The 48,795-nt window shown below is 72.2% G+C and carries 45 protein-coding genes; 29 read left to right on the top strand and 16 right to left on the bottom strand.

What is annotated here, in order from left to right; all coding sequences use genetic code 11:
- The first annotated feature begins 27 nt into the window (after nt 1-27).
- From NYZ98_RS35365 to NYZ98_RS35390, 6 genes are all read left to right on the top strand, one after another.
- A complete protein-coding gene (locus tag NYZ98_RS35365; RefSeq protein ID WP_262848634.1) occupies nt 28-1,608 on the top strand; it encodes a cobyric acid synthase in 1,581 nt (526 codons plus the stop codon).
- 88 nt (nt 1,609-1,696) lie between these two features.
- Nucleotides 1,697-2,056, top strand: coding sequence for a thiol-disulfide oxidoreductase DCC family protein (locus NYZ98_RS35370; protein WP_262848539.1), 360 nt, complete (start codon nt 1,697-1,699; stop codon nt 2,054-2,056).
- A gap of 223 nt (nt 2,057-2,279) precedes the next feature.
- On the top strand, nt 2,280-3,185 hold the full coding sequence (locus tag NYZ98_RS35375) for an ABC transporter ATP-binding protein (RefSeq protein WP_262848544.1): 906 nt from the start codon (nt 2,280-2,282) through the stop codon (nt 3,183-3,185).
- A complete protein-coding gene (locus tag NYZ98_RS35380) occupies nt 3,166-3,966 on the top strand; it encodes an ABC transporter permease (protein ID WP_262848546.1) in 801 nt (266 codons plus the stop codon). Before NYZ98_RS35375 ends, NYZ98_RS35380 begins: the two co-directional genes overlap by 20 nt.
- Complete coding sequence (locus NYZ98_RS35385; protein ID WP_262848548.1) at nt 3,966-5,054, top strand: PucR family transcriptional regulator; 1,089 nt, start codon at nt 3,966-3,968, stop codon at nt 5,052-5,054. The genes NYZ98_RS35380 and NYZ98_RS35385 overlap by 1 nt, the downstream gene beginning before the upstream one ends.
- An 84-nt stretch (nt 5,055-5,138) precedes the next feature.
- A complete protein-coding gene (locus NYZ98_RS35390; RefSeq protein ID WP_262848550.1) occupies nt 5,139-5,867 on the top strand; it encodes an SHOCT domain-containing protein in 729 nt (242 codons plus the stop codon).
- 185 nt (nt 5,868-6,052) lie between these two features.
- Here NYZ98_RS35390 and NYZ98_RS35395 read toward each other — a convergent pair whose 3' ends face one another.
- Nucleotides 6,053-7,012, bottom strand: a complete 960-nt coding sequence (locus tag NYZ98_RS35395) for a quinone oxidoreductase family protein (RefSeq protein WP_262848552.1) — start codon at nt 7,010-7,012, stop codon at nt 6,053-6,055.
- 221 nt (nt 7,013-7,233) lie between these two features.
- On the opposite strand from NYZ98_RS35395, the gene NYZ98_RS41440 reads away from it, so the two are divergent.
- Together NYZ98_RS41440 and NYZ98_RS35410 are read left to right on the top strand one after the other, a co-directional pair.
- Nucleotides 7,234-9,642, top strand: a complete 2,409-nt coding sequence (locus NYZ98_RS41440) for a GH1 family beta-glucosidase (RefSeq protein ID WP_316249640.1) — start codon at nt 7,234-7,236, stop codon at nt 9,640-9,642.
- A 210-nt stretch (nt 9,643-9,852) separates the two neighbouring features.
- On the top strand, nt 9,853-11,301 hold the full coding sequence (locus NYZ98_RS35410) for an MFS transporter (RefSeq protein ID WP_262848554.1): 1,449 nt from the start codon (nt 9,853-9,855) through the stop codon (nt 11,299-11,301).
- Between the two features lie 66 nt (nt 11,302-11,367).
- Here the strand turns inward: NYZ98_RS35410 and NYZ98_RS35415 are convergent, their stop codons facing one another.
- From NYZ98_RS35415 to NYZ98_RS35450, 8 genes are all read right to left on the bottom strand, one after another.
- Nucleotides 11,368-12,336, bottom strand: coding sequence for an NAD(P)-dependent alcohol dehydrogenase (locus tag NYZ98_RS35415; protein WP_262848556.1), 969 nt, complete (start codon nt 12,334-12,336; stop codon nt 11,368-11,370).
- A 68-nt stretch (nt 12,337-12,404) separates the two neighbouring features.
- On the bottom strand, nt 12,405-12,689 hold the full coding sequence (locus tag NYZ98_RS35420) for a hypothetical protein (RefSeq protein WP_262848558.1): 285 nt from the start codon (nt 12,687-12,689) through the stop codon (nt 12,405-12,407).
- Nucleotides 12,689-13,039, bottom strand: a complete 351-nt coding sequence (locus tag NYZ98_RS35425) for an ArsR/SmtB family transcription factor (RefSeq protein WP_262848560.1) — start codon at nt 13,037-13,039, stop codon at nt 12,689-12,691. The genes NYZ98_RS35420 and NYZ98_RS35425 overlap by 1 nt, the downstream gene beginning before the upstream one ends.
- Before the next feature lie 113 nt (nt 13,040-13,152).
- Entirely contained in the window at nt 13,153-15,063 is a 1,911-nt protein-coding gene (locus tag NYZ98_RS35430) for a serine/threonine-protein kinase (RefSeq protein WP_262848562.1), read from the bottom strand.
- 143 nt (nt 15,064-15,206) lie between these two features.
- Complete coding sequence (locus NYZ98_RS35435; protein ID WP_262848564.1) at nt 15,207-16,280, bottom strand: ABC transporter ATP-binding protein; 1,074 nt, start codon at nt 16,278-16,280, stop codon at nt 15,207-15,209.
- Complete coding sequence (locus NYZ98_RS35440; protein ID WP_262848567.1) at nt 16,277-17,146, bottom strand: ABC transporter permease; 870 nt, start codon at nt 17,144-17,146, stop codon at nt 16,277-16,279. The genes NYZ98_RS35435 and NYZ98_RS35440 overlap by 4 nt, the downstream gene beginning before the upstream one ends.
- The gene (locus tag NYZ98_RS35445; RefSeq protein ID WP_262848569.1) at nt 17,134-18,027 is read right to left on the bottom strand and encodes an ABC transporter permease; all 894 of its coding nucleotides are present in this window, start codon (nt 18,025-18,027) and stop codon (nt 17,134-17,136) included. The genes NYZ98_RS35440 and NYZ98_RS35445 overlap by 13 nt, the downstream gene beginning before the upstream one ends.
- A gap of 14 nt (nt 18,028-18,041) precedes the next feature.
- A complete protein-coding gene (locus tag NYZ98_RS35450) occupies nt 18,042-19,205 on the bottom strand; it encodes an ABC transporter substrate-binding protein (protein WP_262848571.1) in 1,164 nt (387 codons plus the stop codon).
- A gap of 329 nt (nt 19,206-19,534) precedes the next feature.
- On the opposite strand from NYZ98_RS35450, the gene NYZ98_RS35455 reads away from it, so the two are divergent.
- Together NYZ98_RS35455 and NYZ98_RS35460 are read left to right on the top strand one after the other, a co-directional pair.
- Nucleotides 19,535-19,801: a DUF6504 family protein gene (locus tag NYZ98_RS35455; RefSeq protein WP_262848573.1), complete on the top strand. Its 267-nt coding sequence runs from the start codon at nt 19,535-19,537 to the stop codon at nt 19,799-19,801.
- Entirely contained in the window at nt 19,801-23,400 is a 3,600-nt protein-coding gene (locus NYZ98_RS35460) for a DNA polymerase III subunit alpha (RefSeq protein ID WP_262848638.1), read from the top strand. The genes NYZ98_RS35455 and NYZ98_RS35460 overlap by 1 nt, the downstream gene beginning before the upstream one ends.
- A gap of 72 nt (nt 23,401-23,472) precedes the next feature.
- Here the strand turns inward: NYZ98_RS35460 and NYZ98_RS35465 are convergent, their stop codons facing one another.
- Both NYZ98_RS35465 and NYZ98_RS35470 read right to left on the bottom strand, forming a co-directional pair.
- Nucleotides 23,473-24,150: a hypothetical protein gene (locus NYZ98_RS35465; protein ID WP_262848575.1), complete on the bottom strand. Its 678-nt coding sequence runs from the start codon at nt 24,148-24,150 to the stop codon at nt 23,473-23,475.
- 173 nt (nt 24,151-24,323) lie between these two features.
- On the bottom strand, nt 24,324-24,968 hold the full coding sequence (locus tag NYZ98_RS35470) for a response regulator (RefSeq protein ID WP_262848577.1): 645 nt from the start codon (nt 24,966-24,968) through the stop codon (nt 24,324-24,326).
- A 206-nt stretch (nt 24,969-25,174) separates the two neighbouring features.
- Between NYZ98_RS35470 and NYZ98_RS35475 the strand changes: the two genes are divergently transcribed.
- From NYZ98_RS35475 to NYZ98_RS35490, 4 genes are all read left to right on the top strand, one after another.
- Nucleotides 25,175-25,939, top strand: coding sequence for an ABC transporter ATP-binding protein (locus NYZ98_RS35475; RefSeq protein ID WP_262848579.1), 765 nt, complete (start codon nt 25,175-25,177; stop codon nt 25,937-25,939).
- Nucleotides 25,936-27,645 (top strand): ABC transporter permease, encoded by a 1,710-nt coding sequence (locus tag NYZ98_RS35480; RefSeq protein WP_262848581.1) that lies wholly within the window; start codon nt 25,936-25,938, stop codon nt 27,643-27,645. The genes NYZ98_RS35475 and NYZ98_RS35480 overlap by 4 nt, the downstream gene beginning before the upstream one ends.
- A 245-nt stretch (nt 27,646-27,890) precedes the next feature.
- On the top strand, nt 27,891-29,156 hold the full coding sequence (locus NYZ98_RS35485) for a TRAFAC clade GTPase domain-containing protein (RefSeq protein WP_262848583.1): 1,266 nt from the start codon (nt 27,891-27,893) through the stop codon (nt 29,154-29,156).
- Nucleotide 29,157: 1 nt separating this feature from the next.
- Nucleotides 29,158-30,297 carry a hypothetical protein gene (locus NYZ98_RS35490; RefSeq protein WP_262848585.1) on the top strand — a complete coding sequence of 380 codons (1,140 nt, stop codon included), beginning with the start codon at nt 29,158-29,160 and terminating at the stop codon, nt 30,295-30,297.
- Here NYZ98_RS35490 and NYZ98_RS35495 read toward each other — a convergent pair.
- Complete coding sequence (locus NYZ98_RS35495; protein ID WP_262848587.1) at nt 30,248-31,156, bottom strand: MvdC/MvdD family ATP grasp protein; 909 nt, start codon at nt 31,154-31,156, stop codon at nt 30,248-30,250. The two genes, NYZ98_RS35490 and NYZ98_RS35495, sit on opposite strands and share 50 nt — an antisense overlap.
- Before the next feature lie 212 nt (nt 31,157-31,368).
- Here NYZ98_RS35495 and NYZ98_RS41635 point away from each other — a divergent pair, with 212 nt between their 5' ends.
- The 3 genes from NYZ98_RS41635 to NYZ98_RS35505 all read left to right on the top strand — a co-directional run bounded on the left by NYZ98_RS41635 (nt 31,369) and on the right by NYZ98_RS35505 (nt 33,911).
- Entirely contained in the window at nt 31,369-31,545 is a 177-nt protein-coding gene (locus NYZ98_RS41635; RefSeq protein ID WP_380708182.1) for a putative leader peptide, read from the top strand.
- On the top strand, nt 31,484-32,821 hold the full coding sequence (locus NYZ98_RS35500; RefSeq protein WP_262848589.1) for a hypothetical protein: 1,338 nt from the start codon (nt 31,484-31,486) through the stop codon (nt 32,819-32,821). Before NYZ98_RS41635 ends, NYZ98_RS35500 begins: the two co-directional genes overlap by 62 nt.
- Nucleotides 32,822-32,954: 133 nt before the next feature.
- The gene (locus NYZ98_RS35505) at nt 32,955-33,911 is read left to right on the top strand and encodes an ABC transporter substrate-binding protein (RefSeq protein ID WP_262848591.1); all 957 of its coding nucleotides are present in this window, start codon (nt 32,955-32,957) and stop codon (nt 33,909-33,911) included.
- Here NYZ98_RS35505 and NYZ98_RS35510 read toward each other — a convergent pair.
- The 4 genes from NYZ98_RS35510 to NYZ98_RS35525 all read right to left on the bottom strand — a co-directional run bounded on the left by NYZ98_RS35510 (nt 33,869) and on the right by NYZ98_RS35525 (nt 36,459).
- Entirely contained in the window at nt 33,869-34,309 is a 441-nt protein-coding gene (locus tag NYZ98_RS35510; protein WP_262848593.1) for a type II toxin-antitoxin system VapC family toxin, read from the bottom strand. The two genes, NYZ98_RS35505 and NYZ98_RS35510, sit on opposite strands and share 43 nt — an antisense overlap.
- Nucleotides 34,306-34,632, bottom strand: coding sequence for a FitA-like ribbon-helix-helix domain-containing protein (locus NYZ98_RS35515; RefSeq protein WP_262848595.1), 327 nt, complete (start codon nt 34,630-34,632; stop codon nt 34,306-34,308). The genes NYZ98_RS35510 and NYZ98_RS35515 overlap by 4 nt, the downstream gene beginning before the upstream one ends.
- Nucleotides 34,633-34,672: 40 nt before the next feature.
- Entirely contained in the window at nt 34,673-35,692 is a 1,020-nt protein-coding gene (locus NYZ98_RS35520; protein ID WP_262848597.1) for an LLM class F420-dependent oxidoreductase, read from the bottom strand.
- A gap of 77 nt (nt 35,693-35,769) precedes the next feature.
- Nucleotides 35,770-36,459, bottom strand: a complete 690-nt coding sequence (locus NYZ98_RS35525; protein ID WP_262848599.1) for a FadR/GntR family transcriptional regulator — start codon at nt 36,457-36,459, stop codon at nt 35,770-35,772.
- Nucleotides 36,460-36,590: 131 nt separating this feature from the next.
- Between NYZ98_RS35525 and NYZ98_RS35530 the strand changes: the two genes are divergently transcribed.
- From NYZ98_RS35530 to cobA, 12 genes are all read left to right on the top strand, one after another.
- Nucleotides 36,591-37,367, top strand: a complete 777-nt coding sequence (locus tag NYZ98_RS35530; protein WP_262848601.1) for a (Fe-S)-binding protein — start codon at nt 36,591-36,593, stop codon at nt 37,365-37,367.
- Entirely contained in the window at nt 37,364-38,779 is a 1,416-nt protein-coding gene (locus tag NYZ98_RS35535; protein WP_262848603.1) for a lactate utilization protein B, read from the top strand. Before NYZ98_RS35530 ends, NYZ98_RS35535 begins: the two co-directional genes overlap by 4 nt.
- Nucleotides 38,776-39,390 carry a LutC/YkgG family protein gene (locus tag NYZ98_RS35540; RefSeq protein ID WP_262848605.1) on the top strand — a complete coding sequence of 205 codons (615 nt, stop codon included), beginning with the start codon at nt 38,776-38,778 and terminating at the stop codon, nt 39,388-39,390. The genes NYZ98_RS35535 and NYZ98_RS35540 overlap by 4 nt, the downstream gene beginning before the upstream one ends.
- A gap of 202 nt (nt 39,391-39,592) precedes the next feature.
- On the top strand, nt 39,593-40,033 hold the full coding sequence (locus NYZ98_RS35545) for a hypothetical protein (protein ID WP_262848607.1): 441 nt from the start codon (nt 39,593-39,595) through the stop codon (nt 40,031-40,033).
- Nucleotides 40,030-40,347: a winged helix-turn-helix domain-containing protein gene (locus NYZ98_RS35550; RefSeq protein ID WP_262848609.1), complete on the top strand. Its 318-nt coding sequence runs from the start codon at nt 40,030-40,032 to the stop codon at nt 40,345-40,347. Before NYZ98_RS35545 ends, NYZ98_RS35550 begins: the two co-directional genes overlap by 4 nt.
- The gene (locus NYZ98_RS35555; RefSeq protein ID WP_262848611.1) at nt 40,340-41,263 is read left to right on the top strand and encodes an ABC transporter ATP-binding protein; all 924 of its coding nucleotides are present in this window, start codon (nt 40,340-40,342) and stop codon (nt 41,261-41,263) included. Before NYZ98_RS35550 ends, NYZ98_RS35555 begins: the two co-directional genes overlap by 8 nt.
- The gene (locus NYZ98_RS35560; RefSeq protein ID WP_262848613.1) at nt 41,260-42,432 is read left to right on the top strand and encodes an ABC transporter permease; all 1,173 of its coding nucleotides are present in this window, start codon (nt 41,260-41,262) and stop codon (nt 42,430-42,432) included. The genes NYZ98_RS35555 and NYZ98_RS35560 overlap by 4 nt, the downstream gene beginning before the upstream one ends.
- 156 nt (nt 42,433-42,588) lie before the next feature.
- The gene (locus tag NYZ98_RS35565) at nt 42,589-43,698 is read left to right on the top strand and encodes a GNAT family N-acetyltransferase (RefSeq protein ID WP_262848615.1); all 1,110 of its coding nucleotides are present in this window, start codon (nt 42,589-42,591) and stop codon (nt 43,696-43,698) included.
- A gap of 251 nt (nt 43,699-43,949) precedes the next feature.
- Nucleotides 43,950-45,002 (top strand): sirohydrochlorin chelatase, encoded by a 1,053-nt coding sequence (locus tag NYZ98_RS35570; RefSeq protein WP_262848617.1) that lies wholly within the window; start codon nt 43,950-43,952, stop codon nt 45,000-45,002.
- 3 nt (nt 45,003-45,005) lie between these two features.
- Complete coding sequence (gene cobT, locus NYZ98_RS35575; protein ID WP_262848622.1) at nt 45,006-46,112, top strand: nicotinate-nucleotide--dimethylbenzimidazole phosphoribosyltransferase; 1,107 nt, start codon at nt 45,006-45,008, stop codon at nt 46,110-46,112.
- 147 nt (nt 46,113-46,259) lie between these two features.
- Nucleotides 46,260-47,300, top strand: coding sequence for an agmatinase (gene speB / locus NYZ98_RS35580; RefSeq protein ID WP_262848627.1), 1,041 nt, complete (start codon nt 46,260-46,262; stop codon nt 47,298-47,300).
- Nucleotides 47,301-47,355: 55 nt separating this feature from the next.
- A complete protein-coding gene (gene cobA, locus NYZ98_RS35585; protein WP_262848632.1) occupies nt 47,356-48,591 on the top strand; it encodes a uroporphyrinogen-III C-methyltransferase in 1,236 nt (411 codons plus the stop codon).
- Nucleotides 48,592-48,795 lie beyond the last annotated feature (204 nt).

Consider the following 48,795-nt stretch of genomic DNA (forward strand, 5'->3'; position numbering starts at 1 on the left):
GGGGTGGGGGTCTGGGAGGTTGGGGGGGTGCTCAAAGGGACGTTGTTGGTGGCGGGGACTACTTCGGATGCGGGGAAGAGCGTGGTCACGGCGGGGATCTGCCGTTGGCTGGCTCGGCGGGGTGTGCGTGTGGCGCCGTTCAAGGCGCAGAACATGTCGCTCAACTCGTATGTGACCGCGGACGGGGCCGAGATCGGGCGGGCGCAGGTCGCGCAGGCGCAGGCGGCCGGGGTGGAGCCGGCCGCCGACATGAACCCGATCCTGTTGAAGCCCGGCAGTGAGCGCCGTAGCCAGGTCGTCGTCCTCGGCAGGCCGCTCGCCGAGGTCGACGCGATGGAGTACGGCGCTTACAAGGACCACCTCAGAACGGTGGCCCTGGAGTCGTTGAATCGGCTCCGTGCGGCGTATGACGTGGTCATCTGTGAGGGTGCGGGCAGTCCGGCGGAGATCAATCTTCGCAAGGGGGACATCGCGAACATGGGGTTGGCCCGGGCCGCGGACATCCCGGTGATCGTCGTCGGGGACATCGACCGGGGCGGGGTCTTCGCCTCGTTGTACGGGACGGTGGCGCTGCTGGACGCGGGAGATCAGGCGCTCATCAGTGGGTTTCTGATCAACAAGTTCCGTGGTGCCGCTGAATTGCTGGAGCCCGGGCTCGACATGCTGAGGCAGCTCACCGGGCGTCCCGTGCACGGCGTCCTGCCCTGGCTCGACGGGCTGTGGATGGATCTTGAGGACTCCCTCGCACTGGACAACCGGCGCGGTATGGGCCCGCCGACCGTGGCCGAACCACCCGATCCGGGTGCCCTGCCCGGTCCCGGTACCTCATCCGGTTCGGGCGTCCCGGAGAGTCTGCGGGTCGTGGTCGTGCGGTATCCGAGGATTTCCAACTTCACGGATGTGGACGCGCTCGCGGCCGAGCCGGGGGTCGTCGTTCGGTTCGTCACCTCGCCTGGTGACGCCGCCGAGATTCGCGAGGCCGACCTGGTGGTGCTGCCCGGGTCGCGGGCGACGGTCACCGACCTCGAATGGCTCCGCCGCACGGGTCTGGCCTCGGCGCTGCTCGATCGGCGGGGGCCGATTCTCGGGATCTGCGGGGGGTACCAGATGCTCGCGCGCTCGATCCGCGACGACGTGGAGTCCGGCGCCGGGCGGGTGGACGGGCTGGGCCTGCTTCCCGCGACCGTCGAGTTCGTCCGCGACAAGACCCTGTCCCGCCCGGTCGGGGAGGCGTACGGCCACCGCGTCGCCGCGTACGAGATCCATCACGGGATCGTGAGCGTGGACGGCGGCGCGGAGCTCCTCCGGGATGGGGGTGTGGAGCGGTTCTTGGATGGTTGTCGGGTGGGCGTCGTGTGGGGGACCACCTGGCACGGGATCATGGAGAACGACGACTTCCGCCGCGCCTTCCTGGCCGACGTGGCGTTCGTCACGGGACGGCGGTTCGTCCCGGCGGCGGGGGTCTCGTTCGCGGCGCTCAGAGAGCGGCAACTGGACGCGCTCGGCGATCTCATAGAGCGGCACGCGGACACCGAGGCGCTTCTCGCCCTCATCGAGAACGGCGCGCCGGAGGGCCTGCCCGTACTCCCTCCCGGAGGGGTCGGCTGACCTGGACGTGGCGTGGCGAGCAAGGGAACGGCCATGCGTGCATGGTCCGGGGACGGGGGGTTTCAGGGTCGTGTGGGAGAATCGGCGGGTGCTGGTGTATGACGGTGACTGTGGGTTCTGCCAGCGGTGTGTCGACTTCGGGCGCGGGCGGCTTCCCGCGATGCCGGAGGCCGTCCGGTGGCAGGATCTCGATCTCGCCGAGCATGGCCTGACGCTCGACCAGGTCACCCGGTCGATCCAGCTTGTCGGTCCTGGGGGCCTGCACGCTTCCGGTGCGCGGGCCGTCGCGTTGATGCTCGCCGTGCAGCCCGTGGTGTGGTGGCGCGCGGCCGGGCGGATCATGCTCGTTCCCCCGGTGAGCTGGGCGGCCGAGGTGGTCTACCGGGTGGTCGCCCGCAACCGCCACCGCCTCCCCGGAAGCACCGACACCTGCGCGATCCAGCGCTGACCCCTCGACCATGCCGTTTTCGAGGTTCGATCGGCCTGCGTAGCCATTTAAAGCTGCTCAGCACCTAATGTCCGGTTTGGGTTATTCAACCGCTGGTCGCCGTTCGAAGCCGAGTCTCGCCTCGTACCCGGCCGGGGTTGCCGGATTGTCGAAATGAATGGTCGCGTAAGTGTTCAGGTCCGGTCCTACCGGGCGCCGGGCGGTCGGCGGCAATATGCGACGCATGACAGCAGTGGTGGAAACCGAGGGACTCACCAAGTTCTACGGTAAACGCCGGGGCCTTGAGGATCTCACGCTCGAGATCCGCCCCGGCGAGGTGTTCGGGTACCTCGGCCCGAACGGTGCCGGCAAGACGACCACGATCCGTCTGCTCCTCGACGTGATCCGCCCGACGCGCGGTAGCGTGCGCGTGCTCGGCGTCGACCCGCGCGAGGCGGGTATCCGCAGCAGGATCGGCTACCTCCCGGGCGAGCTGGCCCTGGAGGGGCGGGAGAGGGCGAGCGAGTACCTGCGCTTCCTCGCGGGGGTCCGGGGCGGCGTGGCCAAGGGGAGGATCGAGCTGCTCGCCGAGCGGCTGGAGGCCGATCTGTCGGTCAAGATGGGGCAGCTCTCCAAGGGCAACAAGCAGAAGGTGGGCCTGATCCAGGCGTTCATGCACGATCCGGAGTTCCTGATCCTGGACGAGCCGACGAGCGGCCTGGACCCGCTGGTGCAGCAGGAGTTCCTCTCGATGGTGCGCGAGGCCCGTACGGCGGGGCGGACGGTGCTGATGTCGTCCCACGTGCTGGCGGAGGTGGAGCACGTCTCGGACCGGGTGGGCATCGTCAGGGGCGGCCGGCTGGTCGCCGTCGAGGACGTCGCCGCGCTGCGGGAGAAGGCGGTGCGCCGGGTGGAGCTCCATTTCGACGCCCCGGTGCCCGAGGAGGCGTTCCGGGATCTGCCGGGCGTGCGGGACCTGAAGGTGGAGGGCGCGAGCGTGCACTGCACGATCGACGGGCGCCCGGACGCGCTCATCAAGGCGGCGGCCCGGTTCACGGTCGTGCACATGGTCAGCGCGGAGCCCGACCTTGAGGAGATCTTCCTCACCTACTACAGCGAGGACGTGCACCATGCCCATGTTGGTGCGTAAGACCCTGCGCGACTACCGCCGCGCGCTCATCGGCTGGACGATCGGCATCTGCGTCTTCACAGGGCTGTACACGTCATTCTTCCCCCAAATGCGGGAAAATCCGGATTTCTATAATCAGGCCGCGCTCGCGAAATACCCGGACAGCGTCAGGAAGCTCATGGGCGGCCTGGAGAACATCAGCACCGGCACCGGCTTCCTGCAGGCCGTCGTCTACCAGCTCTTCGTCCCCCTGCTCTTCATCATGTGCGCCGTGATGCTCGGCAACAAGGCCATCGCCGCCCCCGAGGAGGCCGGGACGCTGGAGCTGACCGTCACGTTGCCGGTGGACCGCAAGCGGCTGGTGCTGGAGCGGTTCGCGGCGCTCGCCCTCGGCCTGCTGGTCGTCGCGGTCGCCTCCCTGGCGGTGGTGGTGGTCCTCGGGTCGGCGGTGGGGCTGGGCGTCCCCTTCGGCAGGATCCTCGCGGCCCACACCGGCCTTTACCTGCTGGTCCTGTTCTTCGGGACGGTCGCGCTCACCGTGGGCGCCGCCACCGGGCGCAAGGCGCTGGCCATGTCGGTCGCCGGCGGGTACGCGGTCGCGGGTTACGTGGTCAACGCGATGTCCGCCGACGTCGAGGTGATGAGGTGGCTGAACAACCTCTCGCCGTTCCACTACTACAGTGAGGGAAACCCGCTGGTCAACGGCCTGCAGGTCGGCGACGACCTCGTCCTGCTGGCCGCGGCGGCGGTGCTGGCCCTGACGGCCGTCCTCTCGTTCGACCGGCGTGACGTAGGAGTGTGATGGACGTTCTCGCTCACCTGAGCGAGGCCACCGGTGTGCCCGCCGACCTGCTCGGCGGGTACGTCTCGGTGCTCGCGGCCGCCGCCTCCACGGGCCGCTTACCCGGCCGCGAGGAGGTGGAGATGCTCCGCGCCGCAGGCAGGGACGCCGCCGAGCGCGGCGTGCCGATGCGATCGCTCATGGACGCCTGCCTCCTCGCCTGCGAGCTCACGTCCCGTCCTGGCTCGGTCCCGCCGCTGGCGGCGGTGCGCCGGGCGGTCGGGGCCTACTTCGACGGGTACGAGGAGGCGCAGGCCCAGGCCATCCGCGACGAGGACGAGGCCCGCAGAGAGTTCATCGGCGACCTGCTGCAGGGACGCGCCGACCGGCTGGCCGAGCGCGCCGAGCACTTCGGGCTCCGGCTGGCCGAGGCGTACGTGGTGGCGGTGGCCAGGGACGTCAAGCCGATCAGCGAGGGCGACCCGCTCATCCGCCGGATCGAGGAGGCGCTGGTCGTCCGTTTCGGCTCGCACAACATCCTGGTCGCCGCCCGCGACGGCCTGCTCGTGTGCGTGGCCCCGGGCACCCTGCCGGCCGCGATGGGGGAGTTCACCCACCACGTGCGCGCGAACCTCGGATCCGGCTGGCGGGTGGGCGTCGGGCGCCCGCATCGCGGGCCGGGAGGCGTGGTGACCTCCTTTCGCGAGGCGAGCGACGCGATCGAGCTGGGCGACCGGCTCGGCCTGCGGCCCCAGGTGCTCAAGGCGTCCGACCTGCTGGTCTTCCCGGTCCTGCTGCGCGACCGCGCGGCCATCGAGGATCTCGTCGCCACCGTGCTCGGCCCCCTGCGGGAGGCGCGCGGCGGCCCCGAGCCGCTGCTGGAGACCCTGGAGGCGGTGTTCGGGGCGCAGGGGAACCAGACGGCGGCCGCCCGGCGCCTCGCGATCAGCACCCGGGCGGTGACCTACCGGCTGGAGCGCGTCCGCCGGCTCACCGGGTTCTCGCCGGACGACCCGACCCAGCGCTTCACGCTGGAGACCGCCGTCCTGGGCGCCCGTCTCATCGGCTGGCCACCGGGGGCGGCACCCGTGGCGGGCCGTACCCCATAGCAGGGCAGGTCACAGGGGAGGTCAATGTTTACCGACTTCATAAGTCCTGTCCTGAAATAGCGGGTGTGGCCTACCATACGGAGCGTGATCACCCCCATTCGACTGGTGCGCAGGTCACTCGGGACCGTACTCGGGCTGGGCGGCCTGGCCTGCTGCCTCACCCTGCTCTTCCTGGGCTCCCGCCTGGTCATGAGCATCGGCGGGAGCTGCGGCTCCGGCGGGCCGTACGTGGCGGCCACACCGTGTCCCGGCGGCCTCGGGTGGATCATGCCGGTGTCCATACTGGGCGGTCTCGTGGCGATCGCCGTCTACATGGCGAGCCTGCTGCCGGTGGGTCCCCGGATCGTCCCGCTGGCCTGGCCCGCGCTGTTCCTCAGCATCGGCTGGAACTTCGCGGAGGCCGGGCTGTCCGGGCCCCGGCTCGACGTGGGCTTCCTGATCTGCGCGGTGGTCTTCGTGCTGATGGGCGGGGTGCCGCTGTACTTCCTGCTCAACCGGGACGCGCTGCGGGCGGTGTTCTGGGGTCCGGCCCCCAGACCGGCCCCCGCGACGCCGTCCCCCGGGAACGTGCGCTGGACGACCTCGGTCGTCCTGCCGGGCGACGACGACCCGCCGAGGGACGCCGCCCCCGCACGGCCGGCGCGCCCGGTGTCGCGCTTCGTCGACCTGAGCCCGGAGGACGCGATGGCCGGCGTCGGCTCCGTCGACCTGGTGGGCCAGCTCGAACGGCTCTCGGTGCTGCACCGGACCGGCCGGCTCGACGACGCCGAGTACGCCGCCGCCAAGGCCCGCCTCCTGAACGGCTCCCGATGAACCGCCGCACGCACGCGGCCGCCTCGATCCACCGCCCGTCGAAGGGGGCACGATGAAGAACGAGACGGCGTTGCGCGCCTGGGCGATCGCGCTCCACGTGATCGCGATCGCCGGAGGCGTCTACCTGGGCGTCCTGATCTTCAACCTGGCGACCGCGGGCGGCTGAACCGACCGAGGGACCAGGGCTAGGGGATCAGGACGAGCTTGCCGGTCGTGTGGCGGCCTTCGAGGTCGTCGTGGGCCTTCTTGGCGTCGGCCAGGGAGTACCGGCTGCTGCGCACCTTGAGCGCCCCGGAGGCGACCCAGCCGAGCACGTCGTCGGCCCGCGCGAGCAGCTCCTCGCGCTTGGCGACGTAGTGGACGAGCGTCGGCCTGGTCAGGAACAGCGACCCGGCCTGGTTCAGCCGCTGCGGGTCGAACGGGGGCACCGGCCCGCTCGCCGCCCCGTACAGGGCCATCAGCCCGCGGGGCCGCAGCGAGGCCAGGCCGCCGTCGAAGGTGGTCGCGCCGACGCCGTCGTACACCACATGCACGCCCTCGCCGCCGGTCAGCTCGCGCACCGCCTCGGCGAACCCCTCGTAGGGGAGCACGTCGTCCGCCCCGGCCTCGCGGGCCAGCTTGCCCTTCTCCTCGGTGGAGACCGTGCCGATCACCCGGCCGCCGCGCAGCTTGACCATCTGGGTGAGCAGCAGCCCCATGCCGCCCGCCGCCGCGTGGACGAGCACGTCGTCACCGGTCTTGACCTCGTACGTCGAGTGCGTCAGGTAGTGCGCGGTGAGTCCTTGCAGGAGCACCGCCGCCGCGAGCTCGAAGGACAGGTCGTCCGGCAGCGGGATCGCCCTGGCCGCGGGGATGACCGCCTTCTCGGCGTAGCTGCCCAGCACCCCCTGCCAGCCGACCCGGTCGCCGATCGCGACGCCGGTGACGTCCGGGCCGACGCCGGACACGGTCCCCGCGCCCTCCGAACCGAGGACGAACGGCGTCGGGATGGGGTAACGGCCCTCGCGGTGGTAGACGTCGATGAAGTTCACGCCCGCGGCGGCCACGTCGACCAGCACCTCACCGGGACCCGGTTCGGGGTCGGGCACCTCGGTGTACTCGAGCGCTGAGGAACCACCGGGACGGGAGACGGCGATGGCATGCATGACGATGACTCCTTCGGGTGCGAGCGGTGTCTTGATCGTGCCCAACCCCCTGGTGCCCACTCCTTGTTCCCTCTGATGGCCGCCCCGCTGAGCAAGATCGGCTACGGCGGAAAAAATTGTCAGAGCCGTACCGCATATTGGACGATGATGGTGTCGATCCTGGTGCGGTGGTCGCGCCGGCGATCGAGTGCACGAAAGAAGAAGACGGGAGCTGTCGAAGCATGACTGCGACAACCATCGCCGGCCGGGGGCAGACGGTCACCTTCCCTGACGGATTCATATGGGGATCCGCCACCGCCGCCTACCAGGTCGAGGGGGCAGCGGCGGAGGACGGCAGGGGTCCGTCGATCTGGGACACGTTCTCGCGCAGGCCGGGGGCCATCGCCAACGGGCACAACGGCGACACCGCGTGCGATCACTACCATCGGTACGCCGCCGACATCGGCGTGATGCGCGAGCTCGACCTGGACGTCTACCGGTTCTCGGTGGCCTGGCCGAGGGTCCAGCCGGACGGGGCCGGCGCGATCAACGCTGCGGGTCTCGACTTCTACGAGAAGCTGGTCGACGACCTGCTGGAGGCCGGCATCGCGCCGTACGTCACGCTCTACCACTGGGACCTTCCCCAGGCCCTGGAGGAGTTCGGCGGCTGGACGAACCGCGACACCGCCTACCGTTTCGCCGACTACACCAAGGCCGTGTACGACCGGCTCGGCGACCGGGTCAGCACCTGGATGACCATCAACGAGCCGTGGGTGGCGGCCTTCCTCGGGTACGGCATCGGCGTGCACGCCCCGGGGCGTACCTCCTCGGCGGAGGCGTTCCGCGCCGCGCACCACCTCATGCTCGCCCACGGGCTGAGCGTCCGCGCGCTGCGCGGCTCGGGGGCCGACGAGATCGCCCTCACGCTCAACCTGGTCCCGGTGGTGACCCCGGGCCAGGTGAACGACCCGGCCCTGGTCCTGTCCGCGGCGGACGCCGAGGCGGTCGACCGCGTCGACTGCCTGATCAACCGGCAGTTCCTGGACCCGGCCCTGCGCGGCGAGTACCCCGAGCAGGTGCTGAAGATCGTGGACCGCGTCGCCGGCCTCGATCACATCCGAGGCGGCGACCTCGCGATCATCAACCAGCCGATCGACCTGCTCGGCATCAACTACTACACCCCGTGCGTGGTGCGGTCCGGGCCCGGCGAGCCGGCCAACCCGGCCTACCCCGGTACCGAGGACATCGAGTTCGCCGGCGCCTACGCCCCGACGACCGCCACCGGCTGGCCGATCGTCCCGACCGGGCTGTCCCAGCTTCTCGTGCGGCTCTCGCGCGACTACCCCGAGGTCGGGCTGCTCGTCACCGAGAACGGCGCCGCGTTCGACGACGTGGTGTCGGGCGAGCGCGTGCACGACGCCGACCGCACCGCCTACCTGGAGGGTCACCTCCGGGCCGCGCACGCCGCCATCGAGGCAGGGGCCGACCTGCGCGGGTACCTCGTCTGGTCCCTGCTGGACAACTTCGAGTGGGCCGAGGGGTACAACAAGCGCTTCGGCATCGTGCACGTCGACTTCGCGACCCAGCGCCGCCTGCTCAAGGACAGCGCGCTGTGGTTCCGCGAGGTCATCCAGCGCAACGGCCTGTGGAAGGAGCGCGCCCGGCGCCCCACCCTGGAGGAGGTGGCCGCGCGGGCGGGCGTGTCGCGCTCGACGGTCTCGCGGGTGATAAACGGGCAGGCCACGGTCAGCGACAAGCACCGCGCCATCGTCATGGACGCCGTCAACGAGCTCGGCTACGTGCCGAACTCCGCCGCGCGCAGCCTGGTGACCCAGCGCACCGACACGATCGGCCTGGTCGTCCTGGAGGCCGCCAGGGGGCGAGGCGACGACCCGATGTTCTCGGCGGCCGTGCGGTCGGCCGTCCACGCCCTGGAGGACGAGGGCAAGCAGGTCACGCTCATGCTCGCCGGGTCGACGCGCAGCCGCCTGCGGGTGGAGCAGTACGTCGCGGCCGGGCACGTGGACGGGGTCGTGGTCGTCTCGGCGCGCGGCGCCGACCCGCTGCTCGGCACCCTGGTCCGCACGGGCATCCCGATCGTGTCGCTGGGCCGGCCGTCGGTGCCCATCGCGCTGCCGTACGTCGACAGCGACGACGTCGGCGGGGCCATCTCCGCGGTCACGCATCTGCTCGGCGGCGGGCGCCGCAGGATCGCGATGATCTGCGGTCCGCTGGACAGCGTGGCCGCGCAGGACCGGCTGGCCGGCTACCGCGACACGCTCCGCGACCACGGGCGCCGGTCGATCATCGCGATCGGCGACCTCACCCGCGGGTCGGGCGGGGCCGCGATGCGCCAGCTCCTCCAGGACGACCCCGACCTGGACGCGGTCTTCGCCGCCAACGACCTGATGGCCATCGGCGCGCTGAGCGTGCTGCACGAGGCGGGCCGCACGGTCCCCGGGGACGTCGCGGTCGTCGGCTTCGACGACATCGAGGCCGCCGCCTACACCATCCCCCCGCTCACCACGGTCCGCGGCCACATCGAGGACCGCGCCCGCACCGCCGTTCGCCTGCTCCTCACCCAGACCGAGGGCGGCCCCGTCTCCTCGACCATCCTCCCCACCGAACTGGTCGTCCGCGAAAGCACGTGACGGTAGGGGATTGATAGGGGGCGGCTAACCGGGGAAAAGGGTACGGAGTGCGCTTTGTTCTGCAATCATGACTTTTTGTAGCAACGCCATGTCGAGACGGGAGCGGTGTCGGCGTGATATGGCGTACGGCTACGTGCGGCAATCTGGCGTGCGCGGGACCCGTTCCGGGCCACGCCATCTGCGATTCCCGGACTTAAGGATTGAGCGCCGGTGAGCGAGAACCTGGATGGGGCCGAGGGGGAGGCCGCGGAGAGGGGCGGGAGGCGCGCGCCCGACAGGCAGGCCGCGGGGGCGGCCACTGAGAGCGCGCGAGAGCGGCCCGGCCCGGAACGCGCGCCCGACGAGGGCGGCGCGGCGGACGCGCCGGAGGAAGGCGTCTCCGGTAAGGCGGCCGAGAAGGACAGGCCCGCGACGTTCGGGGAGGTCTTCGGGGTCGCGGAGTACCGCGCGCTGTTCGGGGCGGCCCTGCTGTCGTGGGTCGGTGACTACTTCGCCAAGGTGGCCGTGACCTTCCTGGTCTTCCAGGACACCGGTTCGGTGCTGCTGTCGGCCGTCGGCTTCGCCATCAGCTACCTCCCCTGGGTGGCGGGCGGCCCGGTGCTCGCCGCGCTCGCCGAGCGGTACCCCTACCGGCGGGTCATGATCATCTGTGATCTGGCCCGCATGGTGCTGGTGGGGGCGATGGCCATCCCGGGGACGCCCCTGGTGATCCTGCTCGCGCTGCTGCTCGGCGCGTCGCTGCTGACGCCGCCGTTCCAGGCGGCCCGCTCGGCGATGGTCGCGCAGCTCCTCACCGGAGACCGGTACGTCGTCGGCCTGTCGTTCCAGAACATGGCGGCCCAGGCGGCGCAGGTCGCCGGGTACGCGGTGGGCGGCGTGATCACCGCCATCGACGGTCACGGCGCGCTGCTGATCAACGCCGCGACGTTCGCCGCCTCGGCGCTGATGCTCTGGCGCGGCGTGCGCCCCCGGCCCAATCCCTCCGCCGACGTCCCACGGAGGTCGCTGCTCCGGGAGACCGGCGACGGGCTGCGCTTCGTCTTCGGGCACCGGGTGATGCGGCCGACCTCCCTGGTGGTGTTCAGCGTGGTGGCGATCGTGATCGTCCCTGAGGGGCTGGCGGCCGCGTGGGCGCCCGAGTTCGGCGGCGGGCCGGAGATCACCGGGCTGCTGATGGCCGCGCCGCCGGTCGGCGCCGTCATCGGGGCGCTCGTGACGCGCATCACCGGCCCGGAGCGGCGGCTGAAGCTGCTCAAACCCCTTCTGCTGGCCGGGCCGCTGCTGCTGGTCCCCGTGCTGGTCTCGCCGCCGTTCGCGGTGGTGTTCGTGCTGGTGCTGCTGGCGGCGTGCGCGGTCAACACGGTGCTCGTCCCGTTGAACGGGGTGTTCGTCCAGATGCTCCCGAACGCCTTCCGGGCCAGGGCTTTCGGGATCATGCAAGGGGGGATCCAGCTCACGCACGCGGTCGCGGTCCTCGCGGCCGGCGCGTTCGCCGAGCGGTACCCGGTGGCGATCGTGGTGGGGGCGTGGTCGGTGTGCGGGCTGGCCGTCATGGGAGTCGCGGTGACCAAGTGGCCGGGACGCGAGATCATCAGAGAGGAGATCGCCCGCGCCACCGAACTCAACCGCGCCACGCCCACGGTGCCGGCGACCACCTGAGCCCAGGACTGCGGTCGGCGACCTTCGTGAACCGGTGTCATGGGGCCGATGGCCCGGGGGCCGTGTTCAGATGGTGATGACGATTTTGGCCCGGGCGTGGCCCTCGCCGAAGTAGCGCATGGCCTCGGGGACCTCGCTCAGCGGGTACGTCCTGTCGATGGCCGGTGTGATCTCGCCGGACTCGGCGAGCCGCCTGAGCTCGGCCAGGTCCTTCGGGTTCGTCCTGGTCATGAACGTGCGGACGTTCTGGCGCACGAACGGCGACAGCACGCGCGCCCTGACCAGCCGGCCCAGCGGGCCGAACCACCGGCCACCGGTCGCGCTGGACAGCACGAGCGTCCCCCTCGGGGTCAGCGCGCGCCGGAGGTCCGCCAGCGAGTGGTTCCCCGCGAGGTCGAGGATCACGTCCCAGTGCCGGCCGCTCCTGGTGAAGTCCTCCTTGGTGTAGTCGATGACCTCGGCGGCGCCGAGCGACCGGACCAGGTCCACGTTCCGCGTGCCGCACACGCCGGTCACCTCGGCGCCGAACGACCTGGCGACCTGCACGGCGAACGTCCCCACGCCCCCCGACGCGCCGTTGACCAGGACCCGCTGCCCCGGCCGGACGCGTCCGTGGTCGCGCAGGGCCTGCAGGGCGGTGGCCGCCGCGACGGGCATCGTGGCGGCCTGCTCGAACGTCAGGTTGGCCGGCTTCTGCTCCGGCACGTCCTCAGGGACGCACGCGTACTCGGCGAAGGTCCCCGTCTCGATCTCGGCATACACCTCGTCGCCGGCGCGGAACCGCCGCACGTTCGCGCCGACCGACTCGACCGTGCCCGCGAAATCCCTGCCCCGGATCCGGTACTTCGGCCTGGGCAGCCCGAACGCCAGGCGGGACACGTACGGCACACCCGACAGGATGACCTGGTCGCCGTGGTTGACCGACGCCGCGTGCACGCGGATCAGCAGCTCGCCGTCCTTGGCCACCGGCTTGTCGACGTCCGTGAGCTCCAGCTCGTCCGGTGAGCCGTACCCCGCCTGGATGATCGCCTTCATCGTGCCCTCCTGGTGCGTACCGGGATGGTGCGGGATGGGTGCGGCCGGCGCGGGTCGGGTGTGCCGGCTCATTCGACGGTCCGCAGGATCTGCTCGATCGAGGTCGTCCGGCTCCGCAGCTCGGACAGGTCGGCGGCCACCCGCTGCTGGGCGTCCAGGGTGTTCTCGGCGAGATGCTCGTAGCGGCGCACGAGCTGCCGCAGGGCGTCGTCCTGGGCGGCAGAGACCTTCAGCTTGCGGAACTCGTGGAAGGTCGCGAGGACGGCGATGATCAGGATCGTGGCCAGCACCAGGATGCCGAGGGTGAGTATCGTGCCGGGCCAGTTCGCGGGCTCGGCCGCGCTGAGGTTCATCAGGACTGCTCCTCTGGTGCGGGGCCCTTCTCCGAGCCCGGTCTGGTCAGGGTCGTGACCGCCTCGACCAGCGCGGACGCGGTCAGGTGCAGGTCGAAGTCCGCGATCTCGTAGTACTTCATGGCCTTGCCGTCCGAGGACAGCTCAAGGGTGCCGACGATCAGTCCGGCGGCCTCCAGGCGTTGCAGGTGCATGTGCAGCAGGGGACGGCTCACGCCGATCTCGCGGGCCAGGTGGCTCACGTAGTCGCGCCCGCCGGCCAGCGTCGCGACGATGCGCATCCGTAGCGGGTTGGCCAGCGCCGCCAGCATCACGACCAGCTCGTCGCCGCTCGGCCCGGCCTTCGTCATGTTTCTCCATCACGTGTAAGAATTGTCTTACGCATGAAACCGTAGCATGTCCCATGCGCCGGCGATACAGGCCGGACGAGCGGTCAGCGGAGAGAGCGGAGAAGGGCGAAAGGTCAGCGGGGAGAGGAGGCGGACGCCGGGCCCTGGACGGTGAAGTCGTCGAAGGAGACGCCGAGCGAGGAGCCGGACTTCTCCGGGACGCGGGCCAGGAAGCCGACGTCCCCGTTGGGCAGGCTCGACGGGCTGCCCGAGTTGTCCAGGAAGGACTGCACCCGCGCGCCGTCCACCCACATGGTGAGCTGGACGCCCTCGGCGGTCTTGGCGCACTCCACCTGCACCTTGGCGGGGGTGTTCTTGGTGATGCCGGTCGCCGCGGCCGCCGTGAGGTTGCCGCCGGTGCCCTTGGTGACCCTGCGGATGCGCGCCTCGCCGGTCTCGCTGAGCAGGAACTCGTACCTGCTCTGGCGGTACTCGCCGTCGGCCCGGCAGAACAGCCCGTACTCGCCGGGGCCCTTGGAGCTCCGCAGGGTCGCGGTCACGGTGAGGAGCAGCCGCTGGGGCGTCGTCGGGGTCGGGGTCGCCGACGGGTCGGGGGTGGCCGGCTGCTCGGGGACGAAGGGGATGGGCGCCTTCTCGATGCGCTCGGAGCCCTCGTCGTTGACGTCGACGGCGTAGAACCCGCCCGGGGCGTAGCCGTACATTCCGTACTCCTTGCCGGTGTACTCGCTGCCGCTCCAGCCGGTGCCGCTCTCGTTGAAGTCGTCCCGGTACAGGAAGCTGAGGTCTGTCGGCGGACCCGAGGGCGCGAGCAGCGCGCGCAGCCCGAACCCCGCGACGGCGAACAGGACCACCCCGGCCACGCCGATCCCGATGAGCCGCCGGCGCCGGGCGGCCGGGTCGGCGGGCCGGCCGCCTTCCGGCGGACCCTGCGCGCGCCAGGTCGCGTCCAGCGGCGTCCCCGCCCCCTGGTGCCGGGGGACGGCCGGCGTCGTGCCCAGGTACGTCGGGGACCCCGCGGGGACGGTCCCCTGGTGCGCGGCGGTGGGCGGCTGGCCCTGGTACGGCGCGTGTGCCCCGGTGGGCGGCCCGGCCGGGAGGTGGCCCGTGGGCGGCGGGCCGTGGCGCGTCGGGGGCTGGCCGGGGAGGGTCGGCGCCTGGCCCTGGAGGGTCGGGGACCGCTGCCAGGCCTGGACGACGGTGTGCTCGGCGCGCTCGGGGGTCGTGCGGCCGACCATCTGGTCGAGGATCTGCTGGGCCGTCGGCCTGCGCTCCGGGTCCTTCTCCAGCGCCGCGGCCACCAGCGTGCGCAGCGGGGGCTCCATGCTGTCCAGCGAGGGCTCGGTGTTGAGCACCTGGTAGACGATCGAGGGAAGCGACTCGCCGCCGAACGGGGCGCGCCCGCTGGCGGCGAAGGCGACCAGGCACCCCCACGAGAACACGTCGCACGCCGGCGCGGCGGGGGCGCCCCGCAGGACCTCGGGCGCCATGTAGCGGGGCGTCCCCATGAGCTCGCCGGTGCCGGTGATGCCGCTGAGCGTGTCCAGCGCCCGCGCGATCCCGAAGTCGATGACCCGGGGGCCGACCGGCGACAGCAGCACGTTGGACGGCTTGAGGTCGCGGTGGACGATGCCGGCGCTGTGGATGGCGGTGAGCGCGGTGGCGACGCCGACGGCCAGCGCGTCCAGGCTGGAGCCGCGCAGCGGCCCGGTCCGCTGGATGGCGTCGTGCAGGTTGGGGCCCTCGACGTACTCGGTGACGACGTAGAGCAGGTCGCCCTCCAGGTCGGAGTCCAGGACCGCGGCCGTGCAGAAGCGCCTGACCCGGCGGGCGGACTCGGCCTCGCGGCGGAACCGCACGCGGAACTGCTCGTGCTGGCTGTACTCGGCGTTGATCACCTTGACGGCGACCCGCTGGCCGGTGTCGTCCTGGCCGAGGTAGACGGTGCCCATCCCGCCACGGCCCAGCCGGCCGATGAGTTGGTAACGGCCGATCTGGGTGGGTTCACTCGGACTTAGGTTGTTCACCACGTCGCCTTACCGCTATGCACCTGTACGCGACCGCCACCCTATCGAGATCGAGCCCGGCCGTCCGGTCTCCCGGCCGTGCGAAGAAAGAGCGGAATGGCGCCGGTACGGCCGGCCCCCTCGCGCGGGAGCCGGCCGTACCGTCAACCGGCGGCGGGCACCGCGTCCGCCACGGCGGCCGTGCGCGGCGCGACGAGCACCGGGCGCTCCACCAGCCGTACCCGGGCGTGCTCCCCGGGCGCGAGGCGCGCGGCGTCGTGCCCCGGCAGGTCGGCGAGGATCTCCGTCCCGCCGGCGAGCCGCAGCCGCAGGCGCACGGACGCGCCGCGGAACGAGGAGGTGACGACGACCGCCTCCCCCTCCGGGTCCGGGGTGACCAGCACGGTCTCGGGGCGGACGAGCACGTCGACGTCGGGGGAGTCCGGCCTCTGACCGTGCACGGGCAGGCGCTGCCCCGCGACCTCGACCTCGTCCCCGGTGACCCGTCCAGGCAGGTGGTTCATGGTCCCGACGAACTCGGCCACGAACGGGGTCGCCGGCCGGTCGTAGATCTCGGCCGGGGGACCGGACTGCTCCAGCCGCCCGTCCTTGAGCACCGCGACGTGGTCGGCGATCGAGAGGGCCTCCTCCTGGTCGTGCGTCACGAAGATCGTGGTGATGCCGAGCGACAACTGCAGCCGCCGGATCTCCTCGCGGAGCGTGACCCGGACCTTGGCGTCGAGCGCCGACAGCGGCTCGTCGAGCAGCAGCACCTGCGGCTCCAGGGCCAGGGCGCGGGCCAGCGCGACCCGCTGCTGCTGCCCGCCGGAGAGCTGGTGCGGGTAGCGCTCGCCCTGGGACGGCAGGCCGACCAGTTCGAGCAGCTCGGCGGCGCGGGCGTGCCGCTTGGCCGTGGGGACCTTGCGCACCCGCAGCCCGAACGTCACGTTGTCGCGCGCGTTCAGGTTGGGGAACAGGCTGTAGGACTGGAAGACCATCCCGGCGTCGCGGCGGTTGGCCGGTACGCGCGTGATGTCCTTCCCGTCGACCAGCACGGCGCCGGCGTCGGGGCTCTCGAAGCCCGCGACGCAACGCAGCGCCGTCGTCTTGCCGCAGCCTGAGGGGCCGAGCAGGGCGATCAGCTCGCCCGGCTCGACGGTCAGGTCCAGGCCGTCGAGGGCGACGGTGGTGCCGAAGGTACGGCGAAGCCCCCGGAACTCCACCCGAGCCCCGTTCACGAACCACTCCTTTGCCTGGTGCCGGCGGTGGAAAGGACAAGCAGCAACAGCCAGGTGAGCAGCAGGCTGAAGATGGACACGGCGACCGACAGGGCGGCGTTCGCGCCGGAGATGGTGACGATCCACACGGAGAACGGCTGGAAGCCGAGCAGCCGCGCGACGGTGTACTCCCCGAGGACCAGGGCGAGCGTCAGGAACGACGCGCTGGCCAGGCCGGACTTCAGGTTGGGGATGACCACCCTGAACATCACGTGCGGCCAGGAGGCGCCGCAGTTCCTGGCCGCCTCCACCAGCGTGCGGACGTCCATCGCGCCGAGCCCGGCGTCCAGCGCCCGGTAGACGAACGGCAGCGCCAGCACGACGTCCGCGATCACCAGCACGACGGGGAACGCCGGGTTCTGTACGGCGATGAACGTCTGGTAGAGCGGCGTGGTCGACAGGTAGTCGGGCCCCCAGCGCAGCACCGTGCTGATCCCGGCCACGAACGTGATCGGCGGGACCACCAGCGGCAGGGTGCACAGGATCTCCATCACCGGCCGCAGCCTCGGCGCGCTGAGCCGGACGGCCAGCATCGCCGGGAGCGTCAGCACCAGCACGGTGACGATGGTCGCGGCGGCCAGCCCGAGCGACAGCAGCAGGCTCTGGCCGAACCCCTCCGCGGAGAAGATCTCCCCGTAGGCGTCGAGCGAGAAGCCCTGGACGGGGTCGTTGACGGTGAAGACGAACGACGCCAGCAGCGGCACGAGGAAGTACACCGCGGCCACGACCAGCACGATCCCCCGCCAGACGCGCACCCGGCGCGGACGGCCGGTGGGCGCGGCGGGCGCGCCGACGTCGGGGAGCACTGTCGGGGTCAGCGCAGCCATCGCGCACTCCTGCGCTGGAGGGGCAGGTAGACGGCCATGACCAGGCCGGCCACCACGATCATGTCGAAGCTGAGCGCCAGCGCCACGTTCTCGTGCCCGATCAGCACGTTGCCGGTGAGCGCGTCGGCGATCTGGAGCGTGACCAGCGGGACGACCGTGCCGACCATCGCGGCGGCGGTCGCGTACGCGGCGAAGGCGCCGCCGAACAGCAGCACCACCCCGCCGAGCAGGCTCGGCGTGAGCACCGGGATGCCGACGTACCGCCAGAACTGCCAGGCGCTCGCCCCGTTGTTCTGGGCCGCCTCGCGCCACTGCGGCCGCAGGCCGTCCAGGGCGGGGACGACGACCAGGACCATCAGCGGGACCGAGAAGTAGAGGTACACCAGTGCCAGGCCCCAGAAGCTGTAGAGGCTCCAGCCGTGGTCGCCCAAATTGAGCCGGCTGGTCAGCACGCCGGAGTTGCCCAGCGTGGCGATCCAGGCGAACGCCAGCGGGACGCCGCCGAAGTTGGCGAGCACCCCCGAGGCCGTCAGGACCGCCTCGCGCAGCGCGCGGAAGCGGGAGGTGACGACCGCCTGGGCGAGGAAGGTGCCGAGCACGGCACCGGCCACCGCGACGAGCGCGGACAGCTTGACGCTGCCGAGCAGCGCGGTGAGGTAGGCGCCTTGGAGGGACTCGGTGAGGTTCGCCGTGCTCAGCGAGCCGTCCGAGGTGAACGCCCCGCCGAGCAGGGCGATCGCCGGGATCCCGAAGGCCAGGCCCACGAACAGCATCAAAGGGAGCGCCGCGGTCCAGCCCTTCGCGCGATGACGGCTCCCGCCCGTCTTGGGCGGCTCCTCGGCGGGGAGGCCGGCGGGAGCCGTGGTAAGCGTCTCAGCCATGGTCGGTCGCGGTGTCAGCCGGAGACCGCGGCGCCCCAGCCGGTGGCCAGGACTTCCTTGGCCTTGGTGACCTGGGCGTCGCTGGCGAACTCGGGTGTGCCGTCCACCTTCGGGAGCTTGGCGACCAGGGCCGCGTCGGCCGAGCCGTCGGTCTGCATGGCGGGCAGCAGCACGGCGCGGGCGTACCCCTTCAGGTAGAGGTTCTGGCCCTCGGGGCTGTAGATGAACTCCTCCCACAGGCGCGCGGCGGCCGGGTGGGGGGCCTCCTTGTTGATCGCCTGGGCGTAGTACTGCGCGTACTTGCCGTCGGAGGGCACGGTGACCTTCCAGTCGACGCCCTTGGCGGCGAACTGGTCGGTGTACCCGGCGTTGAGGTAGTCCCAGTCGATGCTGATCGGCGTCTCGCCGTTCTGCACGGTCGCGGGAGTGGACTCGACGGGGTTGAAGTTGCCCGCCGCCTTGAGCTTCTTGAAGAAGTCCAGGCCGGGCTGGATGTCGTCGAAGGAGCCGCCGTTGGCGAGCGAGGCGGCGAAGACGCCGGCGAAGGCGGAGCCCGCCTTGGTCGGGTTGCCGTTCATCGCGACCTTGCCCTTGTACTCGGGCTTGAGCAGGTCGGCGAAGGTCTGCGGGCAGTTCTTGACGCGCTTGCCGTCACACCCGATCGAGACGTAGCCGCCGTAGTCGTTGTACCAGGTGCCGCTCGCGTCCTTCTGGCCCTCGGGGATCTTGTCCCAGGTCTGGACCTTGTACGGGGCGAACAGGCCCTCCGACGCGCCGCTGAGCGCGAAGGCGGTGCCGAGGTCGAGCACGTCGGGGGCGCGGTCCTGGCCCTTGCGGGTCTTGACCGCGTTGATCTCGTCGGAGCTGGAACCGTCGGGGTTCTCGCTGTTCACCTTGATGCCGTACTTGGTGGTGAAGGCGGTGATGATCTCGCCGTAGTTCGCCCAGTCCGGAGGCAGGGCGATGACGTTGAGCTGGCCTTCCTTCTTGGCCGCCTCGACGAGTTTGTCCAGGCCGCCGAGGTCGGCGGCGGAGCCCGCCGTCTTGGCGGCGCTTCCCGCGGCCGGCGCCCCGCTCTCGGTGGTGGTCGTCGGCGCGGCGCCACAGGCGGCGCCGAAGGATGCGGCAACGGTGAGCGCGACCGCCAGGCCGGCGAGACGCGTTTGAGGTGAATGCACGCTTTGCTCCCACTTTCGGAGGGTGTGGGAGGGACGATAGTTGAGCCGAGACAACAACTCGCATCTAGTTCGCTGCGTTCCGGTGTAGTTATGTGAACAAAAGGTGATGAAACCGACTCCTTGCTGTTCACTCGGGGCCTCGTCCGGCCTCCCGCCCCTGGTGGATCCCCGGTCCGTGCGCGCCGCCGGCCCCGGCGGGGACGGGGATGGCGGGTGTGGACCGTGGCGATTTGCCCTGCGAGCCCTGAGAACATATGTTCGATGTAGGCATCACCCGTCTTCCCCCGGGTGCTCTCAAAAGTTCATGAGGCCCAGGGAGAAGAAGCGCCTTGAGCAGAATCTACGGAGATCCCATCGAGGTGTGGACGCGGGACGACGACCCCGCCCGCTTCGTCTGGCGTGACCGGCTCTACGTCGTCCACCGGATCCTCGACCACTGGGTGACCTCCCGCGAGTGGTGGAAGATCTCCGAGAACGACCCGGGCGAGCGCCGGTTCTGGCGGGTCGAGGCGAGCCCCGCCAAGGGGGTCGGCACCTACGAGCTGCGGTTCGACACCGCGAGCGGCGGCTGGCTGCTGCTCAGGGCGTGGGACTGATGTTCGCCCACCTCCACGTCGCCTCCGCCTACTCCCTGCGGTACGGCTCGGCGTTCCCCGCGGAGCTGGCCCGCCGGGCGGCCGAGCACGGGATGGACGTCCTCGCGCTGACCGACCGCGACGGCATGTACGGCGCGGTGAAGCACGTCCAGGCGTGCGCCGACGCCGGGATCGCCCCCGTCGTCGGCGTCGACCTCGCGCTCCGGGAGGCCGGCGACGGCCTCGCGCTCCGGGGGCCTGACGGCGGCGGGACGGGTCCCGGGCGGGCCCGCGAGGAGGAGCGGATCACCGTGCTGGCGCGGACCGGCGGGTGGGCGCACCTGTGCCGGCTCACCACCGCCGCCCACTACGCGGGCGAGCGGGGCGAACCCCGGGTGACCCGGGACCTGGTCGCCCCGCACGCCGGGGAGCTGCTGGTCATGCTGGGCCCCCGGTCCGACGTCGGCCGGGCGCTCGCGGCGCGCAGGGACGAGCAGGCCCGCGCGCTGCTGGCCGCGTGGCGGGCCGAGGTCCCCCACCTGGTGGTCGAGGTCGTCGACCAGTACGGCTACCGGGAGGCCAACGCCGCCCTGCGGATGCTCACCCTGGCCGAGTCGATGGGCGTGCCCGCCGTGCTGACCAACGCGGTGCGCCACCTCGACCCGGGGGACTACCGCGTCGGGAACGTGCTCGACGCCGCGCGCAAGCTCGTCCCCCTGCACCCCCGGCACCTTGAGCACTCCGCCTCGCACGCCTACCTCAAGAGCGGCGCGGAGATGGAACGGGTCGCCTCGCGGATCTGCGAGGGCGACCGCGACCGGGCGCGGCGGCTGCTCGCCGCCACCGGTGAGGCCGCCGGGCAGTGCGTGATCGACCCGCTGGAGGTCCTCGCGCTGCGCGGCGGGCCGGAGCGGCTGCTCCTCCCGGAGGTCGACGGGGACCCGGTCCCCCTGCTGCGCGGCCTGTGCGAGGACGGGCTGGCCGTCCGGGGCCTGGACCGGTCCGCGGCGGCCAGGGACCGGCTGGCGTCCGAGCTGCACGTCATCGAGCGGAAACAGTTGTCCGGATATTTCATAACCGTCTCCGGCATCACGGACATGATCCGCCGCATGGGGGTGCGCTGCGCGATCAGGGGATCGGGGGCGGGCAGCCTGGTCAACTACCTCATCCGCATCGGCGAGGTGAACCCCCTGGACCACGGCCTGCTCATGGAGCGCTTCCTGTCCGACGGCCGCGTGGGCCTGCCCGACATCGACGTGGACGTGGAGTCCGCGCGACGGCTCGACTGCTACCAGGCCATCCTCGACCGCTACGGCGAGGACCGGGTGGCCTGCGTGTCCATGATGGAGACCTACCGGGCGCGCAGCGCCATCCGCGACGTCGGCGCGGCCATGGGGCTGCCGCCGCACGAGGTCGACGTCATCGCCAAGGCGTTCCCGCACATCAGGGCCAGGCAGATCGGCTCCGCCCTGACCGACCTGCCCGAACTGCGCGACAGCGGCCTCAACGACCGGGCCCTTGAGACGCTGTTCCGGCTCGCCGAGAAGCTCGACGGGCTGCCGCGCCACATCGCCCTGCACCCATGCGGCGTGCTCGTCGGCAACTCCGGGCTGCGCGACCGCACCCCCGTCGAGCGCAGCCTGCTGGACTTCCCGATGAGCCAGTACGACAAGGAGGACGTCGAGGAGGCCGGGCTGCTCAAGCTGGACGTCCTCGGCGTGCGGATGCAGTCGTCGATCGCGTACGCGCTGAGCGAGGTCAGGCGGGTGGACGGCCAGGAGATCGACATCGACCGCGGCGTCCCCCAGGACGACCGGGCGACGTACGACATGATCAGCACCGGCCGCACGCTCGGCTGCTTCCAGATCGAGTCGCCCGGCCAGCGCGAGCTGGTGGCCAAGCTGGAGCCCCGCACGATGCACGACCTGATCGTGGACATCTCGCTGTTCCGGCCCGGCCCGGTCAACTCCGACATGATCACCCCCTATCTGGAGGCCAGGCACGGCTGGCGCGAGGCGCGCTACCCGCACCCGAGGCTCAGGGCCGCGCTGGCGGAGACCAACGGCGTTGTCGTCTTCCACGAGCAGGTCCTGAGGATCGTCGACACCATGACCGGCTGCGGCCTGTCGCGGGCCGAGGAGGTCCGCCGCTCCCTCTCCACCCCAGAGGGCCGCGCCGGGATCATGGCGTGGTGGGAGGCCGAGGTGCTCCCCGAGTTCGACAGGGAGACGACCGACCGGGCGTGGGGCGTGCTCGACGCGTTCGGCGCGTTCGGGTTCTGCAAGGCGCACGCGGCGGCGTTCGCGCTGCCCACCTACCAGTCGGCCTGGCTGAAACGCCACCACACCGCCGCGTTCTTCGCCGGCCTGCTCACCCACGAGCCCGGCATGTACCCCAACCGGGTGATCCTGGACGAGGCCCGCCAGTGCGGGGTGGCCGTCCTGCCGCTGGACGTGAACCACTCCGGCCGGCACTGGCTCGTCGAACGCCACCAGGCACCCCCCGTCGAGGGCCCGGAAGAGCCGCGTGACCCCGGAGATGGACCCTCCGAGCGGCGTTTCGGGGAGGGGTACGGCCTGCGGGTGCCGTTCTCGTCGGTGAAGGGGATCAGCGAGGCCGAGGTGGAGCGCATGGTCGCCGGCCGGCCGTACACCTCGCTGGCCGACTTCTGGGAGCGCGCCCGCCCGTCCAGGCCGGTCGCCGAGCGGATCGTCCAGGTCGGCGGGGTCGACGCCCTGTACGGCCTGCACACCGGCGCCCCGCGCTGGCGCCCGGGGGAGCTGACCCGGCGCGACCTGCTCGCCCAGGTGGGCGCCCTGGACCGGGCCTCCGCGACCGGCGTGACCGGGGGGAGGCGGGGCCGCGCGGGCTTCCGGTCCCGGTACGCCGCCGCCCGCCCCGCGCCCGCCGAGGCGGCGCCGGTGGTGCAGATCCCGATGGAGTTCACCGAACGGGTCGAGCCGGGCGAGCTGCCGGAGATGACCGAGGCGGAGGCCGTCGAGGCCGAGCTGGAGATCCTCGGCATGGACGTCTCCCGGCACGTGATCGGCTTCCACCGGGAGCTGCTCGACGCGATCGGCGTCGTCAGGTCCGACGAGCTGCTCAGGATGCGCAACGGGGCGGAGATCCTGGTGGCGGGGGTGAAGGTCGCCACGCAGACCCCGGCCATCCGCTCGGGGCAGCGCATCGTGTTCACCACCCTGGACGACTCGACGGGCCCGGTCGACCTGACGTTCTTCGAGTCCGTGCAGGGCCACTGCGCCGCCACGATCTTCGGCTCGTGGCTGATGGTGGCCAAGGGGGTCGTCCGGCGGGTCGGCGCGCGTGCGGTGTCCCTGCGCGCCCTGGACTGCTGGAACCTCGTCGAGCTGGACGAGGCCTGGCGCACCGAGGGCATGGACAAGGTGTGGGCCATGCTGGGCGTCGCCCGCCGGGACACCGGAGGCGTCGGCGGGCGTCCCATCCAGTACGGCAACGGGTTCCGGCTCTCCCCGTACGCCGACAACGGCGCCCCGCCCGGGATGCGGCTGCCCCCGGCGAAACTCTGGCACGCCAGCCCGGGCAGCTCCGGGCCCCCGCCGTCCGCTCCCCGCCGCCGCACGACGGACGTCACCCCCTGAGACCGGAGGTCATTCCATGGGACCGGAGGTCGTCCCACGAGGCCGGACGTCACCCCGTGGGACCGGCGGTGGTCACTCCCCGGCGGGATAGGTGTGCCGGGGCAGGGACCGCAGCGCGGGCAGCAGCTTCAGGCGGGGGGCGATCCCCGACGGCCGCGCGCTCATCCTGGCCCCGGTGACCTCCCTGACGGTCGCGGCGCACAACAGGGCGGCCAGCACCGCGACGGCGAGCTCGGAGGGGCCGAGACCGGTCAGGTCCCTGCCCTGCGGCGAATGCGTGACCGGCAGCCGGATCAGGATCAGGAACACCATGGCCAGCCAGCACGCCCACCAGGCGGCGAGCAGCACCAGCCAGGACCGGCGGCGGCCCTCACGCAGGCCGGCGTCCTCCCGGAGCGAGTGCACGAGCAGCGCCGGCGCGGCGAGGTTCAGCACGGGCACGAACCACGCGACGCCGATCATGCGCGGGGTCGCCCCGGCCTGGCGCAGCCACGCGAAGTACGAGCACCCGGCCGCGACCGTCGCCGAGACGACCAGGAGGATCAGCACGGCGAACCACGTCACCGCGCCGACGACGGCCTCGGCGCCCGGCGCGTTCGGGTTGTCGCCCAGCATGGCGACCTGGCGCGCGAGCAGCTTGCCCCGCGCCTCCTCGAAGACGACAAGGCACGTCAAGGTGGCGATCTGGGCGGCGAGCGCCAGGTAGACGCCGATCGCCGACCTGCTCACTGCGGATCGGGAATAGCGCATTAGTGTCTCCCCCCGGCATGCGCAGAAAGGTCGTGTTCCGTCCGCGACTTAACGCGACGCCTGACTCACTCCTATCCAGTCGGCCTCCCCGCTAATCGGCGAGCCGCCGGAGAAGATCCCGACGCCCGTGAGAGGCCCTTCAGGGACGCGGGCCTCGGGCCGGGAGGAGGGCGTCAGCCGACGGTGCCGGACTCCCAGGCCCAGGCGGCGATCTCGACGCGGTTCCTGGCGCCTAGTTTGAGCTGGATGCTGCTGAGATGCGTCTTCACCGTGGACAGGGAGACGAACAGCTCCGCGGCGACCTCCTGGTTGGTGCGGCCCCGCGCGACCAGGAGCACGACGTCCAGCTCGCGTTCGGTCAGCGGCTCCCTGGGCGGCAGCGGCCGGCCGGCCCGGGGCCGGGCGAGGTGCGCCAGGAGCCGGACCGTGACCGACGGCGAGACCAGCGACTCCCCATTGGCGGCGGCGCGGATCGCCTCGATCAGCAGCGTGGGGCCGCTGTCCTTGAGCAGGAACCCGCACGCGCCCGCGCGCAGCGCCCCGTAGACGTACTCGTCCAGGTCGAAGGTCGTGACGATCACCACGCGCATGGGGTCGGGCACGCCGGGGCCGGCCAGGATCCTGGTGGCCTCCAGGCCGTCGAGGCGGGGCATCCGGATGTCCAGCAGGCAGACGTCGGGCCGGAGGCGGCGGGCCTGCTCGACCGCGGAGGCGCCGTCGGCGACGGCCGCGACGACCTGGATGTCCGGCTGGGCGTCGAGGATCATCTGGAAGCCGGTGCGCACCAGTTCCTGGTCATCCGCGATGAGTACCCTCACCCGCTCGATTGTGCCAGCAGCGGCCCGCCCCTTTCGCCCGGGAAGAATCGTGCCGGCAGCCGTCCGCCCCTTTCGCCGGGAAGGATCGTGCCGGCGGCCGTCCGTCCCCTTTTCCGGAAGATCAGCCTTTCGGCTGATGGCCGGCCGCGGAGCATCGGACGGGCGGCCGATGCGCCCGCCGCCTCCCCGGCGGGAGGCTCGTCGCCATGTCCTCGCACAATGTTCTCGAAGGCCGGGGCCTGAAGAAGAGTTTCGGGCCCACGGTCGCCCTCGCCGGTGTGGACCTCACGATCCACCGGGGTGAGGCCGTCGCCATCATGGGTCCGAGCGGCTCAGGGAAGTCGACCCTGCTGCACTGCCTGGCGGGCATCATGAAGCCCGACTCCGGGGAGGTCCACCTGCTCGGGCAGCGCGTCGACACGCTGGGGGAGCGCGGGCGCAGCGTGCTCCGCCGCACCCGCTTCGGGTTCGTCTTCCAGTTCGGCCAGCTGCTGCCCGAGCTGCCCGCCGACGAGAACGTGGCGCTGCCGCTCATGCTCGGCGACCACTCCCGCGCGCGGGCCGTCCGGGAGGCCAGGTCGTGGTTCGGGCCGCTCGGCCTGGCCGGCATGGAGGGGCGCCGGCCGGGCGAGCTGTCCGGCGGGCAGGCCCAGCGGGTGGCGATCGCCAGGGCGCTGGTGACCAGGCCGGCGGTCGTGTTCGCCGACGAGCCCACCGGGGCACTCGACCAGGCCACCGGCCACGACACGATGCGCCTGCTGGTGGAGGCGACCAAGCACAACGACGCCTCGCTCGTCGTGGTCACCCATGATCCGCACGTGGCGGGCTGGTGCGACCGCGTGGTGGAGGTCCGCGACGGGCTCATGCTCACCGGCCGCCCGCACGCCGCCTCACCCTCACCGCACACCGCCTCAGCCCACGCCGTCTCACCGCACGCCGTTTCACCGCATGCAGAGGCGGGCGGGCGATGAGGAACCTGATGGCGCTCACCTGGCGGCTGCTGAGGGGCGGCGGGCGCCGGGGGCTGCTCGGATCCTCCCTGACGGTCGCGGCGGTGGCCGTATCCACCACGCTGCTGATCTTCGCGGTGGCGGTCAACTTCGCCTTCGCCGGGCGGGCCGGCCGCGAGGCGTGGCGCAGCCCGGTGCCGGCCGGGGGCACCGCCCGCGCCATCGAGGCGGTCCAGGCCGACCTCGTACGCGGCCGGCTGGTCACCGTGGTGCATGTCGCGGTGCTCGTGCCCGGCATCGCCCCGCCGCCCGGCCTGACCCGCCTGCCGGGGCCGGGGGAGGTGGCGATGTCCCCCGCGCTCGCGGCCATCGCGAACCTGCCGGAGCTGGTCGGCCGCTTCCCGCGCACGGTCGCGGGAACGGTCGGGGACGCGGGCCTGATCCACCCCGGCGAGCTGGTCGCCGTCGTCGGCCACGCGCCCGCCGACCCGGTGATGAGCGGCCGGGGGACGGCCGGCCACCGGCCCGGCGCGCCGGCGACGAGGGTGGCCGGCTTCGAGGGCGCGACGACCCCGGACGCCGGAGCGTACAGCGCGCTGGCGGCCGTCGCGAGCGTGTTCATGGTCGTGCCGCTGCTGGTCTTCGGGGGCGCGGCGGCCCGGCTGACGGTCGCCCGGCGCGACCGGCGTCTCGCCTCGCTCCGCCTGGTCGGGGCGACCCCCGGGCAGGTGGTCGTGATGACCGTGGCCGAGGCGGTGATCACCGCGTTCGGGGGAGCGGTCCTCGGCCTGGTGCTGTACGCGGCGGCGAGCCCGCCGCTCACCCGCGTCGAGATCGCCGGGGGCCCGTGGTTCGTGGCCGACCTGTGGCCGGGCGTGCTTCCCCTCGCCGCCGTGCTGCTGGCGGTCCCCCTGCTGGTCGGGGTGTCGGCGGTGGCCGGTCTGCGCAGGATCGTCGTCAGCCCGCTCGGCGTGGCCAAGCGGGAGACGCCGCCCGCGATGCGGTTCGTCCGGGTGACGGGACTGCTGGTGGCGCTCGCCCTGGTGCCCACCCTGGGGTTCGGGGCCAGGGTGGGCGTCGTCGTGGCGGTGCTCGGCCTGGCGTTCCTGTCGCTCAACCTCGTGGGGCCGTGGGTGGTCGCCCTGGTCGGGCGGGTCACCGTCCGCGCGGCACGGGGGCCCGCGAGCCTGCTGGCGGGCCGGCGCCTCGTGGACGACCCGAGGTCGGCGTGGCGCACCGTGAGCGGGGTGGCGCTCACCGGCTTCGTCGCGGGGTTCGTCGGCCTGCTGGCGCCGAGCTCGTCGCTGTCGGCGCAGGACGACGTGGTGGCGTCGTGGCTCCTGCGGGACATCAGGACCGGCACGCTGATCGTGCTGGTGGTCTCCTTCCTGGTGGCCATCGTGAGCGCGGGCATCACGGCCGCGTCCTCGGTCCTGGACCGGCGGCAGACCTACGCGCTCCTCCGCCTGGCCGGGACCCCGCTTGAGGTGCTCGACAGGGCCAGGAGGCTGGAGACGCTCGTGCCGCTCACGGTCATGGGCGGGGGCTCGATCCTGACGGGGGCGATCTGCGCCACACCGTTCGCCAAGGTGGGCGTGAGCTCGACCGGGGCGATCACCCTGCTGGTGTGCGTCGTCGCGGGCTTCGCCGGGGTCGTCGGCGCCGGCGCGCTCAGCAGGCCGCTGCTCCGCTCGGTCGCCACCGACCCCGCTCCCCGGCCCGACTAGGGCGCGGCACGTCCTCGGTCGGGACGGTCTCGGGCGGCACGGTTTCGCACGGGCGCGGCGTTCTGGACGGTCCCGCCCGGGCCGCACGCACGACCCCGGGCGGATGTTTCGTCCGCGTTTGAGTAGGGCCCTACTCATGCGGCACCCCGCCTCCCGGAGCAGGATCCGAGGAAACGGAGGCCCGCCGTACGGCCTCCGGACGTGCGGGCGCCCGCGAGCGTGGGCGCCGGGATGGGGACCGCTCCGTGTATGTCGTGCTCATGGTCATCGTGGTGACCATCTCGCTGGCCATGCTGGCGCGCGGGCTGCGTGCCAGGAGGATGGCGCGGCCGCTCGGCGTCCCCGACACCACCCCGACGTTCCAGGTGGTGGCCCTCGGCCTGCAGGGCTCGGGGAAGACGCTGCTGCTGGCGAGCATGTACCACCGGCTGAAGGCGCCCGCGGGCCAGAGCTACTACCTGACCGCCTCGCACGAGGACGTGCTGCTGCTCAACAGGTGGTACGTCCAGATGGCCGACACGGCGGCGTCGGGGGACTGGCCGCAGGGCACGGCCAAGGGCGAGACGCGGCACTTCACGTTCACGGTGAGGACCCACGTCGCCGGGGCGGCCATGAGCATCCTGCACCTGAAGTACCTGGAGTACGCGGGGGAGCTGCTCACCGAGATCCAGGACGCCGGGTCCACCAGGCAGAAGGAGCTGTTCGACCAGATCGACGCGGCGGACGCGCTGATCGGGGTGATCGACGGCCACCGGATCCGGCAGCACCTCGATGGGCACCCCCGGGGATGGGTGCACCTGGAACGGACGCTGAACGCGCTGCTGCCGGTGATGATCCAGGCGTCGGCGCCGATCAGCTTCGTCATCACCAAGTGGGACCTGCTGGCCGACCTGCACCCCGACGAGGACACCCGGCTGAGCATGGTGCACAACCTGCTGACCTCCAACGACCTGTTCCGGTCGCTGGTGCGCCTGCACAGCGCCGACCGGGTGGTGCGGTTGATCCCCGTGAGCGCCGTCGGCCCGGGGTTCGCCGAGGTCGGCCCGGAAGGGGAGATCGTCAAGGTGGCGCGGAGCGAGGTGCACCCGGCCAACGTGGAGGTCCCGCTGTCGGCGGTGGTGCCGGACATGTTCGACCAGGTGGAGAGCCGGCTCGACCGCCAGACGCGCTCGGCGCTGAACGCCCAGATACGCCGCCGCACCCAGCAGGGCGCGCTGGAGGCGCTGGCGTCCCTGACGAGCTTCGCCGGGCAGGTCGCCGGGCGGGCGGTGATGGCCGCGTTCGGGCCCTCGGCGGCCGTGGTGGGGGAGGCCGTCCTCGGCCTGTTCCTGGACGCGCGGGTGGCCGGGCCCGGTGACGAGTGGACGCGGGCGAACGACGAGCTGAGCCAGGCCGAGCGGCGCCTGGAGGAGTCCCGGCGGGCGCGGAGGCAGGTCCTGTACGACATGAGACGCAAGGTGGACCTGCTGGAAGGCCGGCTGCCGCACTCCCGGCTGTCGGACGGGCGCTGACATGGCCGGCGACCTCTCTCCCCGAGGCTGGCCCTTCCTGGTCGCCCGTGGCCGCAGGCTCGGGTACCGGACGCTGATGGCCCCCGGCTTCCTGATCGACGAGCGTGACCACGGCATCCTGGACGACAGGGTGGTGCCCGGTTCGTCCCCCGAGGTGGCGAGCGTCATCGAGCTGGTCACCGGGGCAGGCCGCCGCCTGACGGTGGTCCACGCCACCCACCCCGTCACCGCCGCCGACATCACCGGCCCCGGCACGCCCTCGGGGGCGGGGCCCCGCCCGTCCGGCGGCGGTGGGTCCGCGGAGGCGGGGTCCGGCACGCCGGCGGGGGCCGGGCCGGGTGCTCCGGTGCCCAGGGACGAGCACAGCCGCCCGCTGCGGCTCATCTACGGGTTCTGCGTGGACGGGACCGTCTCCAGGCCCGACGAGGACGACCTGCGGGCCTGCCGCGAGGTGGCGCTGGGCGCGTACCGCCGGTTCCTCGGCGACGAGGAGGGGTTCACGGTGGAGCCCGGCCCGGAGTTCCGGCCGGTGTCGCCCGTCGTCCCGCCCACCCAGGGACGCCCGTCCGGCACCGAGGACCGCCGGGCCGTCACGGCGGCCCACCACGAGAGCGGGCAGAGCGCGGCCGGCGGGCGGGACCTCGCCGGTCGCCGGGAGCGGGCCGAGGTCGGCCGGGAGCGGGCCGAGGTCGGTGGCAGGGAGCGGGTCGAAGCCGGTGGTCGGGAGGGGGCCGGGGGCGGTCGGCGGGTCATGAGTCTGGCCGATCGTCGTGCGCTCCGGCCGCCGGCCGGTCGGGGGGCCGTGCTGGCCGGCACGGCCGCCGTGCTGGTCGTCGCCATGATCGCGGTGGTCTTCTGGCTCACCCGCCCCGCACCCCCCGCACCCCCCGTGGCCTGCGACAAGGCCGGACGGGTGAGCACTTCCGAACCGGGCGGTCCCGCCGGGGACGAGCGGTCCGGCGGCGCCGGGCGGGAGGGCGAGCCCGGATCTGACGGGTCTGAGGGGTCTGACGGGGTCGAGCGGGAGGACGGGCCCGGGTCGGACGCGTCGTCCCGCTCGCCGGTCCCGGGCACGACGCCCGCCTGCTCGCCTACCCGCCGGGCGACGACGGGAGAAGGAGATCGCAGAGGGCCTCGGTGACCGGCATCCCGGTGACCTCCTCGATCAGCAGGAAGCCGCCCCCGGGGTTCACCTCCTGGAAGACGTAGTGGCCTTCGGGGGTCAGGGTGAGGTCGATCGTCCCGAAGGACAGGCCGAGGTGGTGCATGAGGCCCAGGCACCGCATGCCGACGTCCTCGGGGAGGGTGTGCTCGCGCAGCCGCCGCGCGCTCTCCGGGGAGTGGATCTCCGCGGCGAACACCCGTGGGCCGGCGACGATGACCCGAAGGGCGAGCCTGCGCAGTACCTGCGCCTGCGCGACCAGCGGGAAGGGCCCGGTCCCCTTGGGGTCGGTGAGGGCGGTGGCCTCCTCCTGCGGGTTCCGTTCGGTGATGGCCCACGGGCGGTTGAGCACCTGGGTCACGATCTGTCCCTGGTGGGCGAGGTAGAAGTCCAGTAACTCGTCATGGTCGGTGCTGATCAGCGTGGACGGCAGCTCGAAGCCCAGCCGCCCGGCGGCCGACAACTGGTAGAGCTTCCGCTGGGCGCGCCCGATGACCGCCCGCGTGGCCGGTACGGCGAGGCAGTCGAGCGTGTCCCACACGTCGGAGGCGAACCCGTTCTGCTGCGTGGGCCCCTCCTCGGCCGGTTCGCCCTGCGGCGGGGCCGGCCGCCGGAACCAGACCGACGTGATCCGGTCCAGGTCGACGCGGCGGTCGTCGGTGAGGAGCAGCCGGGTGGCCGATCCGGACGGGTCGAGGGCGACGGAGAGCCGGGCGGTCTCGGGGAACCACCCGGGGTCCAGGACGAGCGCTTCGGCCCCCCGTTCGGCGAGGGCGCGGGCGACGTGCCGTGCCTGCGTGTCGCCATCCTCGGTGAGGATGAGCACCGTGCTGCTCATTTGTGCTGATCTCCGCTCATGGGTGGGCGCGGCGAGCCGCCGCGCCGGCGCCGTGGCTTGGCCGATCCCTGGGATCCGACGATGCCGTGAATCACTTGGTCGCAACTTGTCTGCGAGGCCGCTGACTTGCGGATGGCTTGGAAACCCCTAATTTCATATAAAACAAGTAGGGATAGTTGCAAAGAGCCAGGCAAGTGTTTACCGTAGGTCAGGTGAACCGCGCCGCCTTTCTGACCTCCCGCCGGCACGTCGATCTGTGCAGGGTCACCGGGACGCTCTGTCGCGCCGTGACGCCCACCGGCCGATCGACGACGACAGGAGAAGAACGTGCAGGAGCTTTGGTACACCCGCCACCCCGAGCGGCTCACGGCCACGGGGATCGCCGCTGATCTCGGCTGGCTCGACGACGAGTTCACTCCCGAAGGCATCGCCGTACGCGACCTCGGGCAAACCCCGGGCGCCGATGGCCATCGCCATACGCCCAGAACCTTGTTCCGCGAGAGCGGCAACGCGTTGGCCCTCGGGGCGCGCTCACGCGGCGCCGCCACCCGCCTGGTCGGCCTGACCTGGGCCGAAGAGCGCCAGGCCATCGTCACCCGCCCCTACGTGACCATCCGCGAACCCGAGGACCTGCGGGGACGGCGTATCGGCCTGCCTCTCCGCACCGGCCCGAGGTTCGGCGTCCGCCGCGCGAACGGCGCGGTCGACGTGCGGCGCGCGTCCGCCCTGCGCGGCTTCCAGGGTGCCCTGTGGGCCGGCGGCCTGACCCTCAACGACACCCACCCCATCGACGTCCCCATCCCCGCCGTCACCCCCCGCCGCCCATCCGGCATCGCACGAACCCCGGCCGCCGCCGTCCGACGCTCGTCCGCCGACATCCGGAGCCCCGCCGCCGACTTCCGGAGCTCCGCCGCTGACATCCGGAGCTCCGCCGCCGGCGAGGCCCGAGGTCCCGCTGCCGGTGACGTCTGGGGTCCCGCCACCAGTGAGTTCCGGAGCCCCGCCGGTGAGGTCCGGGGTCCCGCCGCCACGGGCGCGTGGTCCTCCGCCGTCGCGGGCCGTCCGGCCGCCCATGCTGCACGGCAGTGGGCCGCCGAGTTCGAGGCGCTCGCCAGGGGCGAGATCGACGCCGTATACGTCAAGGGCGCGCCGGCCGTGGAGGCCGCGCGCCGGTACGGCCTGCACGTCGCGATCGACCTCGACGGCCACCCCGACCGGCGGGTGCGCCTCAACGACGGCACGCTCAGGCCGATCACCGTCGACAAGCTGCTCCTGGACGTCCGCCCGGACGTCGTCGCGCGCTTCCTGCGCGTCCTGCTCGACGCGGCCGAATGGGCCACCGCCCACCCCGCCCACGCCCTCGCCCTCCCGGGCGAACCCCCCACCACCCGCGACCGGTTCCCCACCTCCCACGACCGGCCACCCACCTCCCACGACCGGTTCCCCACCCACGACCGGTCCGCCGTCCCACCCGCCTCCCACGAACTGCCCGACCTGTCGGTCGACCTGTCCGCCGAGCGGCTGGCGCTCCTCGCCGACCAGGGACGCTTCCTGCGGGCGCACGGCTTCCTGGACGCGGCCGTGGACGTGGACGCCTGGGCCGACCACTCCGCCCTGGCGGACGCCCAGGCCCGCCGCCGGTCCTACCAGGAGCAGACCGTATGACCCCGCCGGCGTACACGAGGATCACGGGGCCCACAGACCGGGCACGGCGGCGAGCGGGGCGCGCTCAGGAGGACGCCCGCCGTGCCCGGGTACCCCGGCTCCCCATGACCACCCCGGATCAGGATGTCCAGCGATGACCATTCGGATCGGCGTGCACAACGACAGCCCGTCGCTGTTCTTCCTGTCGCGCCTCGACCACCTGCTCGACGGCTTCGAGGAACCCCTGGAGCTGTACTTCTACGCCGACGGCACCCGGACCGGTGACCTGCTGGCCGAGGGCGCCATCGACTTCGGCGGCACCGGCTCCACCGCGCCGCTGGTCGCGCGGGCCGCCGGGCTGCCCGTCGTGCACGTCGCCGCCTCGGCCCCCCGTCCCGGCCACGGCGCCCTCCTGGTGGCCGCGCCGGGGACGCCGGGCCCGGCCCACCCGGTCCGCACGGTCGCCGACCTCGAAGGCAGGCCCGTCGCCTTCGGCGCCGGTACCTGGCACACCCACTTCATGGCCAAGCTGCTGGCCGGGGCGGGCCTGTCGTACCAGGACGTCGAGCCGCGCGCGGCGGGCCGTGAGGCGGTCAAGTGGCTCCGCTCAGGAGAGATCGCCGCCTGGGTGGCCCAGGGCGCCGACCTGGTGAAGGCCGAGAGTTCGGAACGGGTCCGCGTCCTCGCGAGGACCGCCGGGGTGGTCTCCGACCGTTCGCTGTTCCTCGCCAGGCGCGACTTCGCCGAGAGCCGCCCTGACGCGGTCGCCGCCGTGGTCGGGGCGCTGCGGCAGGCCGACGACTGGGCCCGGGCCAACCCGAGAGAGGCGGCCCACCTGACCGTGGAGGCGGTCGGCGGCTCGGTGGACGCCTGGGAGACGGCCCTGGCCCGCCTCCCCTGGCGCCTGGAACCCGCCGGCCCGGAACTCGCCGCCGAACAACAGGAGGCCGCCGACCTCCTCTACGCGGCGAGCGTCCTCCGCCGCCCCGTCGACGTCTCCGAGTCCTTCCTCCCCACCCTGACCCCCCTGATCACCGCCACCCTCACCGACCCTCTCCCCCGAACCGATCAGACCACCAAGAACCCATACCCAGCGGCGATCTCCGCCTGAGCCTTGTCGCGGGACGCGAACCCGTACGGCTCGCCGTCGGCCAGTTCGGGGACGACCAGGGAGGCCACCGACACGTGCCAGGCGTCCCTGGCCCGCAGCCCGTGTTCGCGGACGATTCGCAGCGCCAGGGCCTCCACCTTCTCCTGCGGGGCGGTGAGCAGCGTGATCAGCCCGCCGTCGGGGTCGGTGTGGGAGTCCCATGCGTTCAGGAGGGTCTGGACGTCCCCCCGGTGTCCGCGCGCGGCCCGGACCAGGGCACCGCTCACCTCGATGTCCGTCCACGACCCCGTGACCAGCAGCACATCGGGATCTTCGAGGAGCGAACGGGCCTCACGGTGATACGGCTCGTCGGACAGGTAGGCCCGGGCCAGGACCGACGAGTCGGCGTAGACGATCACGAGCGTTCCCGGTCTTCGGCGAAGATCTTCTCCAGCTGGGGACCCCAGCCTGCCGTGAGATCGGCGATGGTGTTCAGGTCCACGGGGTGGCGCGGGGGAGAGGCGGGCGCGCCGTCTCCGGGCTCACGTGGGGACCGTGCCGCCAGCACGCCCAGCGCCGCCGCCCGGGACCTCAGCCGATCGCGTGGCGAATCGGGGTCGACCGTGGCGGCGACGGCGAGGATGTCGTTGGCGATGGCGTTGATGGAGCGGTGTTCTCGCCGGGCGCGTTCTCGCAGGCGCGCGTGGAGCTCGTCGTCGACCCTCAACAGGAGCTGCTTCATCCCCTCATGATATCACTTTCAAAAGTGATATCATGAGGTGTCAGCCGAGGACGAGGTCGCGGATGGTGCGGAGGGTGGGTTCGTCGCGGGGGCCCATGACCAGGAGGTTGGTCACGGGGCTGTCGCGCCAGGGCTGGAGGCGTTCGCGGATGCGGGCGGGCGGGCCGACCAGGGAGATGCCGTCGGCGAGTTCGTCCGGTATCGCCGCGAAGGCCTCGTCCCTGCGCCCGGCGAGGTAGAGCTCCTGGATCTTCTCCGCCGCGTCGGCGAAGCCCATCCGGCCGACGATGTCGGCGTGGAAGTTGCGGCTCTTGGCGCCCATGCCCCCGATGTAGAGGGTGAGCATCATCTTCACGCCGTCCAGCGCGGACCGGATGTCGTCGGTGACGCTCACCAGGACCATCGCCGCGATGTCGAAGCCGGGCCCGGCGCCCGCGAGCGAGTCGCCGTACATGGCGCCGAGCTTCTCGGGGAACACGAACAGCGGCAGCCAGCCGTCGGTGATCTCGGCGGCGAGCGCGACGTTCTTGGGGCCCTCGGCGCCCAGGTAGATCGGGATCTCGGGCCGCAGCGGGTGGGTGATCAGCTTGAGCGGCTTGCCGAGGTTCGCTCCGCCGGGGTAGGGGAGGGGGTAGTGCGGGCCGTCGCTGGTAACGGGTTCCTCCCGGCGCCAGACCTTGCGCATGATGTCGACGTACTCGCGGGTGCGGGCGAGCGGGCGGGGGAACGGCGTGCCGTACCAGCCCTCCACGACCTGCGGCCCGGAGGCGCCGATGCCGAGCAGCAGCCGCCCTCCGGTGAGGTGGTCGAGCGTCATCGCGGTCATCGCGGTGGTCACCGGCGCGCGGGCGGAGATCTGCGCGACGCTGGTGCCCAGCTTGATCCTGCTGGTCCTGGCGCCGTACCAGGCCAGTGGCGTGAAGGCGTCCGAGCCGTACGCCTCGGCCGTCCACACCGACTCGTAGCCGAGCCGTTCGGCGGTCAGCACCACCTCGGTGGCGTCGTCGGCGTTCCGCTGCCAGTAGCCGACGTTCAGTCCGAGCTTCAGGTCACCGCTCATCTTCAAGCCTCCGCAGGAGTCCGGCCAGCGCCCGCAATTAGAACACGTTCTATCTAGGTCGGTCGAGTGCGCGGCGGTCAGAGGAGTTCGGGGTAGGCGTGGGCGAGGTGGGCGGTCACGGCGTCGGCAGCGCCGGCCGCGTCGCCCGAGGTGATCGCGGCGTGGATCCGCCGGTGGTCCTCCCGCAGCACGCCCGTGTCGCCGAGCCGCTCGACCGCCTCGATGGCGTACCGGCGCATCGCGTCGCGCAGGGCGCGCATGACGGCCTCGATGAGCCGGTTGCCCGAGGCCTCGGCGATGGCCATGTGGAAGGCGATGTCGTGCTCGACGAACTCCTCCGCGCTCCCGGCGGCCTCCATGGCGCGCATGGCCTCACCCATGGCGCCGGACGGCTCCGGCGCGGCCCGGCGGGCGGCCTGCTCGGCCGACCAGCGCTCGATCATCAGCCGGGTGTCGATGACCTCGCGCATCGTGAGGCTGGACAGGCCGAGGCTGAGGCGCAGCAGGCCGGTCAGCGCGCTGTCGGGACGTGAGGTGAGCACCGCACCCGCGTCCGGCCCCCGGCCCGCCTGCGACGACACCACGCCCAGCGTCTCGAGGACGCGGAGCGCCTCGCGCACCGAGGCCCGGCTCACCTGGAGCTGCTCGGCGAGCTGCCGTTCGCCCGGCAGCCGGTCGCCCACCCTGAGCCCGTCGTCGGCGATGCGCCGCTCGACCTGGAGGAGCACCTCCTCGAACGCGCGCGGCCGACGTGCCTTGTCCGCCACGTGACCCTCCTTCGGTCCTGGAGTATGGTCTGACCATACCCGGCACGACGCCGGCGCCTGGAACGGATCACTGGACCAGCGGCGGCGTGCGGCCTCGAACCAGCTCGGTTCGCCTCGGAGGAAGGGGTGCGATGCGGGTCGCCCTGTTCATCACGTGTGTCAACGACACGCTCTTTCCCGACACGGGGAAGGCGGTCGTGACCCTGTTGCGCCGCCTCGGATGCGAGGTGGAGTTCCCCATGGCCCAGACCTGCTGCGGCCAGATGCACGTCAACACCGGTTACCGGGACGAGGGCGTGCGCCTGGCGCGGCACTTCCTGGACGTCTTCCAGGGGTACGACGCCGTGGTCGCCCCCTCGGGTTCGTGCGCGGCGATGGTCCGCGAGCAGTACCCGAAGCTGGCGGCCGGCATGGGCGCGACCAGGGCGGGCGCGTTCGCGAGCGCCCACGGCGGGCACTCCCCGTTCGCCGAGGCGGTCGCCGAGGTGGCGCCGAAGGTGTACGACCTGTCGGAGTTCCTGGTCGACGTCCTCGACCGCACCGACGTAGGCGCATATTTCCCGCACCGGGTGACATATCACCCGACGTGTCACTCGCTCCGCGGGCTGCGTGTGGGGGACCGTCCTACCCGGCTCCTCCAGAACGTCCGGGGCCTGGAGCTCACCCCCCTGCCGGGCGCCGAGGAGTGCTGCGGCTTCGGCGGCACCTTCTCCGTCAAGAACGCGGCGGTCTCCGCGGCCATGTGCTCCGACAAGGTGGGGAACATCATCTCCACCGGCGCCGAAGTGCTCTGCGCCGCCGACAACTCCTGCCTGATGCACATCGGCGGCACGCTCGGCCGCCAGCGCAGCGGCGTCCGGGTCATGCACCTGGCGGAGATCCTCGCCAGGACCGAGGCGGACCGATGACCGGCCCCGGCACCTTCCTCGGCATGCCCGCCTTCCCCGAGAACGCCGAAGAGGCCCTCGCGGACTCGCAGCTCAGGTTCAACCTCCGCAAGGCCACGCACACGATCCGCGGCAAGCGGGCCTCGGTCGTCGGGGAACTGCCCGACTGGGCCGAGCTGCGCGCCTCGGCCAAGGCCGTCAAGGACGAGACCCTGCGCCACCTCGACCGCTACCTGCTCCAGGTGGAGGAGGCGGTCACCAAGGCGGGCGGCCACGTCCACTGGGCCGCCGACGCCGCCGAGGCCAACGAGATCGTGACCGGCCTGGTCAGGGCCACCGGCCAGACCGAGGTGGTCAAGGTCAAGTCGATGGCCACCCAGGAGATCGGCCTGAACGAGGCGCTGGCGGAGGCCGGCGTCACCGCCTACGAGACCGACCTCGCCGAGCTGATCGTGCAGCTCGGGGACGACTGGCCCTCGCACATCCTGGTGCCGGCCATCCACCGCAACCGCTCGGAGATCCGGGAGATCTTCCGCGAGCACATGGCCGACTGGGGCCGCCCGGCCCCCGAGAACCTGAGCGACGAGCCACGTGCCCTCGCCGAGGCCGCGCGCCTGCACCTGCGCGAGCGCTTCATGTCCACCAAGGTCGGCGTGTCCGGCGCCAACTTCCTGATCGCCGAGACCGGCACCCTGGTCGTGCTGGAGTCCGAGGGCAACGGCCGGATGTGCCTGACCCTGCCGGAGACGCTGATCAGCGTGGTGGGCATCGAGAAGGTGCTGCCCACCTGGCGTGACCTGGAGGTGTTCCTGCAACTGCTGCCGAGGAGCTCCACCGGCGAGCGCATGAACCCGTACACCTCCATGTGGACCGGCGCCACCGAGGGCCAGGAGTTCCACCTGGTGCTCCTGGACAACGGCCGCACCAAGGTGCTCGCCGACGAGATCGGGCGCCAGGCGTTGCGCTGCATCCGCTGCTCGGCCTGCCTGAACGTCTGCCCCGTCTACGAACGCGTCGGTGGCCACTCGTACGGCTCGGTCTATCCCGGGCCGATCGGCGCCATCCTCACCCCGCAGCTCCGCGGGACGGCCTCCGAGCTCGACGCCTCGCTGCCGTACGCCTCCAGCCTGTGCGGCGCGTGCTACGACGTGTGCCCGGTCGCGATCGACATCCCCGAGGTGCTCGTCCACCTGCGCTCCACCGGGCCGCACGCCCCGGCGGAACGGCTCGGGCTGAAGGTCGCCGGCTGGGTGCTCGACCGGCCGGTACGGCTGGAGCGGGCGCAGCGGCTGGCCACCCGGTTCCGCGGGCTGGTGCCCAAGAAGCGGCTGCCGGGCCCGGGCGCCGCCTGGACCGACACCAGGGACGTCCCTCCCGTTCCCGAGGAGTCGTTCCGCGACTGGTGGCAGCGCACCGAGGGAGACACCCGATGAGTTCCCGAGACCTGATCCTTTCCCGGATCCGCGCGGCCGTGGCGGGCGCGCCCGAGGTCGTGATCCCCCGCGCCTACCGGCCGGCGGGCCCCGAGGAGGGACGCGTCGAGCTGTTCGCCGAGCGGGTCGCCGACTACCGCGCGATCGTGCGTCTCGTCCCCGTGGAAGAGGTGGCCACGGCCGTCGCGGCGGCGCTGGCCGCCCGGGGCGCGCGCCGCGTGGTCGTCCCCGCCGGGCTGCCGGAGGAGTGGCTCGGCTCGGTGCCCGGCCTGGAACGGCTCGGCGACGATCCGCCGCTCGGCGTCACCGGCCTCGACGCCGCCGACGGCGTGGTCACCGGCTGCGCGGCCGGTGTGGCGGAGACGGGTACGATCGTGCTGGACGCGGGCCCCGGGCAGGGACGCAGGGCACTGACCCTCCTGCCCGACTACCACCTGTGCGTCGTCCTCGCCGACCAGATCGTGGCCACGGTGCCCGAGGCGCTGGCCCGCCTCGATCCGGTGCGCCCCCTGACGTGGATCAGCGGCCCTTCGGCGACCAGCGACATCGAGCTGAACCGCGTCGAGGGCGTGCACGGCCCCCGCACGCTCGAAGTGATCATCGGCGCCTGACGCCTTCCCACACGCCCCGGCAGGCCCACGAGGGACCGCGCCGGGGCGCGTCATGTCCGGAGCCGTCGCCACTTCCTGACCGCGTCATGCCCGGGACCACGGCAGGTCCCGGAACCGCGTCATGTCCGGAATCGCGGGAAAGCACTTGAATGCGAGTTGAGTACTTGCTAGCTTGTTGAGCACATGAAGGGCGGGAAAGCCTATGGACACCACCGACGACCTCAGCCCCGGCGACGCGCTCGCCGAGATCGGCCGCGTCCGCAGGCGGGTCGGCCGGTCCGCGAGCTGGACCGGCTGGCAGTACCTCGTCTGGGGTCTCGCCGCCCTGTGCTACTGGCCCGCGATGCTCCTCGGCCACAGGGCCGTCGCGGCCGCCGCCGCGATCGCCTGGGTGGTCATGACGGTGGCCTCGGTGGTGTACTCCTACCGGCAGGGCGTGTACGGCCGCGAGTACGTCCGCGACATGCACTGGGTGACCAACGCCTGGGTGGTCACGATGTTCGGCGCCGCCGGGTTCGGCCTGCTCATGCCGAAGGACCCGTCCGGCTGGTGGATCCCGGCCGCGCTGGCCGTCTCGGTCCTCGCGGCGCTGCCCGTCCTGTACGCGGCCTGGCGGCTGCGCCCGTGGGAACGGGCCCGGTGACGGGCAACGGCGCCCACCCGCGTCACGATCTCGACCAGCTCATCCACACGCCGGTCCGCCTGTCGATCGTGGCCACGCTCGCGGCGGCCGACAAGGTGGAGTTCCGTTTCCTGCGCGACACGATCGAGGTCAGCGACTCCCTGCTCTCCAAGCACATGCTGACGCTCGAAGAGGCCGGATACGTCAAGGTCGAGAAGGCCTTCGTCAGCAAGAAGCCCGGCACGTGGTACTCGCTCACCCCCAAGGGCCGCGAGGCGTTCCACGAGTACGTCTCGGTACTAGAGAAGATCATGAAGGGATCCCCCCATGCTTGAGGTCGACGGGCTGAAAAAGCGGTACGGCGACAAGGTGGCCCTCGACGGCGTGAGCCTGACCGTGCGTCCCGGTGAGATGTACGGCTTCGTCGGCGCCAACGGCGCGGGCAAGACGACGACGATGCGCATCGTCATGGGCGTGCTCGCCTCCGACGGCGGCGAGGTGCGCTGGAAGGGCGCGCCCGCCGGCTTCGAGACCCGCCGCCGCTTCGGCTACATGCCCGAGGAACGCGGCCTGTACGCCAAGATGCGCGTCGGCGAGCAGGTCGAGTACTTCGGCCGGCTCGGCGGCATGGACGCGCCGGCCGCGCGGCGGTCGGCGGACGCGCTGATCGAGCGGCTGGGGCTGACCGACCGGCGCGGCGACGAGGTCGCCGGGCTGTCGCTCGGCAACCAGCAGCGGGTCCAGCTCGCCGTCGCCCTCATCCACGAGCCCGAGCTGCTGGTCCTGGACGAGCCGTTCTCCGGCCTGGACCCGATCGCGGTCGACGCGCTGGCGGGCGTGCTGGCCGAGCGCACCGCCGCAGGGGTGGCCGTCGTCTTCTCCAGCCACCAGCTCGACCTGGTGGAACGGTTGTGCGACGCGGTCGGCATCATCAAGGACGGCCGCATGATCGCCGGCGGCACCGTCGCGGAGTTGCGCGCACGGGAGTCGCGCAAGCGCCTGCGCATCGTGGTGACCGGCGCCGAGCCCGGCTGGGCCGACCGGCTGCCCGGCGAGATCGTCGCCAAGAACGACCGGCCGCCGCAGGGCGACCCCGCCGGTCCGGACGGCGACCAGCGCTACGACGAGGTGATCCTTCGGCCCTCCGACGACCAGGAGGCGCTGCTCCTGGCGGCACGGGCCGGCCGCGTCCAGCACTTCGGCTGGCAGGAGCCCTCCCTGGCCGAGATCTTCCGTGAGGTGGTCGCGTGAACGCCATATCCCTGGTCGCCCGGCGGGAGATCACCGTTCGGAGCCGCACGAAGGGGTACCGCTACGGCCTCGTCGTCACGGCGATCCTGGTGGCCGTGCTCGCCGCGCTCCCCAAGCTGCTCGGCGGCGGCTCCGACTACACCGTGGGACTGGTAGGACCGCAGGCCGACCGCCTCCAGGCGGCCCTGTCGGCCCAGGCCGCGCACGGCGACGACCTGACCATCAAGATCACACGGTTCGCCGACGAGGCGGCGGCCCGTAGGGCCGTGGCGAACGACGACGTGGAGGTCGCCGTCGTGGACAACGCGACGGTCGTTTCCAAGACCGTGGTGAGCCAGACCCTGTCGGCCATCCTCGACACCGCCCACCGCATGGTGGCCACCGAGGAGAACCTCACCTCGGCCGGCCTGGACCCGGCCAAGGTCGGCGCGGCGCAGCAGGTGCGGCCGATGACGGAGCTGACCCTCAACGGCAGCGGCGAGGACGCGACCATCCGGCGCGTGATCGCGATGACCATCGTCGTCATCCTGTTCATGCTGCTCATCCAGATCTGCACCTGGGTCGCGATGGGCGTGGTCGAGGAGAAGGGCAGCAGGATCGTCGAGATCCTGCTCACCTCGGTCCGGCCGTGGCAGCTCCTTGCGGGCAAGACGATCGGCCTCGGCGTGCTCGGCCTGTCCCAGCTCATCGTCATCGCCGTGGTGGGCCTGGCCGCCGCCCAGCTCACCGGCGCGGTCCCCCAGCTCCCCGACGGCACGTACGGGGTGGTGGCGACCACGATCGTCTGGTTCCTGCTCGGTTACGCCTTCTACGCGGCGATGTTCGCGGCCATCGCGTCGCTGGTTTCGCGGCAGGAGGACCTCAGCGGCGTGCTCACCCCGGCGACGATGCTGCTGATGGCGAGCTACCTGGTCGGCTTCGTCGCCGCCCAGTCGCCCGACGGCCCGCTGACGCACGCGTTGTCGATCATCCCGCCGTTCTCGGCGATGGTCATGCCGGTGCGGGCGGCGGTCGTCGCGGTCCCGCTCTGGGAGACGGCGCTGGCGATGGGCCTGATGCTCCTGGCGGCGGTGGCCATCCTGTTCGTCGGCGGCCGGATCTACCAGCGTGCCGTGCTGCGGACGGGCGCGCGGGTGCGCTGGCGGGAGGCGTTCGGCTCGGCCTCCTGACCGATCGGCCTCCTCGCCCGGGCGCCTTTCCGGGCGGGAGGGCCGTGGCGTACGAAGATCGGGGTCCTCGGCGGCCGGTGCCGTCGAGGGCCTAACAAAGTTGCGAATGACCCCCAATGTGCGGTGAGCTGATATGTCCGCACAAGGGGGATGAAATTGACCGGCTTTGATCAGCACCTGACGATCACGACGAGGCGGCTGGTGCTGCGGCCCTTCGGCCCCCGCGACACCGACCGTGTGCGGGCGATCGTCGAGTCCGGCGCCCAGTTCCTGCCGCCGGGCGTCCCCGGCCACATCTCGGGCATCTCCCAGTGGCTGTCCTACGGTGTGCACGAACTGTGGCGCTCCGGCCAGGGCATCCACCTCGCCATGGTCGCCGAAGGGGCGATCGTCGGCGCCGTCAGCCTGTTCCGCACGGTCTGGGGCGTCGCCACCGCCGAGATCGGCTACGGCGTCCATCCCGCGCACCGCGGCCGGGGCTTCGCGCCCGAGGCCGTCGGCGCGCTGACCGAATGGATGCTCACCAAGGGCGGCCTGCGGCGCATCGAGCTGCGCGCGAACCTGGACAACACCGCCTCCCTCCGGGTCGCCGAGAAGGCCGGGTTCACCCGCGAGGGCCTGCTGCGCGGCGCGGGCTTCGAGGACGACGGCCCGCACGACCTGGTCGTCTTCGGCCTGCTCTCCCGCGACATCGCCATCGGGCCGCCCACGATGAACGCCCGGGGCTTCGGCACCGGCGTGCGCCTGGAGAGCGAGCGGCTCATCCTGCGCCCGTTCACCGGTACCGACGCCAGGGACCTGTTCGCCGCCGTCGACCGCGACCCCGACATCTACCGCTGGATGCCCTGGGCCGAGGGGTACGACCTCCAGCGGGCCTACGACTGGTGCACCAGGTACGCCCACGCCGACCCCGTGAACGGCGTGCAGTTCGCCATCGAGCCCCGGGCCGGCGGGCGCCTCGCCGGATCGGCGGGGGTGCAGCGCGCCGACTGGGAACGCGGCGACGTCGAGGTCGGCTACTGGATCTCCCCGTGGGCCCGCCGCCGGGGGTACGCGACCGAGGCGACGCGCGCGCTCTGCACGTTCTTGATGATGCGCGGCTTCCACCGCGTCACCCTGCTCGCCGCCGTCGGCAACGTCGCCAGCCAGGCGGTCGCCCGCAAGGCCGGGTTCGTGGAGGAGGGGGTGCTGCGGCGGGCGCTCCCGGTGTCCGGCGGCATCTCCGACGCCGTGCTGTTCAGCATCCTCAAAGGCGAGATCGACTGACGCGCCCTGGGCACGGCAGGGGGCCGAGCGTCCTGTGGGGCGGGATCGGCCGGGCGTTTCTCAGGGCATGAGATCGGCTGAGACGTTTTCCCGCCGGAAGGCGCCCGGCCGACGTACGGTCGACCAGATCACGATGAACGGTCGGTCTTGTCTTGACCAAATGCTGCGCAAAGCGATGTCCATGGAATGACAGATTCGGATATCCTCGCGACCCGACCACATAACCGCAGGTCAAAGTATCGGAGATCCACATGAAGCCGCCGCTCCTGCTCATAGGGCACGGCGCCCACGACGACACCGGTGCGGCGGAGTTCGGCCGTTTCGTCCACCGGCTGCGGTGCCGACTCGATCGGCTGGCGGCGGATGTGTCGGGTGGGTTCGTCGCCAAAGGGCGACCATCGCTGAGCGACTCGGTCGCCTCGCTGGTCTCCCGGGGCCACCACCGCCTCGTGGCCGTCCCCCTCGCGCTCGAGGACAGCGACGACGTGCCCGCCGCCATCGCGCGGGCCCAGGTGGCCCATCCGACCCTCACCTGCGAGTACGGCCGTTCCCTCGGCGCCTCGCCCCAGGTGCTCGCGCTGATGGCCGAGCGGCTCGCCGACGCGCTCGCCGAGATGCCCCGCCTCGCGGCGGTCTCGGTGACCGACGAGCACGGCGTCGCGCCGTGGGAGCCGGTGACGCCCGCCGAGACCGCGGTGGTGCTGGTCGGCCACGGATCCGCCGAGACCGGCGCCAACGCCGAGGTGCACCGCGTCTCCCGGCTGTTCTGGGAGACCCACGCGTTCGACCTGCTGACGGTCGAGACCGCCTACGTCGCCGACGCGCCGCCGAGCGTGGCCCAGGGCATCGAGCGCTGCCGCCGCCTGGGCGCCAAGCGGGTCGTCGTGCTTCCCTACCTGCTGTTCGCCGGCGGCGTCCTCGAACGCATCTGGGCCGAGGCCCTGGCCTACGCCGCCGGGCACGTCGACCTGGACGTCCGCTGCGCGGAGGTGATCGGCGACTGCGAGGGCCTCGCCGACCTGATCATCGAGCGCTACGAGGAGGTCCTCGGGGCCGCCGACGTGCGCGCCGCCCTTCCCGGCGGTCTCGACGGGCCTCCCGTCGCGGAGCCGTGGCCGTCGGACCCCGCTGTCCTCCCCTCTGGAAAGGCCGTGACCTTGGACCTGGTCGACCCTCTGGACGTCGTCTCCCTGGACGACGTCGAGTCCCTTGAGACGGGCGCGCCTGACGTGCTTCGCGTGGGGAAGCCGTCCGTGCGCCGGTTGTCCCGCGAAGAGGCCGCGATGGCCGACGGGCTCGTCTGACCCATGGAGATCCTCGACCAGACCCTCGCGGCGATCCGCCCGGCCGACCTTCAGGCGATGGCGGACGCGCGGGCGCATCAGGACCGACTGACCAAGCCGCGCGGAGCGCTCGGCGTGCTGGAGGAGGTCGCGGTGCGGCTCGCCGGCGTCGCGGGCGCCTGCCCGCCGCCCGCCCCGGCCCCCGCCGCCCTGGCGATCTTCGCCGCCGACCACGGCGTGCACGCCCAGGGGGTCACTCCATGGCCGCGTGAGGTCACCACCCAGATGGTGCTGAACTTCCTCGCGGGCGGCGCCGTGGCCAACGCCTTCGCCGCGCAGGCCGGCGTCTCGGTGACCGTGGTCGACGTCGGCGTCGCCGCCGACCTGCCCGAGGCCCCCGGGCTGGTCTCCCGCAAGATCGCCTACGGCACGGCCGACCTGTCGGCAGGACCCGCAATGACCGCCGAACAGGCCGTGGCCGCCCTCGAAGCGGGCATCACGGTGGCCCGCGACCTGGTGGCGCAGGGCAACGCCTGCCTGGTCACCGGTGACATGGGCATCGCCAACACCACCGCCTCCGCCGCCCTGATCTGCGCCTTCACCGGCAGGGACGCCGCCGACACCACCGGTAGGGGGACCGGCGCCGACGACGCGACCCTCCGCCACAAGATCGAGATCGTACGCCGGGGGCTCGAAGTCAACGACATTCCGGGTGACGGCGACCCTGGGTCGCGGTCCGAGGTCGTCCGGCGGCTGGCTGCGGTCGGCGGGCTGGAGCACGCCGCCCTCGCGGGGTTCGTCCTCGGTGCCGCCGCCGCGCGGGTGCCGGTCATCCTGGACGGGGTCATCGCCGGCGCGGCGGCCCTGGTCGCCGCCGCGCTCGCGCCCGACGCCGTCGGCTACTGCCTGGCCGGGCACCGCTCGGCCGAGCCCGGCCACGCGATCACGCTCGACCATCTCGGCCTCCGCGCCCTGGTCGACCTCGAACTGCGGCTCGGCGAGGGCACGGGGGCGCTGCTGGCGTACCCGCTGGTGAGCGCGGCCGTGCGCGTCATGCACGAGGTGGCCACCTTCGACTCGGCCGGCGTGACGGACAAGGACGCCCAGGCCACCCTCGACCCGAGCACCTGACCATGCCGGCGACGGCACAGGCCCTGTCGATCCCGGGGCCTGGCCGCGTCGAGCGGGGCGTCCGGGTGCCTCGGGCCTCTCTGGCGGGTCGCGCGCGTCACTACAGTTGAATGGTGACATTTCACGACACGTCATGATTGGACCCTGATGCGCTACGGCCCCATGTTCGGACCCGACATCACCTTCCTCGGCGTCGAGCGGTGCGACCTGGGCGACGCCGAGAGCTTCGCCGGCGCGGACGTCGTGATCGTCGGGGCCCCCTTCGACGGCGGCACGAGCAACCGGCCCGGCGCGCGTTTCGGCCCCATGGCCCTGCGCCAGGCCTGCTACCTGGCCCACGACGGATCCCGGCCCAGCCTGGCCCTGCGGGTCGACCCGCTGCGCGACCTCAAGGTCCTGGACGCCGGCGACGTCGAGTGCTACTCGGGCGACATCGAGACCTCCATCAGGGACATCGAGGAGGCCGTCCACACGATCTCCGCGTCCGGCGCGATGCCGCTCGTCCTCGGCGGCGACCACACCATCGCCCTGCCCGACGCGCGCGGCGTCGCCCGCCACCACGGCTTCGGCCGGATCTCCATGATCCACTTCGACGCCCACGCCGACACCGGCGAGATCGAGTTCGGGCACCTCTACGGGCACGGCCAGCCGATGCGCCGGCTCATCGAGTCCGAGGCGATCCGCGGGGACCGCTTCCTGCAGATCGGCCTGCGCGGCTACTGGCCCGGCCCCGAGACCCTGGACTGGATGGCCGGGCAGGACATGCGCTCCTACGAGATGACCGAGATCGTGGAGCGCGGCCTCACCGAATGCCTGACCGAGGCGTTCGCCATCGCCACCGACGAGTGCGACGGCGTGTTCCTCTCGGTGGACATCGACGTTTGCGACCCCGCCCACGCCCCCGGCACCGGAACCCCCGAGCCCGGCGGCCTTTCGGCGCGGCAGCTCCTCGACGCCGTGCGGCGCATCTGCTACGAACTGCCGGTCGTCGGCATGGAGGTGGTCGAGGTGGCCCCGCCCTACGACCACGCGGAGATCACCGCCTATCTCGGCAACCGCGTCATCCTGGAGGCGCTGTCCGCCATCGCGCGCAGGCGCGAGGTGGCGGCAGGCGGGGAACCGTGGGATCCGCGCAAGCCCCTCCTCGCGGGAAGGCACCCTGTGCCGCCCACGACCGAGGGCCTGTAGGTTTACTTCACGCGCAACGGGTTTTGCCTCTTCCCGGGAAAGGGAACACCGTCCCATGTCGTCGCCCTACCTGCTCGGTCTCCGCCTCCACGGCAGGCGCGTGCTCGTCGTCGGCGGCGGGCGCGTGGCCCAGCGCAGAGTGCCGGCCCTGCTGGACGCGGGCGCCGCGGTCACTCTCGTGTCACCGAGCGTGACCCCCGCGCTCGACGACCTCATCGCCGACGGCCAGGTCACCTGGGAGCGCCGCACCTACCAGCTCGGCGACTGCGACGGCTCATGGCTCGTCCAGGCGTGCACCGACGAGCGCTCCGTCAACGCGGCCATCGCCGCCGAGGCCGAGGCCAAGCGCATCTGGTGTGTGCGCGCCGACGACCGCGACGCCTCCGCCGCCTGGACGCCCGCCAGCGGCCGGGTCGACGAGATCAGCGTGGCCGTCACCGCCGGCGGTGACCCGCGCCGCGCGGCCGGCATCCGCGACGCCGTGGTGGCCGCCCTGCGCGACGGCACCGTCGACGCGCGGCGCAACCGCACCAAACCCATCGGCGTCGCGCTGGTCGGCGGCGGCCCCGGCGACCCCGGCCTGATCACCGTGCGCGGGCGCCAGCTCCTGGCCCAGGCGGACGTGGTCGTCGCCGATCGCCTCGCGCCCCGCGCCCTGCTGGACGAGCTCGCGCCGGACGTCGAGCTGATCGACGCGGCCAAGATCCCGTACGGCCGCTTCCTCGCCCAGGAGAAGATCAACGAACTGCTGATCGAGCACGCGCGGCGGGGCCGTTTCGTCGTACGCCTCAAGGGGGGCGACCCCTTTGTGTTCGGCCGGGGCGGTGAGGAGATGCTCGCGTGCGCGCGCGCGGGAATTCCCGTCATCGTGGTGCCCGGCGTCACCAGCGCCGTCGCCGTCCCCGCCGCAGCGGGCGTGCCCGTCACCCACCGCGGGGTCAGCCAGGAGTTCCACGTCATTTCCGTCCACGTGGCGCCCGACGATCCGAAATCAACTGTTGACTGGGCGGGACTGGCGAGATCACCGGGAACCCTGGTACTTCTGATGGCTGTTGAACGAATAGCCATGATCGCTGACACACTTATACGAGACGGACGTTCGCCGGAAACCCCCGTGATGGTGGTACAGGACGGTACTCTTCCGACCCAGCGAGCTCTTTATGCCAGCCTCTCCACGGTGGCGGAGCGCGTGACCGCCGCTGGGACGCGGCCGCCGGCGATCGTGGTCGTCGGTGACGTCGTCAGGGTCGGCCAGGAGATCGAGATGGTTCGAGCGGAGCGGGTTCCGTGAAATCGGCCGCGAAGAAGACGGAGCGCGCCGATGAGCACACAGAACAGTCAGGTGACGCGGTGATCGAGGGGAAGGACAGCGTCCCCGAGACCCCGGGAGAGCAGACGTTGACGTTCCAGGCGATCCGGCCAGGCGACGAGGATCCGCGCCATGGCGACCAGGCGGCACAACCCGCCCCCCAGACGACCCCCACCCCACCCGGGC

It is taken from the genome of Sphaerisporangium corydalis (assembly GCF_025506355.1).
Lineage (GTDB): Bacteria > Actinomycetota > Actinomycetes > Streptosporangiales > Streptosporangiaceae > Sphaerisporangium > Sphaerisporangium corydalis.

What these genes read in the sequence shown, in the direction of transcription:
- speB (WP_262848627.1), top strand. Translation starts at nt 46,260, where the DNA reads ATGCGCTACGGCCCCATGTTCGGACCCGACATCACCTTCCTCGGCGTC.
- NYZ98_RS35545 (WP_262848607.1), top strand. Translation starts at nt 39,593, where the DNA reads ATGGACACCACCGACGACCTCAGCCCCGGCGACGCGCTCGCCGAGATC.
- NYZ98_RS35420 (WP_262848558.1), bottom strand. Translation starts at nt 12,689, where the DNA reads ATGAACCTCAGCGCGGCCGAGCCCGCGAACTGGCCCGGCACGATACTC.
- NYZ98_RS35530 (WP_262848601.1), top strand. Translation starts at nt 36,591, where the DNA reads ATGCGGGTCGCCCTGTTCATCACGTGTGTCAACGACACGCTCTTTCCC.
- NYZ98_RS35415 (WP_262848556.1), bottom strand. Translation starts at nt 12,336, where the DNA reads ATGAAGGCGATCATCCAGGCGGGGTACGGCTCACCGGACGAGCTGGAG.
- NYZ98_RS35490 (WP_262848585.1), top strand. Translation starts at nt 29,158, where the DNA reads ATGGCCGGCGACCTCTCTCCCCGAGGCTGGCCCTTCCTGGTCGCCCGT.
- NYZ98_RS35465 (WP_262848575.1), bottom strand. Translation starts at nt 24,150, where the DNA reads ATGCGCTATTCCCGATCCGCAGTGAGCAGGTCGGCGATCGGCGTCTAC.
- NYZ98_RS35385 (WP_262848548.1), top strand. Translation starts at nt 3,966, where the DNA reads ATGGACGTTCTCGCTCACCTGAGCGAGGCCACCGGTGTGCCCGCCGAC.
- NYZ98_RS35540 (WP_262848605.1), top strand. Translation starts at nt 38,776, where the DNA reads ATGAGTTCCCGAGACCTGATCCTTTCCCGGATCCGCGCGGCCGTGGCG.
- cobT (WP_262848622.1), top strand. Translation starts at nt 45,006, where the DNA reads ATGGAGATCCTCGACCAGACCCTCGCGGCGATCCGCCCGGCCGACCTT.
- NYZ98_RS35425 (WP_262848560.1), bottom strand. Translation starts at nt 13,039, where the DNA reads ATGACGAAGGCCGGGCCGAGCGGCGACGAGCTGGTCGTGATGCTGGCG.
- NYZ98_RS35395 (WP_262848552.1), bottom strand. Translation starts at nt 7,012, where the DNA reads ATGCATGCCATCGCCGTCTCCCGTCCCGGTGGTTCCTCAGCGCTCGAG.
- NYZ98_RS35515 (WP_262848595.1), bottom strand. Translation starts at nt 34,632, where the DNA reads ATGAAGCAGCTCCTGTTGAGGGTCGACGACGAGCTCCACGCGCGCCTG.
- NYZ98_RS35495 (WP_262848587.1), bottom strand. Translation starts at nt 31,156, where the DNA reads ATGAGCAGCACGGTGCTCATCCTCACCGAGGATGGCGACACGCAGGCA.
- NYZ98_RS35380 (WP_262848546.1), top strand. Translation starts at nt 3,166, where the DNA reads ATGCCCATGTTGGTGCGTAAGACCCTGCGCGACTACCGCCGCGCGCTC.
- cobA (WP_262848632.1), top strand. Translation starts at nt 47,356, where the DNA reads ATGTCGTCGCCCTACCTGCTCGGTCTCCGCCTCCACGGCAGGCGCGTG.
- NYZ98_RS35440 (WP_262848567.1), bottom strand. Translation starts at nt 17,146, where the DNA reads ATGGCTGCGCTGACCCCGACAGTGCTCCCCGACGTCGGCGCGCCCGCC.
- NYZ98_RS41440 (WP_316249640.1), top strand. Translation starts at nt 7,234, where the DNA reads ATGACTGCGACAACCATCGCCGGCCGGGGGCAGACGGTCACCTTCCCT.
- NYZ98_RS35475 (WP_262848579.1), top strand. Translation starts at nt 25,175, where the DNA reads ATGTCCTCGCACAATGTTCTCGAAGGCCGGGGCCTGAAGAAGAGTTTC.
- NYZ98_RS35535 (WP_262848603.1), top strand. Translation starts at nt 37,364, where the DNA reads ATGACCGGCCCCGGCACCTTCCTCGGCATGCCCGCCTTCCCCGAGAAC.
- NYZ98_RS35555 (WP_262848611.1), top strand. Translation starts at nt 40,340, where the DNA reads ATGCTTGAGGTCGACGGGCTGAAAAAGCGGTACGGCGACAAGGTGGCC.
- NYZ98_RS35505 (WP_262848591.1), top strand. Translation starts at nt 32,955, where the DNA reads ATGACCATTCGGATCGGCGTGCACAACGACAGCCCGTCGCTGTTCTTC.
- NYZ98_RS35570 (WP_262848617.1), top strand. Translation starts at nt 43,950, where the DNA reads ATGAAGCCGCCGCTCCTGCTCATAGGGCACGGCGCCCACGACGACACC.
- NYZ98_RS35460 (WP_262848638.1), top strand. Translation starts at nt 19,801, where the DNA reads ATGTTCGCCCACCTCCACGTCGCCTCCGCCTACTCCCTGCGGTACGGC.
- NYZ98_RS35480 (WP_262848581.1), top strand. Translation starts at nt 25,936, where the DNA reads ATGAGGAACCTGATGGCGCTCACCTGGCGGCTGCTGAGGGGCGGCGGG.
- NYZ98_RS35375 (WP_262848544.1), top strand. Translation starts at nt 2,280, where the DNA reads ATGACAGCAGTGGTGGAAACCGAGGGACTCACCAAGTTCTACGGTAAA.
- NYZ98_RS35445 (WP_262848569.1), bottom strand. Translation starts at nt 18,027, where the DNA reads ATGGCTGAGACGCTTACCACGGCTCCCGCCGGCCTCCCCGCCGAGGAG.
- NYZ98_RS35520 (WP_262848597.1), bottom strand. Translation starts at nt 35,692, where the DNA reads ATGAGCGGTGACCTGAAGCTCGGACTGAACGTCGGCTACTGGCAGCGG.